The sequence below is a fragment of the Pseudomonas sp. NPDC087614 genome (assembly GCF_044743485.1).
Classification (GTDB): domain Bacteria; phylum Pseudomonadota; class Gammaproteobacteria; order Pseudomonadales; family Pseudomonadaceae; genus Aquipseudomonas; species Aquipseudomonas baetica_A.
Genome location: NZ_JBIUWN010000055.1, coordinates 1 through 41,007 on the forward strand (window position 1 = coordinate 1; position 41,007 = coordinate 41,007).

Annotated in this window: 36 protein-coding genes and 3 pseudogenes; 20 read left to right on the top strand and 19 right to left on the bottom strand. The window is 58.8% G+C overall.

Features of this window, described 5'->3' with window-relative positions:
• Nucleotides 1-90: 90 nt before the first annotated feature.
• From ACIOWA_RS19355 to ACIOWA_RS19365, 3 genes and pseudogenes are all read right to left on the bottom strand, one after another.
• A pseudogene (locus tag ACIOWA_RS19355) lies at nucleotides 91-513 on the bottom strand (DUF2931 family protein); the annotation flags it as partial.
• Nucleotides 513-872: pseudogene (locus ACIOWA_RS19360) on the bottom strand (DUF2235 domain-containing protein); the annotation flags it as partial. The pseudogenes ACIOWA_RS19360 and ACIOWA_RS19355, both read right to left, overlap by 1 nt.
• A gap of 42 nt (nucleotides 873-914) precedes the next feature.
• The gene (locus tag ACIOWA_RS19365) at nucleotides 915-1,277 is read right to left on the bottom strand and encodes a DUF6124 family protein (protein WP_339432672.1); all 363 of its coding nucleotides are present in this window, start codon (nucleotides 1,275-1,277) and stop codon (nucleotides 915-917) included.
• Nucleotides 1,278-1,798: 521 nt separating this feature from the next.
• Here ACIOWA_RS19365 and ACIOWA_RS19370 point away from each other — a divergent pair.
• Nucleotides 1,799-2,338 carry an acyl-CoA thioesterase gene (locus ACIOWA_RS19370; protein ID WP_339432673.1) on the top strand — a complete coding sequence of 180 codons (540 nt, stop codon included), beginning with the start codon at nucleotides 1,799-1,801 and terminating at the stop codon, nucleotides 2,336-2,338.
• A 133-nt stretch (nucleotides 2,339-2,471) separates the two neighbouring features.
• Here ACIOWA_RS19370 and ACIOWA_RS19375 read toward each other — a convergent pair whose 3' ends face one another.
• Nucleotides 2,472-3,026, bottom strand: coding sequence for a cytochrome b (locus tag ACIOWA_RS19375; protein WP_339432674.1), 555 nt, complete (start codon nucleotides 3,024-3,026; stop codon nucleotides 2,472-2,474).
• A gap of 208 nt (nucleotides 3,027-3,234) precedes the next feature.
• Between ACIOWA_RS19375 and ACIOWA_RS19380 the strand changes: the two genes are divergently transcribed.
• The 7 genes from ACIOWA_RS19380 to ACIOWA_RS19410 are packed head-to-tail and all read left to right on the top strand — an operon-like array spanning nucleotide 3,235 to nucleotide 9,532.
• On the top strand, nucleotides 3,235-3,912 hold the full coding sequence (locus tag ACIOWA_RS19380) for a thermostable hemolysin (RefSeq protein ID WP_339494201.1): 678 nt from the start codon (nucleotides 3,235-3,237) through the stop codon (nucleotides 3,910-3,912).
• Complete coding sequence (locus tag ACIOWA_RS19385; RefSeq protein WP_339465589.1) at nucleotides 3,902-5,383, top strand: AMP-binding protein; 1,482 nt, start codon at nucleotides 3,902-3,904, stop codon at nucleotides 5,381-5,383. Before ACIOWA_RS19380 ends, ACIOWA_RS19385 begins: the two co-directional genes overlap by 11 nt.
• Nucleotides 5,380-6,054 (top strand): TenA family transcriptional regulator, encoded by a 675-nt coding sequence (locus tag ACIOWA_RS19390; RefSeq protein WP_401161417.1) that lies wholly within the window; start codon nucleotides 5,380-5,382, stop codon nucleotides 6,052-6,054. Before ACIOWA_RS19385 ends, ACIOWA_RS19390 begins: the two co-directional genes overlap by 4 nt.
• Nucleotides 6,041-6,850 carry an SDR family oxidoreductase gene (locus ACIOWA_RS19395; protein ID WP_221732630.1) on the top strand — a complete coding sequence of 270 codons (810 nt, stop codon included), beginning with the start codon at nucleotides 6,041-6,043 and terminating at the stop codon, nucleotides 6,848-6,850. Before ACIOWA_RS19390 ends, ACIOWA_RS19395 begins: the two co-directional genes overlap by 14 nt.
• Entirely contained in the window at nucleotides 6,847-7,491 is a 645-nt protein-coding gene (locus tag ACIOWA_RS19400; RefSeq protein ID WP_221732631.1) for a tetratricopeptide repeat protein, read from the top strand. Before ACIOWA_RS19395 ends, ACIOWA_RS19400 begins: the two co-directional genes overlap by 4 nt.
• Before the next feature lie 11 nt (nucleotides 7,492-7,502).
• Complete coding sequence (locus ACIOWA_RS19405; protein WP_221732632.1) at nucleotides 7,503-8,165, top strand: response regulator; 663 nt, start codon at nucleotides 7,503-7,505, stop codon at nucleotides 8,163-8,165.
• On the top strand, nucleotides 8,162-9,532 hold the full coding sequence (locus ACIOWA_RS19410; protein WP_401161419.1) for an ATP-binding protein: 1,371 nt from the start codon (nucleotides 8,162-8,164) through the stop codon (nucleotides 9,530-9,532). The genes ACIOWA_RS19405 and ACIOWA_RS19410 overlap by 4 nt, the downstream gene beginning before the upstream one ends.
• Before the next feature lie 72 nt (nucleotides 9,533-9,604).
• On the opposite strand, the gene ACIOWA_RS19415 is transcribed toward ACIOWA_RS19410, so the two are convergent.
• From ACIOWA_RS19415 to ACIOWA_RS19430, 4 genes are all read right to left on the bottom strand, one after another.
• A complete protein-coding gene (locus tag ACIOWA_RS19415; RefSeq protein ID WP_339432679.1) occupies nucleotides 9,605-10,543 on the bottom strand; it encodes a diguanylate cyclase in 939 nt (312 codons plus the stop codon).
• Nucleotides 10,543-15,087 carry a CHASE domain-containing protein gene (locus ACIOWA_RS19420; RefSeq protein ID WP_401161421.1) on the bottom strand — a complete coding sequence of 1,515 codons (4,545 nt, stop codon included), beginning with the start codon at nucleotides 15,085-15,087 and terminating at the stop codon, nucleotides 10,543-10,545. The genes ACIOWA_RS19415 and ACIOWA_RS19420 overlap by 1 nt, the downstream gene beginning before the upstream one ends.
• A 74-nt stretch (nucleotides 15,088-15,161) precedes the next feature.
• Nucleotides 15,162-16,871 (bottom strand): EAL domain-containing protein, encoded by a 1,710-nt coding sequence (locus ACIOWA_RS19425; RefSeq protein WP_401161423.1) that lies wholly within the window; start codon nucleotides 16,869-16,871, stop codon nucleotides 15,162-15,164.
• A gap of 86 nt (nucleotides 16,872-16,957) precedes the next feature.
• Nucleotides 16,958-18,082, bottom strand: a complete 1,125-nt coding sequence (locus tag ACIOWA_RS19430) for an HDOD domain-containing protein (RefSeq protein WP_401161425.1) — start codon at nucleotides 18,080-18,082, stop codon at nucleotides 16,958-16,960.
• A 351-nt stretch (nucleotides 18,083-18,433) separates the two neighbouring features.
• On the opposite strand from ACIOWA_RS19430, the gene ACIOWA_RS19435 reads away from it, so the two are divergent.
• On the top strand, nucleotides 18,434-18,997 hold the full coding sequence (locus ACIOWA_RS19435) for a GNAT family N-acetyltransferase (RefSeq protein WP_339432683.1): 564 nt from the start codon (nucleotides 18,434-18,436) through the stop codon (nucleotides 18,995-18,997).
• A gap of 29 nt (nucleotides 18,998-19,026) precedes the next feature.
• Here the strand turns inward: ACIOWA_RS19435 and arsH are convergent, their stop codons facing one another.
• From arsH to ACIOWA_RS19455, 4 genes are all read right to left on the bottom strand, one after another.
• A complete protein-coding gene (gene arsH / locus ACIOWA_RS19440) occupies nucleotides 19,027-19,728 on the bottom strand; it encodes an arsenical resistance protein ArsH (RefSeq protein ID WP_221732639.1) in 702 nt (233 codons plus the stop codon).
• Between the two features lie 12 nt (nucleotides 19,729-19,740).
• Nucleotides 19,741-20,211, bottom strand: a complete 471-nt coding sequence (locus ACIOWA_RS19445) for an arsenate reductase ArsC (protein ID WP_401161427.1) — start codon at nucleotides 20,209-20,211, stop codon at nucleotides 19,741-19,743.
• Nucleotides 20,212-20,237: 26 nt separating this feature from the next.
• On the bottom strand, nucleotides 20,238-20,585 hold the full coding sequence (locus ACIOWA_RS19450) for a metalloregulator ArsR/SmtB family transcription factor (RefSeq protein ID WP_401161429.1): 348 nt from the start codon (nucleotides 20,583-20,585) through the stop codon (nucleotides 20,238-20,240).
• Between the two features lie 106 nt (nucleotides 20,586-20,691).
• Entirely contained in the window at nucleotides 20,692-21,576 is an 885-nt protein-coding gene (locus ACIOWA_RS19455; protein WP_401161431.1) for a LysR family transcriptional regulator, read from the bottom strand.
• A 133-nt stretch (nucleotides 21,577-21,709) separates the two neighbouring features.
• Between ACIOWA_RS19455 and ACIOWA_RS19460 the strand changes: the two genes are divergently transcribed.
• The 3 genes from ACIOWA_RS19460 to ACIOWA_RS19470 all read left to right on the top strand — a co-directional run bounded on the left by ACIOWA_RS19460 (nucleotide 21,710) and on the right by ACIOWA_RS19470 (nucleotide 26,684).
• Nucleotides 21,710-23,359, top strand: a complete 1,650-nt coding sequence (locus ACIOWA_RS19460; RefSeq protein ID WP_401161433.1) for a GMC family oxidoreductase — start codon at nucleotides 21,710-21,712, stop codon at nucleotides 23,357-23,359.
• Nucleotides 23,360-23,508: 149 nt separating this feature from the next.
• On the top strand, nucleotides 23,509-25,131 hold the full coding sequence (locus tag ACIOWA_RS19465; RefSeq protein WP_339432688.1) for an MFS transporter: 1,623 nt from the start codon (nucleotides 23,509-23,511) through the stop codon (nucleotides 25,129-25,131).
• Between the two features lie 329 nt (nucleotides 25,132-25,460).
• A complete protein-coding gene (locus ACIOWA_RS19470; protein WP_339432689.1) occupies nucleotides 25,461-26,684 on the top strand; it encodes an SGNH/GDSL hydrolase family protein in 1,224 nt (407 codons plus the stop codon).
• Between the two features lie 44 nt (nucleotides 26,685-26,728).
• On the opposite strand, the gene ACIOWA_RS19475 is transcribed toward ACIOWA_RS19470, so the two are convergent.
• Both ACIOWA_RS19475 and ACIOWA_RS19480 read right to left on the bottom strand, forming a co-directional pair.
• Nucleotides 26,729-27,097, bottom strand: a complete 369-nt coding sequence (locus ACIOWA_RS19475; protein ID WP_339432690.1) for a DUF427 domain-containing protein — start codon at nucleotides 27,095-27,097, stop codon at nucleotides 26,729-26,731.
• Between the two features lie 145 nt (nucleotides 27,098-27,242).
• Nucleotides 27,243-28,649, bottom strand: coding sequence for a serralysin family metalloprotease (locus ACIOWA_RS19480; RefSeq protein ID WP_339465598.1), 1,407 nt, complete (start codon nucleotides 28,647-28,649; stop codon nucleotides 27,243-27,245).
• Between the two features lie 281 nt (nucleotides 28,650-28,930).
• Here ACIOWA_RS19480 and ACIOWA_RS19485 point away from each other — a divergent pair, with 281 nt between their 5' ends.
• The 4 genes from ACIOWA_RS19485 (at nucleotide 28,931) to ACIOWA_RS19500 (ending at nucleotide 32,270) form a co-directional block, all read left to right on the top strand.
• Nucleotides 28,931-30,877 (top strand): DNA topoisomerase III, encoded by a 1,947-nt coding sequence (locus ACIOWA_RS19485; RefSeq protein WP_401161436.1) that lies wholly within the window; start codon nucleotides 28,931-28,933, stop codon nucleotides 30,875-30,877.
• Nucleotides 30,878-30,925: 48 nt separating this feature from the next.
• On the top strand, nucleotides 30,926-31,429 hold the full coding sequence (locus tag ACIOWA_RS19490; RefSeq protein WP_339432693.1) for a GNAT family N-acetyltransferase: 504 nt from the start codon (nucleotides 30,926-30,928) through the stop codon (nucleotides 31,427-31,429).
• 45 nt (nucleotides 31,430-31,474) lie between these two features.
• Nucleotides 31,475-31,765: a hypothetical protein gene (locus ACIOWA_RS19495; protein ID WP_339507883.1), complete on the top strand. Its 291-nt coding sequence runs from the start codon at nucleotides 31,475-31,477 to the stop codon at nucleotides 31,763-31,765.
• A 175-nt stretch (nucleotides 31,766-31,940) separates the two neighbouring features.
• Nucleotides 31,941-32,270: a hypothetical protein gene (locus ACIOWA_RS19500; protein ID WP_339465601.1), complete on the top strand. Its 330-nt coding sequence runs from the start codon at nucleotides 31,941-31,943 to the stop codon at nucleotides 32,268-32,270.
• 65 nt (nucleotides 32,271-32,335) lie between these two features.
• Here ACIOWA_RS19500 and cynR read toward each other — a convergent pair whose 3' ends face one another.
• Entirely contained in the window at nucleotides 32,336-33,214 is an 879-nt protein-coding gene (cynR, locus tag ACIOWA_RS19505) for a transcriptional regulator CynR (RefSeq protein ID WP_339494214.1), read from the bottom strand.
• Between the two features lie 122 nt (nucleotides 33,215-33,336).
• Here cynR and cynS point away from each other — a divergent pair, with 122 nt between their 5' ends.
• Nucleotides 33,337-33,804 (top strand): cyanase, encoded by a 468-nt coding sequence (gene cynS, locus ACIOWA_RS19510; protein ID WP_339432697.1) that lies wholly within the window; start codon nucleotides 33,337-33,339, stop codon nucleotides 33,802-33,804.
• A gap of 60 nt (nucleotides 33,805-33,864) precedes the next feature.
• Nucleotides 33,865-34,524 carry a carbonic anhydrase gene (locus ACIOWA_RS19515; protein ID WP_339432698.1) on the top strand — a complete coding sequence of 220 codons (660 nt, stop codon included), beginning with the start codon at nucleotides 33,865-33,867 and terminating at the stop codon, nucleotides 34,522-34,524.
• 52 nt (nucleotides 34,525-34,576) lie between these two features.
• Here ACIOWA_RS19515 and ACIOWA_RS19520 read toward each other — a convergent pair whose 3' ends face one another.
• From ACIOWA_RS19520 to ACIOWA_RS19530, 3 genes are all read right to left on the bottom strand, one after another.
• On the bottom strand, nucleotides 34,577-36,079 hold the full coding sequence (locus ACIOWA_RS19520) for an aldehyde dehydrogenase family protein (RefSeq protein WP_401161440.1): 1,503 nt from the start codon (nucleotides 36,077-36,079) through the stop codon (nucleotides 34,577-34,579).
• Between the two features lie 96 nt (nucleotides 36,080-36,175).
• A complete protein-coding gene (gene glsB / locus ACIOWA_RS19525) occupies nucleotides 36,176-37,084 on the bottom strand; it encodes a glutaminase B (protein ID WP_339432700.1) in 909 nt (302 codons plus the stop codon).
• A gap of 160 nt (nucleotides 37,085-37,244) precedes the next feature.
• Complete coding sequence (locus ACIOWA_RS19530) at nucleotides 37,245-37,853, bottom strand: tRNA isopentenyl-2-thiomethyl-A-37 hydroxylase MiaE (protein ID WP_339432701.1); 609 nt, start codon at nucleotides 37,851-37,853, stop codon at nucleotides 37,245-37,247.
• Nucleotides 37,854-38,011: 158 nt separating this feature from the next.
• On the opposite strand from ACIOWA_RS19530, the gene ACIOWA_RS19535 reads away from it, so the two are divergent.
• A complete protein-coding gene (locus ACIOWA_RS19535; RefSeq protein ID WP_339432702.1) occupies nucleotides 38,012-38,875 on the top strand; it encodes a universal stress protein in 864 nt (287 codons plus the stop codon).
• A gap of 102 nt (nucleotides 38,876-38,977) precedes the next feature.
• Here the strand turns inward: ACIOWA_RS19535 and ACIOWA_RS19540 are convergent, their stop codons facing one another.
• Complete coding sequence (locus ACIOWA_RS19540) at nucleotides 38,978-39,448, bottom strand: DUF1289 domain-containing protein (RefSeq protein ID WP_221732659.1); 471 nt, start codon at nucleotides 39,446-39,448, stop codon at nucleotides 38,978-38,980.
• A 410-nt stretch (nucleotides 39,449-39,858) separates the two neighbouring features.
• On the opposite strand from ACIOWA_RS19540, the pseudogene ACIOWA_RS19545 reads away from it, so the two are divergent.
• A pseudogene (locus ACIOWA_RS19545) lies at nucleotides 39,859-41,007 on the top strand (aconitate hydratase B); the annotation flags it as partial.

Sequence of the window (41,007 nt, forward strand, 5' to 3'; positions counted from 1 at the left end):
TCAGGTGAATAGTACGGCACGACCAGTCTCTTTCCGCCCCCGATATGCTTTTTTTGGAAAAACCGGAGAGGCGACAACTATCCTGACACCGGGGGTTTCGGGGCAACGTTGGTGAGTGGATATCTCCATCACTTGTCTCGCCTCTTCTGGGATATCGACCCAAGCCCGGTAGGTTTTTTGTTCTGGTATTGATTGCCAACGTACGAAAATACGCTTTGGTAGACCTGCCCCAATCACGGGTTTCCCGGTGCCGCCAACTCCAATCCAGCCACGGGCGGACTCTTTTCCATCATCAGGTTCGGCACCACTTGCATTGCCTCCCCCCGCACGCAAGAAGGTTTTGCCGTTGATGTCTTCCACCGAGCTGTCTTCAACCCACACGTTCATGAAATTGGGTTTGATGAACGCCAGCTCCCACCAAGGATATTTGGGGTCATTCTCGCCCGAGTTGGTGTTTGTGACCTGACATCCCGTGAGGAGTAAAACGCCCAATAAGGCTACGGCTATTCTCATTACCAGAGCTTCCAATCAGCTACGTGCGGATGTTGTACACGAATGCCATCCTCGGTAGGCGCGTTGATGTAAACAGCCCGCAGGCCGCTACCGTCCCTTCTGCCTTGGGGGTGATTCCAATTGGCAGAGGTATGGATGTACTTCAGTTTCAGCATTTGTTCTTCTTGGGTGGTGCTGAAGTCGCCGGCAAGGAACCTGTCGCACATACCTTGCAATTCTTGGGGAACGGCATACTCGCTTCTTCCTGGTATGTCGGTAAAGGGAACACCCTTTTCCTTGGCCAGTTGATGCATCACCTTGAGATAAACCGTCGAAAGCTTGCCACTAACCGGACGCTTAAGTTGAAGTCCGGCGGAGACAGTGGATTGTGACGAGGGTTTCCCCTCGTCGTGGTGGTTGGGTTATTTGGAGATTTCCACGCGATCTAGCGCCTGGTTAACCGCCAATTCGCTGAGCATCACGACTTGCGCAATGCCTAGCGCGGTTTTGCGGTGGGAGGTGTCGAGTATGGCGGCGAAGTTGTTGAGCATTTCGCTGGCGGAGCCGAGGGTTTCGCTGGCGTTGGCCAGCAGCGATTCGGTGTCGTACTTCGGGTTGGCGAGGTACATGCGCTCGGGTTCGTTGGTGCTGGCCATGATCTGGTCGGCGGGTTTGAGGTAGTGGTCGAGGGCGCGTTCGGCGGCGTCATGGAATTTCTTGGAATCGGGGGATTCGTAGGGGGATGTGGGGTCGGTGGCTGGCGGGTTCGGCGTTACTTTGAACATGGTGAAACTCCTAGTTAATTAAAGAGGAGCCTTCACCTTCGCTACCAAACGAAGGGTGGCGGCCATACGCGGGTTGGTAGACCGGTAACTAGGACCCGGCACACCCGAAGGTGTCCTGCGCATGGCCACCATTAAGCAGATACCCGACCGGGTCTGCAAACGGTGCGCGATGCGACTAGTTATGGCGGGCTACCAAACCCGATCACTGTATTCAGTGACCGACAAACGATAGAACCCGCGACCTAGACGCACAAGCCGGCGGATTCTGGCGTAGTCGTAGGCGATGGCGCAAGACGTTGTAGGGTTTGAGTGGTTACCGGACACCGCCGTTAAACAGCCCGGTCATCTCCCGTTTATCCACTGTTCGTGATGACTGACGATTCAGCCACTGACGCTGTTCGATGATTCGTCAGCCGTCATGACCGGAACGTACTTTTCAGGCCAAAACAGTCATTTACGCACCTACCTCGTTCAAGTCTGCGTCGCTAGAGTGCAGCCCTCCTCAAACGATGGGCGTACTTATGAATCTCTGGTTTCGACTGCTCTGCATGCTTCTACGGCGACCATGGCGCAAACCGGTCAATGCACTGGCATCGACCGTCATCCGCATGCGTGTGTGGCCATTGGATCTGGACTTCAATCGACACGTCACCAATGGCCGCTATTTCACGATGGCTGACGTTGCACGCATGGATTTTGTTTTGCGCAGTGGCGCCTTCCGCGTGGCTCTGCGCGCAAAAGCACTGCCGATTGTTGGGGATACCTGGGGTAAGTTTCGACGTGAGCTCAAGCTGTTTGAAGCGTTCGAAATCCACAGCAAGATGCTGGGCTGGGACGACAAATGGAGCTTCATGGAACACCGTTTTGTGAGCAATGGCAGGGTGGTCGGCGTCGTGGTCATGCGCGGGCTGTTTCGTTCGGCAAAGGGGACTGTTGCGCCAAGCGAATTTGTCCAGGCGCTGGGATTACCCGAACAATCACCCGAGATGCCGCAGTGGTTGACATCGTGGTCGATGAGCTGTGACGCCATGAGCGGCCAACTCAGAGCCGAGGAGCAGTGAGTCGTCAGCCGTTGCACAAAAAACAGTGGGAGCGGGCTTGCTCGCGAAGGCGTCCGGTCAGTCAGCATAGATGTCGACTGGTGAGACGCTTTCGCGAGCAATCCCGCTCCCACAGGGTTTGAGGTCAATGGGCTCATTGCGTATCAGAACGGCCCGGCAGCATCCGCACCAGCGTGTTATCCCGCACCCAATAATGGTGGAACAAGCCTGCCGCGGCGTGCAGGCCGATCAGCCAGTAGCCGGCGCTGCCGATCAGTTCGTGCCAGTACTTGAGGCGTTTGGCGAAGTCCGGGTCGATGGCGACCGGGGCCGGTACGTGGAAGCCGAAGTATGGGAACGGTTTGTCGCCGGCGGCAAGCATCAGCCAGGCGAGGATCGGGGTGGCGATCATCAGGCCGTAGAGGGCCAGGTGCATCAGGTGCGAGATGCCGGTCTGCCAGGCCGGTGGTTTGGGGGTGATCGGTGGGCGTGGGGTCAGGCGGCCGATGAGGCGGATCCACACCAGGGCGAAGATGCTGGCGCCGAACAGGCCGTGAAAGCCCATCAGCAGGCCGCGCGCTTCGCTGCCCTTGGGCATGAAACCTTTGAGCTCGACGCAGGCATAAACACCGACGAACAGCGCCAGCATCAGCCAGTGCAGCATGATTGAGAGTTTTCCATAACGGTTTACGGCGTTGTCGCGGGTCATAAGAAGCGCCTCGTGATTGTCGTGAGCGACGGTCGATTCATTCGACGGTCTCGATTCGGTTGCCGGGCGAACCGACGGCATCACCCTGCCCGCCCAGTCTTAAGACAGTCTGAAGATCGGCCCGTAGATTACCCTTTTTTTACCTTCAGACTTCGTTAAGAAATGGTTCGGATACTTCGCTCAAACCATTGAGGGAGGCGTTCTGCCCATGCCCGATTTCCACTGGAACATCCCCCTGCCCCTGCACTTCGGCCAAGCCGAAACACCGCAGATGACCTTATCCAGTGCCTTGCCGGACGATGTTCAGCGACCGGTGTTCGAGGCCTTTATCCAGCAACGTTTTCGCAAGGCCCATGGCGCTGACATCCGCCACTTCATGCCCGAGCTGTTCGGTATGCACAACGGCGACGGTGAGTTGTGTGCGGTGGCCGGGCTGCGCCGCGCGCATCTGGAGCCGTTGTTTCTCGAGCGCTATCTGGATGAGCCGATCGAGCCGCTGATCAGCGCCGCAGCCGATCGCCCGGTGGATCGCGACGCGATCGTCGAGGTGGGCAACCTTGCTGCCAGCGACACCGGCAGTGCGCGCTTGAGCATTATCGCCATCACTTACTTGCTGGCCATGGGCGGTCTGGAGTGGGTGACGTTCACCGGCAACATCGGGCTGGTCAACAGCTTCCATCGTCTGGGCCTGAAACCGGTGACGTTGTGCGCCGCCGACCCGGCACGCCTGGGGGACGACCGTCACAGCTGGGGCAGTTATTACGAAAGCAAACCGTGGGTTCATGTGGGCAACATCCGCGCCGGTTTTATCCATCTGCGCAATATCGGTCTGTTCACGCGCCTGGGTCTGCCAACCTCGATTGAAGGAGCTTGCCATGTCGCTTGAACTGCAACGTTTCAAGGAAACCCTGCGCAGCCATGCCGGGCGCAATGACAACACGATTGCCCTGTGGGGCGACACCCTAAGGCTCGATTACGCCACGCTGTACGCCGAGGTGCTGTATCGCCAGGAGCGTTTGCGCGATGAAAACGTGCAAGTGATTGCACTGGCGCTGGACAACGGCGTCGATGCGATGCTCTGGGACTTGGCCGTGCTGTTCGAAGGCCTGACCTGCGTGACGCTGCCGCCGTTTTTCAGCTCGGCGCAACGTGCTCATTGTCTGGAGCAGAGTCAGGCCGAACGGGTGATCGCCGAGCCGGAACTGGAGGCCGAGTTGCTCGCAGGCGGTTATGTGAAAAGCGGCGAGTTCTGGTGCCGTACCTTCAGTGGTCCGAGCCACATGCCCGCCGGCACGGCCAAACTGACCTTCACGTCCGGCACCACCGGCACGCCCAAAGGCGTTTGCCTGAGCGCCGACAGTTTGTTGCGGGTTGCACGCGAGCTGCATCAGGCCAGCGAACCGACCGCTCCTCAGCATCACCTGGCGCTTTTGCCGTTGGCGATTCTGCTGGAAAACCTTGGCTGTTATGCGGCGCTGTATGCCGGTGCGACGCTGAGTCTGCCTGGCCAGAAAACCCTCGGCATTCAGGGCGCCAGTGGCGTGGATGTGCCACGCCTGCTGGGTTATCTGGCCAGCCGTGCGCCGGAGAGTCTGATTCTGGTGCCGCAGTTGTTGCTATTGCTGGTCGGCGCCGCCGAACAGAAAGCCTTCGATCCCCAGACTCTGCGTTTTGCGGCGGTGGGTGGCGCGCGGGTGTCCGAGGATCTGCTGCACCGCGCCCAACGGGTCGGCCTGCCGGTTTATGAAGGTTATGGCTTGTCCGAGTGTGCCTCGGTGGTCTGTCTCAATCGCCCCGGTGCCTGGCGTCCGGGCAGCGTCGGCAGGCCGCTGCCTCACGTTGAAGTGCGCGTGGCCGAGGACGGCGAAGTGCTGATCAAGGGTTCGCCGCTGTTGGGTTATCTGGGGGATGCGCCGTACGCCGAAGAATGGTGGCCAAGCGGCGATCTGGGCGAGTTCGATTCGCAAGGGTTTCTCTACCTCAAGGGCCGCAAGAAGCATCAGTTCGTCACCAGTTTCGGGCGCAACGTCAACCCGGAATGGGTCGAGTCCGAGCTGACCCAGCGCCGCCACATCGCCCAGGCGTTCGTCTATGGCGAGGCGATGCCGCACAACCACGCCTTGCTCTGGCCACATCGCCCGGATTGCACCGACGCGGAACTGGCCGCTGCCGTTGCCGAGGCCAACGACGCTCTGCCCGATTACGCCCAGGTACACAATTGGACGCGCCTGCCACAACCGTTCACCGCCGCCAATGGCTTGCTCACCGCCAATGGCCGCCCGCGCCGCGAGGCCATCGTCGCGCAGTACCACACACAACTGACCGAATCCGCCGTCTCTGAGGAATCCGCATCATGAATTTTTTCGACACACTGCAAGAAGCCACTCAACAGGAACGTCACGAGCTGTTCAATCTGCCGATCATTCGTGATGCGCTGCAAGGCAAGGTCAGCCTTGAAAGCTATCGCGCATTTCTCGCGCAGGCCTATTACCACGTACGCCACACCGTGCCATTGATGATGGCTTGCGGTGCGCGTTTGCCGACGCGTCTGGAATGGCTGCGCAAAGCGGTGTGCGAGTACATCGAGGACGAGTACGGCCATGAACAATGGGTGCTCAACGATATCGCCGCGTGTGGCGGTGACCGCGATGCGGTGCGTGATGGTCAGCCGTCGCTGTCGATCGAGTTGATGGTCAGTTTCCTTTATGACCTGATCGCTCGCGGCAACCCGGTGGGGCTGTTCGGCATGGTCAACGTGCTCGAAGGCACCAGCATTGCCCTGGCGACCCACGCAGCGGGCAGCATTCGCGAGCGTCTGGCGCTGCCGGAGACGGCATTCAGCTACCTGAGCTCCCACGGTTCGCTGGACGTTGAGCATATGCAGACCTATCGCCGACTGATGAATCAGTTGGAAGATCCAGAAGACCAGGCCGCGGTGATCCACGCCTCGAAAGTTGTCTATCGCTTGTACACCGACATGTTCCGTGGCTTGCCGCGTGACGCGGAGGCTCAACATGCAGCTGCGTGAAGCGCGTGTGGTATTGACCGGCGCCAGTGGTGGCATCGGCATGGCCATCGCCAATGCCTTGTGCGCCGCCGGCGCCCGGGTGCTAGCCGTGGCCCGCCACCAGGAAGCCTTGCAGCCGCTGATCGAGCGCTACCCGCAAAACCTGTGCTGGGTGGCCGCTGACCTGACCTTCCTTGCCGACCGGCGCAAAGTGCTGGCTGCCGCCGAAGCCATCGGTGGCATCAACCTGCTGATCAACGCGGCCGGGGTCAATCACTTCGCCATGCTTGAGCAACTCGATGACAGCGACATCAACGCGATGCTGGCGGTGAACATCAGTGCCCCGATCTGCCTGACCAAACTGCTGCTGCCGCTGCTCAAGGACGCCGACAGTGCGATGGTGGTCAACGTTGGCTCCACGTACGGCTCGATCGGCTACCCCGGTTATGCCAGTTATTGCGCGACCAAATTTGCCCTGCGCGGTTTTTCCGAAGCCTTGCGCCGGGAACTGGCCGACACCCGGGTCAGCGTGCTCTACGTCGCGCCCCGCGCTACGCGCACGTCGATGAACAGCGCGGCGGCGCAAGCCTTAAATGATGCGCTGAAATCCAACGTCGATGACCCGCAAGCCGTGGCGTCTGCGGTGATCCACGCGATTGCCGGCGACCGTCGCGATTTGTATCTGGGCTGGCCGGAGCGCTTCTTCGTGCGCCTCAACAGCCTGCTGCCGCATCTGGTGGATCGAGGCCTGCGCAAGCAGTTGCCACTGATCCGTCGCCTGAGTGAAAAACCCGACAACGAGCCGCCAAAACCATGAAGAAAATCTACGCATGTCTACTGCTCGGCGCGCTGAGCCAAAGTGTTTGGGCGCTGGACACCGCCGATCAGCAACGCCTGGCCGGCATTCAACAGAGCTGGGCGCACATTCAATACGAAACACCGGAGAAACAGCGCGCCGCCGCTTTCGAGCAACTGTCGGCGCAAACGACGAGCTTCACCAGCCAACGCCCGGCCGTGGCCGAAGCGTGGATCTGGAAAGGTATCGTCACCAGCAGTTGGGCCGGTGCCCAGGGTGGGCTCGGTGCGTTGGGCAAAGCCAAAGACGCCAAGGCTGACCTGGAAAAATCCCTGAGCCTGGACCCCAAAGCCCTGCAAGGTTCGGCCTACACCAGCCTCGCCGCCCTGTATGATCGCGTGCCGGGCTGGCCAATCGGTTTTGGCGACAGCGACAAGGCTGAGCAACTGCTCAAGCAGGCGCTGCAACTCAACCCCGAGGGCATCGACAGCCTGTACTTCTGGGGCGATCACCTCTACCGTCAGAAGCGCTACGCTGAAGCCAAAGCTGCGTTGCAAAAAGCCCTGCAAGCGGCGCCCCGCCCGGGCCGGGAAACCGCCGATGCCGGGCGCCGCAAAGAAATCGCCGCGTTGCTGGTGGACGTGAACAAGAAACTCGAATGACAGGAGTCCGTGTGCGTTTATTACTGATCGAGGACGATGAGGCCCTCGGCGAGGGCATTCATCAAGCGTTGGGGCGCGAAGGCTATACCGTCGACTGGCTCAAGGACGGCAGCAGCGCCCTGCACGCCTTGCTCAGTGAAACCTTTGACCTGGCGGTGCTTGATCTGGGTCTGCCGCGCATGGACGGCCTTGAAGTGCTGCGTCGACTGCGCGACAGTGGCTCGAACCTGCCGGTGCTGATCCTGACCGCTCGCGATGCCACCGAGGATCGTATCGCCGGGCTCGATGCCGGCGCCGACGATTACCTGATCAAACCGTTCGATCTGGCCGAACTCAAGGCGCGTTTGCGTGCCTTGTTACGACGCAGTGCCGGGCGCGCCCAAGCGCTGATCGAGCACGCCGGCATCAGCCTCAACCCCGGCACACAGCAGGTCACCTATCACGGCCAGCCCGTGGCGCTGACGCCCAAGGAATATCAGCTATTGCATGAATTGCTCTCGCCACCGGGCCGCGTCATGACCCGCGACCAACTGATTCAGTTGTTGTACGGCTGGAACGAAGAAGCAGAAAGCAACACCCTGGAAGTGCATATCCACCACCTGCGCAAAAAGTTCTCCACCGACCTGATCCGCACCATCCGTGGCGTGGGTTATCTGGTGGAGGAGCGCCGATGAGTTCGATTCGTCGCCGTACGCTGACGCTGATCATCGGCCTGATGCTCGCCGGTTTAGCGGTATTGAGCGTGTTCAATCTGCACGACAGTAACCACGAAATCGCCGAAGTCTACGACGCACAACTGGCGCAAAACGCGCGGTTACTGCAAGGCGTGATGCGTATGCCGATCAATGGTCAGGCGCACAGTGATCTGTATCAGGCGTTCAATACTGCGCTGGGAGAAGCAGAGCCTCGCGTCGACGGTCATCCTTACGAAAGCAAAATGGCCTTTCAAGTGTGGGACCCCAGGAATGAAGTGCTGGTACACACCGCCAGCGCCCCCACCTTCACCTCCCCGCCAACCCAGCCTGGCTTTAGCGATGTCGTGGATTTGAAAAACCGCCAATGGCGCGCATTCATGCTGGAAGACAAGCAGAACGGCCTGCGCATCTGGGTCGGTGAGCGCGATGATGTACGCGCCGATCTGGTCGACCGCATCGTCCGTCACACACTGTGGCCGAACGTGCTCGGTAGCCTGATCCTTGCGGCCATGGTCTGGCTCGCCATCGGCTGGGGCCTCAAGCCACTGGCGGACATGGCGGCAACCCTGCGCGCCCGCCACAGCGGCTCGCTGGAACCCTTGCAACTGACACCCTTGCCCAGCGAGCTGGAACCGATGCAAGCAGCGCTCAACCGCATGCTCGCGCAGATCCAGGAAGTGCTCGGCCGTGAACGCCGCTTCATCGCCGACGCCGCCCACGAAATGCGCACACCGCTGACGGTGCTGCGGGTTCATGCGCAAAACCTGCTGGAGGCCGGCACCGAACAGGAGCGCCGCGACTCGCTGCAATTTCTGATCTCGGGTGTCGATCGCACCAGCCGTCTGGTCAATCAGTTGCTGACCATGGCCCGCCTGGAGCCCAAACCCGACCCCCCGCCTCTGCAACGCATCGACCTCAGCGAAACCGTGCGCAACAGCCTGGTGCAACTGACCCCGTGGTTGCTGAGTAAACAGCTGGAACTGGCCTTTGAAGACGGCGCCCAAACGCTCCATGTCCTGGCCAGCACCGCCGCCATCGACATTGCCCTGAACAACCTGATCACCAACGCCGCCAACTTCTCCCCGGACCACGGCGTGATCACCGTGACGCTGACTCAAACCGACGGCTTCTGCCATTTGAGCGTCGAAGATCAGGGGCCGGGCATTGATGAGGAAGATCGAGAGCGCTTGTTCGAACGGTTCTACAGCCGCGGTAACGCGCAGGGTGCGGGATTGGGGCTGACCATCGTCAACACCATCGCCATGCGACTGGGTGGGCGGATTACGTTGGTCAACCGGGCTGAGGGTGGATTGCGGGCGACGTTGTCGATGCCCGCAAGGCAGTGATCTGCGACGGTCGATGGATCAGGTTGAACCTCACTGACAATCGCGGTCACTTGCCAGCAGCAGGCCGCGGCCCTACAGCTCCACCGAGGCTACCCGAGCCCGACCGGCATTCTTCGCTTCGTAGAGCTGCATGTCCGCCGCTTCGATCAAGGCCTCGAAAGCAAGAACGCCCGTAGGGGTCACGGTCGCCACACCGAGGGAGACCGTAACCACATGATCGGCATCGGAGGTCGAATGTTCGATGGCCAACGCTCGAACATTCGCTTGCATTTTTTCTGCAATCTCGACGGCTCCCGCATGACTGGTCGTGGGCAAAAGGCAGGCAAACTCTTCGCCGCCGTATCGAGCGACCAGGTCGTAGGGGCGTCTGACCGTTTCAGATAACGCCTGAGCAACAGACCTCAGGCAACTGTCTCCAGCCTGATGGCCATACTGGTCGTTGTAGCGTTTGAAAAAATCGACATCGGCCAGGATCAAAGACAGGGGTTTTTGCTCTCGATAACACTGGCGCCAATCAGCTGATATCTCCTCATCGAATTTGCGCCGATTGGCCACTCCCGTCAGACCATCCAGCAACGCCATGGAGCGCAGCAGATCGTTCTGCAGTTTCAGAGTCAGGTGTGTTCGCACCCGCGCCCTGACCACGATCGGGTTGATGGGTTTGCTGATGAAATCTACCGCGCCCAGTTCCAGGCCCAGCACCTCATCAGAGTCTTGCTGTTTCGCCGTAACGAAGATGACAGGAATGTCTTGAGTTGCCGGGTCTGCCTTGAGGCGACGACAGACTTCATGACCGTCCACGCCATCCATGACCACATCCAGTAGCACCAGATCGGGAATTTGCGCCTGGCATACCGTGATTGCCTGTTCGCCGCTGGTGGCCATGAACACGTCGCAGTCCTCACGAAACAGCTCATGCAGGACCCGGATATTGGTCGGTTGATCGTCGACAATAAGCAGTTTTGGGCGTTTGTGCGGCTGAAGTAGCCAAGTCTTTTTCAATTGCTCCATCAGGCAGATCTCAACAGTTCACGCCCTATGGGCATCGCAGCACTAAAGTCCAACGACTGCACCATAACAACGAGTTCGTTGAATTGCGGGCGCAGTGCCGGGGGCGTTTTTGACAGCAGTCCAGTTGTCAGTTCAATGGCTTGAAGATTACCGGTTTCCAGCAAGAGCAAAATCTCTTCAAGGGACTCTTTCCATTGCGCAGATTCCATGACTTCCCTATCGGTAAGGGTTTCTGTTGATGGGCTCTGAGAAAATTCGACATTCATCTGTAAAAGGCTTTGTTGCAGCAGCCTGCCAAGCTCCTCAAACCAGGAGGGGTCAGCCAAGAGCCTTGCTGCGGATTCAGCATCCTCGTGTTTAAGCTTGTGCTCCAGATCGCCGGCCAACCGTGACAATGCCCTGGCCCCCATGGTGCCGCTGCTGCCTTTAATGGCGTGGAGAACAAAAACAGCCCCCGACGCCTCTTGTCGCTGGATCTGATCATGCAACTGCACCAGTTGTTTTTCCAGCTCGGGGCCAAAGTTCATCAATACATTGCGGATCAACTCGAGGTTACCGCCAAAGCGATTGATGATCGACTGCCGGTCCTCAATGAGGGCCTCATCCCTGTCGGTTTGCACAAGGTCTGTCGATGTTTGACTGCCCTCGCGGCCGGTTTGACAGAGCAGTGTCACGACCAGTTGTTCCAGGTCTACCGGTTTACCGACGTGCTCATTCATCCCCGCCGCCAGGCAGGCTTCTCGGTCTGCACTGGAGGCATTGGCCGTCATTGCCACAATCGGTAACGTCGCAAAACGCGAGTCGGCACGAATGCGCCGGGTTGCTTCCAGGCCATCGATATCCGGCATCTGGATATCCATCAATACGGCGTCAAAGGGCACACACTCATTGAGCACCTTGCTGACACCCTCCAACCCACACTCAGCCAGCGTCACTTGAGCGCCTTCACTGGTCAGCAGTTCACTGGCAATCTGCCGATTGAGCATATTGTCTTCGACCACCAATAAGCGCAGCCCCGCCAAGCGTTGCGACCCGGCACCCGCTGGTTGCACCCGCGCAGATTGCAGAGGGTCTTTACCCTCGAAGGCTCGCTGAACCGAGTCGGCCAACTGCTTGGGAGTGACAGGTTTGGTGAGAAACCCGGCAAAGGGAGCATCGCCTTCAAGATAGGCATCTGTCAGCACTTCACGGCCGTAGGCGGTGATCATGATGATCAGTGGTGGTGGCGCGTCACGGCTCTGCTGCTTGATCAATTGCGCAGCGTTCAAGCCATCCATCCCCGACATCCGCCAGTCCATCAGTACGACATCGTAAGCCTCGCCGCGCGCCTGGGCGCTGTTGACCCGTTCCACCGCTTGCGCGCCTTCACTCACATAGTCTGCGGTCCATCCCAGCGCATGAACGGTTCGTAACAGCAGTTCGCCCGCCATTGCGTTGTCGTCGACGACCAGTAGGCGCATCGGCACATCAACGCCTGGGCAGTCGGATCGCAGCAGCGCGTTCTGAGCGACATTCAGGGTGATATCGAACCAGAAGCGACTTCCGACGCCGTACTGGCTCTCCACTTGCAACTCTCCCCCCATCAAACCGACCAACCGCTTGCAGATCACCAGCCCCAGACCGGTGCCACCAAAGCGCCTGGAGGTCGACGCTTCGGCTTGGGTAAAACCTTCGAAAATGCGCTGAAGTTGCTCCGGGCTGATGCCGATGCCGGTATCAGAGACAGCGATGCGCAATTCAACGGCGTTTTCCGTGCGCTTGCGTTGTTCAACGCTGACGACTATCTGGCCTTGCGGGGTGAACTTGAGCGCATTCCCCGCCAGGTTGATCAGCACTTGTTGCAGTCGCAGGCTATCGCCGATCAGGCCGTTGGGCAGATTGGCGTCCAGGTCGAACATGACCTCAACCTCTTTCTCACCCTGGTTGCCCGCCAGCACGACGGCAAGATCGCGCATCAACGACTCAAGTTCGAACGGGTGCACATCGAGTTGCAACTTGTCCGCCTCGATCTTGGAATAATCGAGAATGTCATTGAGCAAGCCCAGCAGCGATTTCGCGGCGCCCTGCGCTTTGCTCACGTAATCGAGCTGGCGCCCGTCAAGCGGCGTGTTTTGCACCAACTGCAACATGCCCAGCACAGCGTTCATCGGCGTACGAATCTCATGACTCATGTTGGCGAGAAAGGCCGACTTCGCCGCACTCGCCAGATCGGCCTGCTCTTTGGCGTAAAGCAGGCGCGATTCCAGCTCGCGCTGGGAGGTGATGTCCCGGTTGATACCGGTCACACGCAGCGCTGCCCCGGATGGAGTGCGCTCGATCTGCGCGGCGGCATGGATAAAGCGAATCTGGCTGTCCGGGCCTGTCACCCTGAATACCGTGTCGTACTCATCCACCCCATCGACGGCGGCACTGAGCCTTGCAGCCGCAGCCTCGACATCCTCGGGGTGAACACGGGTGTACCAATGCATATAGTTCAGGCCGTTGTCGCGCAACGCCAAAGGCTGCCCGTAAAACTCGAACATGCGGTCATTCCATTGCAAGGCATTATCCGACAACGTCCAGGACCAGATCCCCAGTTCCGCCACTTCCGCGGCCATCAGCAATTGATGATGCACCGCCATCAGTTCGCTACGCTGTCGCTGTGTCGTTTCCAGGCTTGCCGCCAGCTCCTTTTCTGCCGCTTTACGTTCGGTGATATCGACGGCGATGCCCAGGTAGCCAGTCAATTTCCCATCGTCATCGCGCATGGAGGTAACGACCAGCGTCACAGGAAACCGTGAGTCATCCTTGCGTACGTAAGTCCACTCTCGAGTTTCTGCGCTTTCATGCTCGGGTTTATGGGTAAACACACCAATGCCATTAATGGTCTGACCATACTCCTGGCTCAGTTCCTGGCCCCGCGCAGTGACTTCATCGGCTACATGGAAGAGCGCCGGCGTGTGCTTGCCCAGCACCTCTTCGGCGTCATAACCCAACAAATGCTCGGCGCCGTTGTTGAAGACACGAATGACGCCTTCAAGATCTGTCGCAATGATCGACACCTCAGTGGCCGAGCGCAGCACGCTATTCAACAACACATTGAGGTGCTGCAGTTCTGACGTTCGCTGTGCGACCTGCTCTTCCAGGCTTGAATTGAGTTCGAGAATCCGCGCCTCTGCGGCCTTTTTGGCCGAAATGTCCCTGATTGTCTTGGAGGCACCGACGACGCGGCCACCCTCGCCATAAATCGGAGAGATGCTCGCGGAGACGTCGATCAGTTGTCCGTCTTTGTGACGGCGCTGAGTATCAAAACTATCGATACGATCGCCCGCCCTTACACGCTCAAGGATGTGCGACTCCTCACTGGCCAGCTCCGAGGGAACAATCAGATTGGCCAGTGTGTGGCCCACGGCTTCTTGCGAGGTAAACCCAAAAAGATGCTCAGCCCCTTTGTTCCAGTTGGTGACAACGCCATCAAGGGTTTTACCGATAATCGCCTCTGCCGAGCTTTCAACAATGGCGGCTAGCCTTGCCTGTTCGGCAATAACCTGACGTCGACGTTGACGACTGACACTGCCGACCCCCACCAGAGTCGCCAAAAGAAGGGTGAGAACACCGCCCAGCAACAGCACCACCTTCGGTGAGACCTGACGCAAACGCTGGATGAACAGCGAATTGGCGCCAAGTTCGATTTGCCACCGCCGGCCGTAAACCTCGCGCTCCACCTGATGAGTGATCAGCGTTGCAGAGCTGGCCGAGTTGTCGGCGCTCTCATAAAACAACGTCTCTTGCCCCGGGACAGTGATGTCCCTCAATTTCAGGTGCACGGCCTTGTCTTCTATGCGCAGGCCCGTGAGGACCTGCTCGGTCTGCAAGACTGCATAGCTCCAGCCGAACGCGGCGGCGTCACGTTCGGCTGCCGTCGCAGGTGTCACGCCGTTGCGAAAAATGGGCATCAACAACAAGAACGACTGCTGCGGTTTGCCAATGGCCTGTACCAGGGTGATGGGCGCTGTTATCTGCGTCATGCCGCTCTGTATTGCAGAGTGAGCAGCTTCGCGCCGAGCAGGTTCCGAGGCTATGTCCAGGCCAATGGCGGGCTGATTGCCTTCAACAGGCTCGACATACTGGATAACGTAGCGCTCGCCAGGATGAGCCGAGAGTTGACGAATGGAAAAATCAGCGGCGCCATCGGCCCGGGCTGACTTGATAAACGCGCTTTCATCGCGTTCCGGTACGCGCCTGACAAACCCGATAGCTCTTGCGCCGGGGAACTCCACGGCCAGGTCACGCGTTTTCTGATAACGACTGAACAGTTCACGACTTATCCCCTGCTCCCCCGCTGTCACTACTGCACCGCGAGCACCACGCAAACCGTACTGGTAAAGATTGAGGCGACTTAAAACCAATTCAGCGGCCTCGGCTGTAGCTGCAACGATCGCTTCTTGAGCGTGGCGCTCGTTGATACGGTCAAGCACCCAGCTACCCAGAACGCTTGCCCCCAGGCCCACAGCCAGGGTAATCGCGACGCCCCAGTTCAATGTAAAAAATCTGGATTTCTTCACCCGGTTTGCCCTGCTGCAGAAGACTTTCAGCCTTCACATTTAAAGTTCGACCCTGTCGGGGAAGTGTTTGCAACTTAGCTCAAAGTGGGAACAGTAACGTCTAGCCCAGCAGATAAAAACGACTTTATTTGCACAAAATTGATCGGGCGGCAATACAGATAGCCTTGCATGATCTGACAACCCAGTTCCAGAAGTGCATGAGCCTGTTCCTGGGTTTCGACACCTTCGGCCACCAACTCCAGACCTAGCGCCTGACCTAACTTGATGATTGCTGCGATGATGGCCGAATCGCTTTTATCGGTGATCATGTCTCGCACAAAACTCTGATCTATTTTCAGAACATCGATCGGAAACCGTTTCAGGTAAGCCAGGCTTGAATAACCGGTGCCGAAATCGTCGATCGAAATACGAACGCCGAGCGTTTTGAGATGAAAGAGGGTTTCTCGGGCGCTTTCAATGTCCCGTGCCAGTACCCCCTCGGTGATCTCCAGTTCCACATATCTGCCCTCCAATCCAGACTCAAGCAGGATGTCTTCGACCATGGTCAGAAAGGACGCCTCGCGAAATTGCACGACGGAGATATTCACGCTGATGGAAATGTCATGGCCCAGTTCGCGAAGTGTCCTGGTGTCCCTGCAGGCCTGCAACAAAACGTATTTACCAATAGGGATGATCAGCCCCGTTTCTTCTGCCAACGGGATGAAATCGGCAGGAGAGACCAGAACCCCTTCAGGATTGCGCCAGCGGATCAGCGCCTCCATGCCAATGATGCGGTTATGTCGGGCATCAACCTTCGCCTGGTAGAAAACTTCAAAAACGCCTTCTTCCAAAGCGTTGCGCATGTGGCGTTCAAGCAGGTGCCTGGCGCGCATGCTGCTCTCGATATGCGAGGAAAAAAAACAGTAGCGATTACGCCCTGAAAGTTTCGCCTGATACATGGCCGCATCAGCATGTCGGTGCAGCGATTCCATGTCGTCGCTGTCTTCAGGGAACACGCTGATGCCGATGCTCGCCGACAGGTCGTAGCGGTTACCCTGAATTGAAAAAGGACTGGCGATGATCTCGAGCAGCCTTTGCGCGAAGTCCCCCATGGCATCGAACCCGACCACCTCAGGCAAGAGCAGGATGAACTCGTCTCCCCCTTGCCGGCTGACAGTGTCCTCCATGCGCAGGGAACCCGATATTCGCGCTGCAACCTCCCGCAGCACCAGATCACCGACCGAGTGGCCCATCGAATCGTTTATGACCTTGAAGTTGTCCAGATCAATCAGGAGCATCGCCACACGCCCCTGCCTGCGACGGGCCTTTTGCAAGGCCTGCTCGGTGCGGTCCTGCAACAGGATCCGGTTGGGCAGGCCCGTCAGAGCATCGTGATTGGCCAGCCTCTTGGCCTCTACGCGCAAGGCGATGTGAGCTTTGATATGGGCTCTGGCAACCGGAATATTCAACGGTTTTTGAATGAAGTCCACGCCACCGCACTCCATCGCCAGCAATTCAGCGCTTGTTTGCGTATGAGCGCTGACAAAAATGACCGCGACGCTAAACAGTTCCGGGTCAGACTTGAGTATCCGACACACCTCGAAACCGTTCATACCGGGCATTTCGATATCAAGCAAGACCACATCGGGCCGGCATTGACGGGCGATATCGAGGGCTTGCTGACCACTTTGGGCCGTATGGACTTCAGCCAGGTCAGACACGGCACTGCTCAGTGTTCTCAAGGCGGTAATCTGGTCATCAACGATCAGGAGGACCGGTTTGAGACTAAACGGCTGATTGCGCATTCCGTTGCTCCTCGCAAATTCCTTGCATTGAATAACCGACAACCCTGAGTCCGCGCCCTGCTCCACCCTCGCACTACCAGACACGCTCAGGCCAGACCGGCCAACCGTTGAAGCCTTTCAACGTCTGCTTCGGGTTCGCCATTACTCATGGCGGCGGCCAAACGCATCACGACCTGTTCACGACGCACTTGCAGGGTCGGCAAGACATAAATAGCACCAATCAGCTCACGCAAAACCATCGGCAGACCCCAGCTTGCTTTCAATCGAACGGCAAAAGGCGCCGCAAAATCGCGGACAGCGTGCAAGAGTGCCTCTTCACTAACGCTATTGCCCAGGTTCTCCCATTTCTGGGTCTGGTAATACACACAGAGTTCGCCCATGCGGTGCAACAGTGCGGCCGTTTGCATCGGCGCAGGATCAAGCCCGCACTGCTGGGCCAGAAGCACAACTCTTTCAGCCAACCGCTCGGAATCATCCAGAAGTGCCTGAACCCCTGGCATGAGCATAGCGCCGGGGTGCGTTGCGCTCTGTCGCAACGCCTGGCTGATCGCCAGGTTGACGCTGGTCAACCCGCCTAACCGGGTGAGTGCCGCTTTCAGGTTCGTGCACGGCTGGCCCTGGCCGAGATACGCGGCGCTGTTGGCGGCAGCGATCAAATGGGCGCACAAGGCCGGGTCATACTGCCAATCATTGGCGAGTTCGCGCAGATCCAGTACGGCGCCGCCATAGCCAAGCTGAAGCTTTTCCTTTACCGAGGCGAGTAAAGGCAAGTCCAGTTCGTCCGCAGTCAAACTGCCGAGATAGCTGGGTAAGTCTTCAGTATTGATCGTGGGGGGGCGCAGCGGGTCATCCGGCGGAAGCAGTGCCTCCAGGCGCTCGACAAGGCGTGAAACCTGAAAGGGCTTGGTAAAAAATGCGCTGACCCTCAGCGATTTCACCGCCAGCACGCTGTCTCGGTCGGCGCGCCCGGTGATGATGATCAGCGGCATGTCGTGATCTTTTTGGCGAATGCTGTGCAGCAGGTCAACGCCCGGCGCATCTGGCAGATTCCAGTCCGCGATGACCAGTTGATAGGTACCTGGGTGCCAGGCAGCCAAAGCACTAGCAACGTCGATATAGCAATCGACCTGTGCCGCCGGGCGAATACTCAACACCAGTTGTTTTAAAAGATCTGAAATCCAAGGGTCATCATCCAGAATCATCACTCGCATTCGGTATTCCTCACCGGATCGACGGCCTGCTTTACGACGTGTAACAAACTATCGACCATCCGCAGCAATAGTAGTCGTTGGGCGTAGATCGTGGGATCCGGTCGTTATCAACGCAAGACGTGGTGGCTCACTGTGGCGCTCATCTGCAACTCAATTGACCTGCGCGAGTTTTTCACAAACAACAAAGTCCGGCTGCATCCTCCGGTTGGCCTGACAGGGTTGGAAGTCGAGCGACGGGGTACGTTTAGCGTCGGTTTGAATCAGATCAGACGCCAGCGTCGTTAACAGTGTAGAAAGGAATGAGCGCAGTACAACCGCGCGTTGCTCTTTCCCTCGCTGGAGGTTCACATCATGCTCACTGTCAAAGACCACAATGACCGGGCGACGGCCGCTTACGCCGCACACACCGGTGAATACTGGATCGAATCGCTCAAGGACGGCCGGCATGTGTTGATCCGGCCACTGGCGGACAACGACCGCGAACGCGAGTACACGTTTATCCAGCGTTTGTCCCCCGAGTCCCGCCACATGCGCTTTCTGGCGCAGATCAGCGAGCCGGGCACGGCGCTGCTCGATCAGTTGATGGACATTGATCAAAAGCAACGCGCCGCTTTCATTGCCCTGGTTCACGAAAACGGCGAATTGATCGAAATCGGTGTCAGCCGCTACGCCGCCACGGGCGAGCAGGAAGGTGAATGCGCCGTGACTGTCGCCGATGAGTGGGCGCATCTGGGCCTGGGTACCTTACTGATGGAGCATCTGATCAAAGCGGCTGGCAAAAACGGTTTCACGCACCTGTACTCGGTGGACTCGGCCAACAACACGGCCATGCGCGACCTGGCCAGAGCCCTGGGCTTTGAAACCCACACGGATCCCGACGATAGCCGCCAGGTCATCCATCGCCTGCATTTGTAGCGCCACGTCGCGCACTGGCAACCAGGGCGTCAGATCGAACGCTGGTTGACCCGAGCCATCAGTTGCTCGGCCGACTCCTTGCGCTCTGAATAACGATCGACCAGATAGGCCTGACTGTCGCGCAGCAACACGGTGAACTTCACCAATTCTTCCATCACATCGACGACGCGGTCATAGAACGGCGAGGGTTTCATCCGCCCCGCCTCGTCGAACTCCATGAACGCCTTGGGGATCGAGGATTGATTGGGGATGGTGAACATGCGCATCCAGCGCCCCAGCACGCGCAACTGATTGACCACATTGAACGACTGTGAACCGCCGCAGACCTGCATCACCGCCAGCGTTTTGCCCTGAGTGGGACGAACGGCGCCGAGCGCCAGGGGGATCCAGTCGATTTGCGCCTTGAACACTGCCGACATCGCGCCGTGGCGCTCCGGCGAGCACCAGACCTGGCCTTCCGACCACAGCACCAGATCGCGCAGTTCCTGCACTTTGGGGTGTTCGACAGGGACATCGTCGGGCAGGGGCAACTCTGAAGGATTGAAAATGCGCGTCTCGGCGCCAAAGTGCTCGAGCAGGCGCGCGGCCTCTTCGACCAACAGACGGCTGAAGGAGCGTTCGCGGGTCGATCCGTAGAGCAACAAAATCCTTGGCTTGTGCGTGCTTGGCGGCTTCGGATGCTGCTCGCTTTCGAACAGGCTCAGGTCAAGATTGGGCAGTTGTTCAGACATGGGGAATCCTGCTTAAAGGGTGCCGATCCGATCCAGCTCGCGCTTGAGTTCATCGCGGTTGAGTCGGTCAAAGGGAAGGTCGAGAAAGGCCTGGCAACGCCGTTCGATGCGCCCCAACGTCGAGCGAAACGCCGCCTCGACCGTCGCGTCGTCGCCGGCCACGTCGGAGGGATCTTCAAGGCCCCAATGGGCTTTCAGCGCCGGGCCGAAATACACCGGGCAGCTTTCGCCGGCGGCCTTATCGCAAACGGTAATGACGATGTCTGGCAGGTGGTCTTCGAAAGCGTCGTTGCCCTTGCTGTACAAGCCATCGATGCTGATGCCGGCCTGCTGCAAGGTCGACAAACTGCGCGGCAGCACCTGGCCTTTGGGGAAGCTGCCGGAACTTACCGCCTCGTGTGTCGACGGGGTCAAGTGATTGAACATCGCTTCAGACAAAATGCTGCGGCAACTGTTGGCCGTGCACATGAACAAAACTCGCATGGAGTGCTCCTAAAAAGTGTGGGGATTCAGCAACACGCGCTATCGCGCACGGGACGTCCATCCATGTTGTGCAGACGGGCGGCGTTGTCCTTGAGCCAATCGGCGTTGGCCTTTGCAGTCACTTGCAGGATGTCGCGGACCCACTCGGGCAGATCCGGGTTGAGCCGGTAATAAACCCATTGGCCCTGACGGCGATCGAGCAACAGCCCGTTACTGCGCAGTTGCGCGAGGTGGCGGCTGATTTTCGGCTGGCTGTCGTCGAGAGCGCACATCAGCTCGCAGACGCACAATTCGCCTTGGTCGGCGATCAACAGCGTGGCACGCACGCGGGTCTCGTCGGCCAGGCTTTTGAAGAGTTCAGGGGGGGTGATCATCTGGACGCACCATACATACGGAAAATCGAATATACGGATATCCATATATTAATCAACCCCGGCCCCAAACACACCGAATCCCCCCTGTGGATGGGTGTTAGCTGGGTTAACCGCGTAATAGCCCCTGCTCGGCTTCACACAGCCCCACCACATAGTCCCAAACCACCCGCAGCCTCACCGATTTGTGCAACTCACGCCGCGTGCTGATCCAGTAGCTGCGCTCGATGCTGTCATCGGGCAACAACGCGACCAGGTCCGGATCGGCGGCGGCCATGTAGCACGGCAACACGGCAATCCCCAATCCCGAGCGCGCCGCCTCCTGCTGGGCGATGACGCTGGTGCTGTGAAACACCACCCGAGGGCTGCGACAGAAACTGTTGAGAAACATCAGTTCCTGACTGAACAACAAATCATCGACATAACCAATCCACGCGTGCCGCCCAAGATCTTCGCGACTGCGCAACGCCGGCGCGTTGTCGAGATAGCGCTGGCTGGCATAGAGCGCGAGGCGGTAGTCAGTGAGTTTGCGCGTGACCAGCATGTCGGCCGCCGGGCGCTCCAGGTGAATGCTGATTTCCGCTTCTCGGTTGAGGATGCTGACAAAGCGCGGCACAGCCACCAGTTCCACTTCCAGCCCCGGGTAGCGTTCGAACAGGCCGATCATGCGACTGGCGAGGAATTTGATGCCCAGGCCTTCGGTCACACCGACGCGGATCTTGCCCAGCGGCGCCGTGGACTGGGTGATTTCTTCCTGGGCCAGCAGTGCGACGTTTTCCATGGCTTCGGCGTGTTTGAGCAACGCCTCCCCCGCCGGGGTCATTTCGTAACCTTGGGCGTGCTGGACGAACAGCGCGGTGCCGAGGCTTTTTTCGATGGCTTCGATGTGGCGGGCAACGGTGGCATGGGTCGTGTTCAGCCGGCGGGCGGCGGTGAGCAGCCGGCCGCTGCGTTGCAACTCAAGAAAAAACCGCAGGTCGTTCCAGTCGAACATGGGGTGTCCTTGTCAGCGATCGTCATTCAAGGCTGTTTAAAAACGCACAGCGGCTGCGCAAAAACTAACATTCTTTTAACGAAAGCTAACAACTAGAGTGTCCGACAATAAAAACAAAAAGCGAGGTCAGGGAATGCAGACTTCCCTCGATGAATACGACTACATCGTGGTCGGCGCCGGCCCTGCCGGGTGTTTGCTGGCCAATCGACTGTCGGCCGATCCACAGCAGCGCGTGCTGTTGCTCGAAGCCGGCGGGCGCGACAACTATGCGTGGATTCACATTCCTGTCGGTTACCTGTTCTGCATCGGCAACCCGCGCACCGACTGGTGCTTCAAAACCGAAGAACAACAGGGCCTCAACGGCCGCGCACTGAGCTATCCGCGCGGCAAGGTACTGGGCGGCTGTTCTTCCATCAACGGCATGATCTACATGCGCGGCCAGGCCAACGACTACGACGGCTGGGCGGCCGAAGGCAATCCGGGCTGGGCCTGGAACGATGTGCTGGCGCTGTTCAAACAAAGCGAAAACCACTTTGCCGGCGCAGCTGAGTTTCACGGCGCCAAGGGCGAATGGCGGGTTGAGCAACAGCGGCTGTCCTGGCCCATTCTGGATGCATTTCGCAGCGCTGCCGAACAAAGCGGCATTGCCAGCATCGATGACTTCAATCAGGGCGATAACGAAGGTTGCGGTTACTTTCAGGTCAACCAGAAGGCCGGCGTGCGCTGGAACGCGGCCAAGGCCTTTCTCAAACCGCTGCGCAATCGCGTGAACCTGACGGTGCTGACCGGAGTTGAGGTCGATCGGGTATTGCTCAAGGACGGTCGCGCGACGGCTGTCAGTGCGCGTCACGAGGGTCAGGTCAAACGCTTCAAGGCGCGCAAGGAAATCGTCCTGTGCGCAGGCGCCGTTGGGTCGCCGAATATTCTCCAGCGTTCGGGCATCGGTCCGCGTGGGTTGTTGGAGCGACTGGGGATCGGCGTGCTACATGAACTGCCCGGGGTGGGCGGCAATCTGCAGGATCACCTGCAATTGCGCCTGATCTACAAACTGGAAAACGCCCGCACCCTGAACCAGATCGCTGGCAGCGTGTGGGGCAAGATGGGCATGGGCCTGCGTTATCTGTATGACCGCAGCGGGCCATTGTCGATGGCGCCGAGTCAGTTGGGCGCCTTTGCGCGCTCAGGGCCGGAGCAGACATCAGCCAACCTTGAATATCACGTACAGCCGTTGTCTCTGGAGCGCTTTGGCGAGCCGTTGCACAGTTTTCCGGCGTTCACCGCTTCGGTGTGCGATCTGCGCCCGCAGAGCCGTGGCCGCATCGACATTCGCTCAGCCAACCCACAAGACGCACCGCTGATTCAGCCCAATTACCTGAGCCATCCTGAAGACCTGCGCGTGGCGGCGGATGCGATTCGCCTGACCCGACGCATCGTCAGCGCCCCTGCCCTGCAAGCGTATAAACCGGTCGAGTATCTGCCGGGCGACAGCCTGCAGAGCGAGGAAGCGTTGCACGAAGCGGCGGCGAAAATCGGCACGACGATTTTTCACCCGGTCGGTACCTGTCGAATGGGCAATGACGCCGATGCGGTGGTCGATGCGCAGTTGCGCGTGCATGGTGTGCCGGGTTTGCGCATTGCCGACGCCTCGATCATGCCGCGCATCACCTCGGGCAACACCTGTTCGCCGACGCTGATGATTGCCGAGAAAGCAGCGCAACTGATCCTCAAACCAACACTAAACACCCACCCTGTGGGAGCGGGCTTGCCCGCGATGACGGTATGACATTCAACATTGAAGTTGGCTGAAGCACCGCTATCGCGAGCACACCCGCTCCCACAAGGAGATTGGCGTTTGATTCATGGGCATCGCGCATCACCCGGACACGCAACACCAGTGGAACAACAAAAACAATCACTGTGAGGGATACCGATATGTCAGAACACGTTCAGCCGCTGGATGCCGCGAGCGGCGCCAGCACCAGCAATGCCACGCAGAAAGTCATCTTCGCCTCGTCCCTGGGGACGGTGTTCGAATGGTATGACTTCTTCCTCTACGGCGCCCTCGCGGCGGTGATCAGCAAGCAGTTTTTCGCCGGGGTCAATGACACGACTGCCTTCATCTTTGCGCTAATGGCATTTGCGGCGGGATTTGTCGTACGGCCGTTCGGGGCGCTGGTGTTCGGTCGGTTGGGTGACATGATCGGGCGCAAGTACACGTTTCTGGCGACCATCATTTTGATGGGGATCGCGACCTTCTGCGTGGGTTTGCTGCCGAACTACGCCAGCATCGGCATCGCCGCACCGATCATTCTGGTGTTGTTGCGCATGCTTCAAGGCTTGGCGCTCGGCGGTGAATACGGCGGCGCGGCAACCTATGTCGCAGAACACGCGCCCATCGGCAAACGCGGTTTGCACACCAGCTGGATTCAGTCCACCGCCACCCTCGGTTTGCTGCTGTCGCTGCTGGTGGTACTCGGTTGCCGCTACTTCACGGGCGATCAGTTCGAAGTCTGGGGCTGGCGGATTCCGTTCCTGCTGTCGGTTGTGCTGCTGGGCATCTCCACCTGGATCCGCCTGAGCCTGCACGAATCGCCGGCCTATCTGAAAATGAAAAAGGAAGGCAAAACCTCGAAGGCGCCGATCCGCGAATCCTTCGGCAAATGGGAAAACCTCAAAGTCGTGCTGATCGCCCTGTTCAGCATCAATGCCGGGCAAGCGGTGACCTTCTACGCGGCGCAGTTTTATGTACTGTTCTTCCTCACGCAGTTCTTGAAAATGGACCCGGCGGTGGCCAACACGCTGCTGATCATCAGCGTGGTGATCGGTGCGCCGTTTTTCATTATTTTCGGCTGGCTGTCGGACAAAGTCGGACGTAAACCAGTGCTGATGCTCGGCCTGTTGCTGGCCACCGTGCTGTACTTCCCGATCTTCAAATCCCTGGCCCACTACGCCAACCCGGCGATTGACCAGGCCAGTCGTCAGGCACCGATCACCGTGCTGGCCGACCCAGCGACCTGCACCTTCCAGTTCGATCCGGTGGGCAAGGCCAAATTCGACAGCCCGTGCGACAAGGTCAAAACCTTCCTGGTCAAACAAGGCCTGCCCTACTCCAGTGTCGCCGCACCGACCGGCAGCGGCGTGCAGGTGAGCATCGGCGACGTGAAGATCGACGGCTACGACGAAGCGGCCCTGCGCGGTGCCGTGACGTTGGCCGGGTATCCGCAACAGGCCGACCTGCAGCAAATCAACAAACCGATGATCGTCGCCCTGATCGTCGCCCTGATCATTATCTCGGCCATGTGCTACGGGCCGCTGGCGGCGCTGATGGTCGAACTGTTCCCGACCCGCATCCGCTACACCTCGATGTCCCTGCCGTACCACATTGGCAATGGCTGGTTTGGCGGTTTCCTGCCGACCGTGTCGTTTGCGCTGGTGGTGTACACCGGGGATATTTTCTACGGGCTATGGTACCCGGTGTTGATTACCGGGGTCAGTCTGGTGGTGGGGATGATCTGTTTGCGTGAGACGAAGAATATCGATCTCGACAAGAACTGAACAGGCCCTCCAGCACGCCTTCAGTGGACGGGGCAAGCCCTCCCGCCACTGGAGGATTGAAATACCGCAGTTGCCCCGGCGCGTCGAGGCCGTGCCGAAAACTCCTCTGGGGGTTGTCTTTTGCATTGGCCAAAACTCGTCTACGATAATTTCAGAGCAAAGCCCTGCGACGCAGAAAAGCGTTCGTGACGTGGGGGATCGAACCTCCTGGATCGAGGATCCTTCCATGTACGCCACACGACGCACCCTCGTGCACATCTCCCCTCCAGTCGACGCCTGCCCGAGTGTTCAACCCCGGACGAGTCTCATCGTTAACAATCGCTCGCAGCATGCCGGATGCATCCGGCGTGGCGAAAAACAGTAGTGCTGAACAGTCTGGACGTAGCAGCACCCTCATGACGTCGTTCGGACTCAATGAACGGAACCGCGAAAACATTGGTTCCACTGGGTTTACCGAAAAAAGGACTGCCGACATGAACTATGAAAGTGAAGACGCGTTAGCAAAAATAGATCTGGCAATATGGCAACACGATCAGCCAGCGCAAAAGCAGGTTGAGGGTGTCACTGGATTCTTCTTCGGTTCCAACGGCGTAGACGTCGTGGCACAGGGAGACTCCTGGTTCGACTATTTGCCCGGCGTGGACATCATCAAGTGGCTGAAGCTGACGTCCGGCTACAAGATCAAGAGTTTCGCTTCGGGTGGCGACACGCTGGAAAACATGGTTTACGGGACAGAAATCAAAGACGGAGCCTGGACCCGACCGCGGCCCGAGTTTGAGGATGTACTGGCGGAAATCAAACGGATCAAACCGGCATTTTTTCTGTTTTCCGGTGCTGGCAATGACATTGCCGGTGACGAATTCGCGTCTTTCCTGAACCATGCCGATGCCTCGCCCGCCTCACTGGTGCGAACCGATTATGTCAATGACACCGTTGACCGGGTCTTTCGTAACGCCTATGAAGACATGATCAAACGAGTAAAAGCCGCTCACCCGAAAATCAAGATCATTTTCCATGGTTACGGGCGTGCTATTCCGACAGGCAAAGGCGTGGTCAACATTGGTAACTACCGCTTCATCGGCCCATGGCTGCGCCCATCGCTGACGCGCAAGAACATCATGAACCCGCAGGTTCAACGCCAAATCGTCACGGACTTTATTGATCAGCTCAATACCATGCTCAAGTCTGTTGCCGACGCTCATCCCGATGTCTATTTCATTGATCTGCGAAATCTGATCAACGACGACGACTGGATCAACGAACTGCACCTGAACGCCTTGGCTTACAAGCGTATGGCCAAGCAATTTGAGGACAAGATGGATTCACTGTTGACGTCAAAACAGGCGCTAGTCAAAGCCCAGGCCAAGACCACCGCGTTGGAGGCATTCAATAGACTCGAACAATCCCTTGCAACGGTTCAAGCGGGCATCCAGGTGCCCGTACAGAATCAGTGGGCGCCTGTGCAAGCGCCACCTGCGGTCAAGCGCACACCGCGGTCTCGTCAGGTTGCGCCGACAAAAGGCAAAACGGCGACAAAACGCAAGGCCAAGTAAGTATCAGCCCGCCACCGCACACCCGGCGGCGGGCACCTCCTGGACTAAACATCCGCTTCGATCACCTCGAACTTCACCTGATCAGGATAAAACGCGACATGGTTTTTGATCTGATCAACCGATATTTTCGGATGCTCGTAAGTCCACACCGCATTCGCCCCCTCATGCCCCGGCACCTGCAAGCTGAAATAATTGGCATCGCCTTTATACGGGCAGTAGCTGGTATGGTCGGTGCGGGCGAAATACTTCTCGTCGATGTCTTCACGCGGGACGTAGAAGACCGGCGGGTAGTTGGCCTCGTTGAGAACCAGCACATGGGAGGACGCGGCGACCTGGATGCCATGGAATTTCACTACCAGGCAACCTGAGAGTTCTACGAGGGCGATGACTGGACTGGGGCCTGGGGTTTTCATGGGTTTCTCCTGAGACGGCGGTGAAAGCTCAGGTATAGCGCAAGGACTTCCTTCACGGCGGACTCACAGCCGAACGGCCAAAAAGCTCCTCATCTAAACGCCGCCCAACCCTCTCCCGGTGAGAGAGGGCCGCTTTCTCAGGGCATCAAGCAACAATATCGGTCGCCACCGCCTGCCCTACCACACCCACGGCAAAGTCAACCTGCCCCTGCCCGGTCAGGTCGACCAGCAGCCCGGTCTGACCGTGCTGCGCGTAGTAAGTCAGAATCGCATCGCCCGCATGGCCGGTGAAACTGCTGACGAAATTCAGCGACGCCGCCCCCGTGGCAAACGCGGTAATGCCCGACAGATCTATCTTGTCCAGACCGCTCTGGAAATCCATGATCCAGTCCGGCTGGTTATTGGTCGAGTCGCTGGCTGCGCCGAACACGAAGGTATCCGCGCCCTCACCGCCCCACAGCACATCTGCGCCGCCACCACCGTAGAGGATGTCGTTGCCGGCCCCGCCAAACAGGTGATTGACCGCCCCGTTGCCGATCAGCAGGTCATTGCCTGATCCGCCCACGGCATTCTCCATGGTCACGCCATAGGCGATGGAGACGTTGCCGACCAGACCGCCGACGTCGGAGAAGGAACCCTCGTTGAGGTTGATCTTCTGGTTCTGGGTGAATCCGGAGAAATCCAGCCAGTCATTACCACCACCGTCCCACACCGAAAACACCACTTTGGACGACGCCGAAGTCGCGCTGTAATAATCGCGGTCAGTGTTGGAATTGAAGCCGTACCTCGTGTCCTCGGCGCGGGTCTCGTAGTTGGCACCGTAGAGTTTCTGCACCGCAACAATGTCATCCAGCAACGGTGCCGAGGCGTAAGCCCCGCTGCCGCCCTTGCTGAAGTTCTGGTCGGTGTTGGCTTCGCTCCAATAACTCATCAGGCTGTAACCGCGAGTGTCTTCGGCGTACTTGGCGTCGGCGTAAGTCGGGCTGCCGTTGCCCGCGTTGTAGGCGCCAGGGTGCGACAGACCGAGGGTGTGACCGATTTCATGCGTCAGGGTCTGGCGCCCGTAGTTGTTGGTGTCCGGGGTCTTGTTGACCTGATATTGATCGTTGATCAAGTACCACGATTGGCCATCATAGCTGCCGCCGCTCGGCAAATACGCGAACGCTGCGCCGCCGGTGCTGACGTCGTAATTGCCGAACGTCATGTGACCGTCGCCGCCCTTGCCCTCGGTGAAAGTGACGTTGGCGACGTCGGCCCAGGATTGCATGGCGAGCACCGCTTGAGCTTTTTGCTGGGCGCTGAATTCGCTGAAGTTGCCGAGTTTAGGGTTGTAGTTGGCCGGTTTGTCGGTCAGAAAGCTGTAGCTGAGGGAGATCTTGCCATCGGCATTTTTATCGCCCCACGACAGGCCCTTGCGCAGGATTTCGTCGGCGGCCTGATCGGCAGTGAACGAGGGTTTGCCGTTGACCAGCCCGACACCACGGTCATACAGGTGGCTGAACGTGTCCACGGCGGAGTAGGCGCTGCTGGCCTGGAAAGATGCTTGAGACATGAGTTACGTCCTTGTTGCAAAAGAGTCAGTGTCCGACAGACCACGGCGATCTCCTGGCGAGACCGTCCTGTCGCTCGCGTTTTTCTTTAAGGCGCGAAAAACCTGACACAGCCACCCACGCGGCGCTACTCAATTTCTCGATAGCGCCGGGCATGTCCCGTGAAAGCCCGTCATGTTCGGCAATCCTTTTTATCTGTATATCCATACAGATAAAAGTTGCCCCTGACGCTAACTCCGGCCATTCTGTGCGCCTGTTCGGACATTGATCGACGATGGTGGATATGCGGCTGTACCTCTGTGAAAAACCTTCCCAGGCCAAAGACATTGCGGCCGTACTCGGTGCAAAACGCCGGGGCGACGGCTGCTGGCTGGGAACAGACGTCACGGTGACCTGGTGCATCGGCCACTTGCTGGAAACGGCCCCGCCGGATGCCTACGACGCCCGCTACAAGCGTTGGGTGCTGGCGGATCTGCCGATCATCCCGGACAAGTGGAAAATGACCGTCAAGCCGCGTACCGCCAGCCAGTACAAAGCGGTAAAACGCTTGCTGGGCGAAGCCAGCGAGCTGATCATCGCCACCGACGCCGACCGTGAGGGCGAGATGATCGCGCGGGAACTGGTCGAGCATTGCCGCTATCGCGGGCCGATCCGCCGATTGTGGCTGTCAGCGCTGGATGAGGCATCAATCCGCAAGGCTTTGGCCGCGCTGAAACCGGGGGCCGAAACGTTCAGCCTGTATCACTCGGCGCTGGGTCGCTCGCGGGCAGACTGGCTGATTGGCATGAACATGAGCCGCCTGTTCACCCTGCTAGGCCGTCAGTCGGGCTATCAAGGTGTGTTGCCGGTCGGTCGGGTGCAAACGCCAACCTTGCGGTTGGTGGTGGATCGCGACCGCAGCATTGCCGATTTCGTACCGGTGCCGTTTTGGGCGATCGATGTGCAACTGCTGCACAACGGCACACCGTTTACCGCGCAATGGCGCGCCCCGTCGGATGTTTGTGATGATCAGGATCGCTGCCTGAATCAGGCGCTGGCGCAGCAAGCTGCCGCTGCGATCAGGGGTGCAGCCAGTGCCGGGGTGGTGAAGTTGCGTACCGAGCGCATGCGCGAAGTGGCGCCCCTGCCCTTCGACCTCGGCACCTTGCAGGAAGTCTGCTCGAAGAAACTCGGCCTCGGCGCGCAGGAAACCCTCGACATCGCCCAGGCACTGTACGAAACCTACAAAGTCGTCACCTACCCACGCAGCGATTGCGGGTTTCTGCCGCTGAGCCAGCACAGTGAGGCGCCGGGGATTCTCGCGGCGTTGCGTCAGGCTGACCCAAGCCTTGAAGCGCTGCAGAGTTTTCTTGAACCTCAGCGAAAATCCCGGGCGTGGAACGACGCCAAAGTCAGCGCCCACCATGGCATCATTCCCACCGCTGCCGCGAAGAATCTGGAACGCCTGAGCGGCAAACACCGGGCGGTCTATACACTGATCCGCGCACGGTATCTGGCGCAGTTCCTGCCCAATCATGAATACGATCGCACCCAGGCTGATTTCGATTGCGGCGCTCAAGCGTTACGCGCCGTCGGCAAACAGATCATCGAGCCGGGCTGGAAACGCGCCTTACCCGAAGCGCTCGCGCCGGCCAAGGGGCGTGAGGCACCGGTGCCACAAACCTTGCCAGCGTTATCTCAGGGCATCGAGTGCGCCGTTGCGAACGTGACGCTCAAGGATCTGTGGACACAACCACCCAAACCCTACACCGAGGGCGATTTGATCAAGGCGATGAAGAATGTCGCCAAACTGGTAGAAGATCCACTGCTCAAGCAGAAACTCAAGGACACCACGGGCATTGGTACTGAAGCCACCCGTGCGTCGATCATTCAGGGCTTGCTGGATCGCGGTTATCTGGTGAAAAACGGCAAGGCGCTGGCCGCCACACCCGCCGCGTTCAGCCTGATTGACGCCGTGCCCCGCGCCATTGCCGACCCCGGCACCACAGCGATTTGGGAACAAGCGCTGGACATGGTGCAGAGCGGCGAGATGAGTCTGGAAGAGTTCGTCACCAAACAGGCGGCATGGATGAGCAAACAAGTGACACGCTGCTCCCATCTGAGCCTGACCATCAGCGGCCCACCGCCCGCCGGCAAAGCTGCCACCCCCTGGAAGAAAAAGCGCAAATCGACGCGGAGCAACACCGCCGTCGCTACGAAACGCAAAGCAAAACCGGCAGCCAAAAAATAAAACACGCTACTGTTTCCGAGAGGCCCATCACTTTCAGGAACCCAAAGCATGCCCACCCTAGAACTGCACCCGGCCCAACGCGATGAACTCGAAACCCTCGAAAACCTGATGCAGTTCTACATGTACGACTTCAGCCAGTGGTTGCCGCTGAAACTCGCTGCACATGGCTTCTTCCCTATCCAATCGAAATCCGAATACTGGCGTCACCCGGCAACCCAACCGTTCCTGATACGGGTCGACGACGAACTCGCCGGCTTCGTGACCGTTGATAACGAAACACATATCGAGGGTGCCGAACACAACATCGGCTACTTCTTCCTCGCCCGGCGCTTTCGTGGCCAAGGCGTCGCGCAGTTTGTCGTCTCTGCCCTCTTGAGCCGCATCCCCGGTCAATGGCAAATTTTCCATATCGACGCCAACCTGCCGGCACAGCGCTTCTGGACCAAGCTGATCCCGGAATTGACCGGTGGCGCTTTCACCTTGCACCAGCGTGAAATGGACGGTTACCCGTGCACGTTCTACGCCCTTCACACACCTTTTTCCGTTGCCTGAACGGATCCTTTCTCATTCCAAAACTGCTTTGTCCGACAATATGTAGTGACCAAAAATAAACACTACAAAACCGTTGACGGCATCGTTTTGCTTTTGCATGATGAAGACGTTCCCCGATCGGGAACATTTGGTAACACGCTTGAGCAAACTCGTCTGACCGCCGAGTTGTTTTTTCCGGATACACGCTGCCCACAAGGCAGATTGAAGAAGCTGACCTGGCCTGAACGTCCAGTACAAGGACGAGAAGCGCTGGCGAAAATTCTCAAGACGCTTGTGGTCGACCCTGAAAACGTCGGCAAGGGGCCTCCCGGTTTTCGCTGCTTCTCTTCGTTGTGACGCTATTGCGTAGCAGTTATTCAACACGACTACATGCAACAGATGCACGACCCCGTACTTCAAACGGGCGAGCGCTGACGTCCTGGTTTCGGTGCCAGGGATCAACTAACCGATGGGCTACCTGTATTAGCGAATCAACTTTGAAAGATCACCAAACTGGTCAAGGGGCAACATCATGAATCTGAACAACCAACCTACTATCGAAGAACTGGCTCGTATGTTCGCTGCGCAAAAAGACAGCCACGACAGCCATATTCTGTGGATCAGCAAGTCGGGGCAGGTGCATATCGACTGCCTGTCGCCCCACGCTGGCGAAGAAGAGTTCGAGCAGAACAACCAGAACCTGTTGGCCCGCCTGAAGATGTACCGTCGCGGCCACGGCTATGTCGGCAAAAAAGCCGCAGCCGACAAGGACTTCATCGGTAATGTTCTGCAAACGCTGAAACAGGCGTGGGACGCGATGCAGAACAAGAACGAAGTTCGGGTGATTGATCGGTTCTGCTGATTTACAACTTCAATAAAAAGGGCCTGCTTCCAATAAGAAGCAGGCCCTTTTTATTGCGTTCCAGTTCAGAGCGGGGGCTCCAGGATTAGATTCATAAATGCCACCGCCGCCGCACTGTGATAGTTATTGCGCCGCCGCAACAACGCGGCCCCACGCTGCGGCGCTTCGCTCTCGACCCGCAGCCTGCGCAATGCCCGATCGGACGTCGCAATCGCTTCCGGCAGCATCGTCGCCATCGGCGAATGCCGCACCACCTCCAGCAACGTACTCACCGAATTCACCTCAATGCGCACCTGCGGCGTGATTCCGTGCTGACGAAAATACTCATCGACCGACAAGCGCGTGATGAAGTCCGACGCCAGCAAGGCGAAATCCAGCTGCGCGATATCGTCAGGCGTCAGCACTGAATCACTTTCATACAACGGATGCTCGCGCCCGACCATGACACCCAGGGTCTCGGTAAACGCCGGAATGCACTCGATGTCCGGGCTGCGTACCGGGGTGAACGCAATCGCAATGTCCAGCGAGTCATCCGCCAGACCGGCCTCGATGTCGTCCATCGACAACTCGAAGATTTCCAGATGAATCCCCGGATATCGCGCCGCGTAGTCGCGCACCAGCGGCCCGACTAGATACGCCATAAACGTTGGCGTCATCGCCAGGCGCAACGTACCGCGGGTCAGGTCCTTCACGTCATGCAGTGCGCGCTTGCCCGCCTCCAACTCCACCAGCACCCGACGCGCACATTCAATGTAAGCCTCGCCGGCATCGGTGGCTTTGACCGTACGTGAAGTTCGATCAAACAGGCTCACCCCCAGTGTTTCTTCCAGTTGGCGAATCTGCTGCGACAAGGTTGGCTGCGACACATGCAGCGCCTCGGCCGCGCGAGTGAAGCCGCCGTGATCGGCAACGGCCAGCAGGTAACGCAAATGTCGCAGCAGCATGTGGGAGCACCATCTATAGGCAGGACTTATGAAAAGCATTGTATATCGGTCTTGGACGCTATGGATGAATCGGCAGAAAATCAATCCCACACAGCAAGCCAACCCCTGAAAGGAGTGACACCATGCAACAGTCCCACGCCTACAACGACACCAGCCTGGCCCTGACCACCCGCATTCTGGACATCAAGGCACGCAAGAATCTGTCGTGGCAGGATCTCGCCGACGGCACCGGCCTCAGCCTGGCGTACGTCACCGCCGCCCTGCTCGGCCAACATCCGCTGTCGGAAACCGCCGCCCAAGTGGTGGGCGACAAGCTTGAGCTGGACGCCGACGCTGTCGCGGCCCTGCAAATCATCCCGCTGCGTGGCAGCCTCAGCGGCGTGCCGACCGACCCGACCATCTATCGCTTCCATGAAATGATCCAGATCTACGGCACCACCCTCAAAGCACTGGTTCACGAGCAGTTCGGCGACGGCATCATCAGCGCAATCAACTTCAAACTCGACATCAAGAAAGTCGAAGACCCGGAAGGCGGCTCCCGCGCCGTGGTCACCCTGGACGGCAAGTTCCTGCCCCTGCGTCCGTTCTGATGTGCCCGGCCCGCACTTTGCGTGCGGGCCATCCGATCTCCCTTCAACGAGGACATGCACATGAAAGCCCTGATCGACGGTTTCCTGAAATTCCAGAACGAAGCCTTTCCGCAACGCACCGAACTGTTCAAACACCTGGCAACCACCCAGCAGCCCGGCACCTTGTTTATCACCTGCTCCGACAGCCGTGTAGTCCCGGAACTGCTGACCCAGCAAGAACCCGGCGAACTGTTCGTGATCCGCAACGCCGGCAATATCGTGCCGTCCTACAGTCCGCATCCGGGCGGGGTTTCGGCGACAGTGGAATATGCGGTGGCGGTGCTTGGTGTGACCGACATTGTGATCTGCGGCCATTCCGATTGCGGCGCGATGACGGCGATTGCCAAATGCAAATGCATGGATCATCTGCCGGCCGTCAGCGGTTGGTTGCAGCATGCCGAGTCAGCGAAAGTGGTGAACGAAGCCCGGCCACATGCCAATGACGCGGCAAAATTGAGTTCGATGGTGCGCGAAAACGTGATCGCGCAACTGGCGAATATCCAGACCCATCCGAGCGTGCGCCTGGCACAGGAGAAAGGCCTGCTGAATCTGCATGGTTGGGTGTATGACATCGAGACCGGCTCGATCGATGCGCTGTCCTCGGACCGCCGCACCTTTGTGCCGCTGGCCGAACAACCGGCTACTTGCGCCGTTCACGCAAACACCAGCGCAGCAGCCTGAATTACATTGCGCCCCTGTGGCGAGGGAGCCTGCTCCCCCACCACAGGTTCTTTCAGCGCTTTACACCCAGATCAATCTGGGTCATGCGGCTACGCACGGTAAACACACCATCGCCCGAAAGAATCGCACTGCGCGCAAACAACCGTCCGCTCTCCCAGTTCGAAAGCCCCAGCTCCGGCTTGTTCAGCGCGTACTGGCCATCGACCCAGCGGGTAATGCCATTACCCACGAACGGTGCGTTGACCGCGTTATAGAAGCGCTCCTGAACAGCGGCATCCTCACTGATCAACGACACGGTAAATTGCGGGCTATAGCGGTTGAACAATGCAATCGCCTGATCCAGATCGTCGACGATCATCAAGCTGACTTCCGGGGTTTCTTCCCATTCCCACTCGCGCCCCAAATCCGCCTGCGCCAACGGTTCAGCCAGTGCTTCGGTCTGATAACCCTCGGCACGATAGACCTCGACCGTCGCGTTCTGCCACTCGCCTGGCAGACAACGTTCGCTGCCCTCGACGATGTGCAATTTGCAGCCCTGGCCGCGTGCGGTACCGGCCTGTTGCAGCGCGTCGAGGAACAGCGGCACCAGTTCATCGGCACGTTCGCGCTGAATCAGGCAGACATTCAGGGTGTTGCAGACCTTGCGATCCAGCGAGTTGCGCACCACCGCCGCAAAGCGTTTTGCGTCAGCCTCACGATCGGCTATCAGCCATGCCCCCCCAGTGCCATGCAGGCTGACCGCCGTGCCCGCCTGCTGGGCAATGCTGCCCAATTGACTGACTGCACGTCCTGACCCACGAGCCACCGCCAACGACAGACGTCGATCAGCAAACATCGCCCAACCGGCGGCGTGATTGACACTCTCCACCAGCGACACCGCGCCCACGGGCAGACCGGCCGCAGCCAGCGCCGGGTTCAACGCGTGAGCAACAATGGCCTGCGCCGTGCCCAACGCATCGCTGCCGATACGCAGCACAGCGGTGTTACCGGTGCGCAAGACACCCGCCGCATCGGCAAATACATTCGGGCGACCTTCGAAGACAAATGCAACGATGCCCAGCGGCGAGACCACTTGCTCGACCTTCCAGCCATCGTGCTCGACGCTGCTGATGACTTTGCCGCGCGTCGGTGCGGCATCACGCCAGGCGCGCAGGCCGGCAATCATGTCGCGGCGCATGCGCTCATCGGCCAGCAAGCGTGTGGTGGAGCGCCCGCGAGCCTTCGCCCGTTCGATGTCGGCAAGGTTGGCTGCCTCAATCTGCGCCCAGCACTCAGGGGTTTGCAGGCGCTGTGCGAACAAATCGAAGAACTGACTGATCGCTTCGTCGCTGACCGCAGACAACGCGATAAAAGCCGCCGCCGCACGTTCAATCGCCACGGCGGCCGCTTGTTGATCGGCCACCGGAATCAGCAACAACTCGCCACTCACCTGCTCCACCAGCAGGTGGTCACCGGGCTGAAAGCGCGCGGCCAGTTCGGGGCTGACCACGGTGACGCGGTTACCAGCGAAAGGGATCGGCGTGCCAGCGACTAGACGTTCGAGCGCAAGAGACATGAAGCAGATTCACCATGCAGAGGGCGGCCGGAAAATGTAGCGGATTCTTCACCGGAAAAACACTCCCACAAGGTTTGCAGAGCCTGGCTAATCGGGTCAGAACACCGACCAGCCAATGCGCGAACTGAGCATCTCCAGCGCCGCCATGCCCGCCAGCGAATTACCGGCAGCATTCAATTCCGGCGACCACACGCAAACCGTGAACTGCCCAGGCACCACCGCGACAATCCCGCCGCCGACGCCACTCTTGCCCGGCAGGCCGACGCGATAGGCGAAGTTGCCCGCCTCGTCATACAAACCGCTGGTGGCCATGATCGAGTTAACCTGCTGGGTCTGGCGTCGCGTCAGAATCTGTTCGCCGCTGTGCTTGCAGTAGCCGTCATTGGCCAGAAAGCAAAAGGCCCGGGCCAGATCGATGCAGTTCATGCGCAGCGCGCAATGGCTGAAGTAACTGCGCAACACTGATTCGACGTCGTTGTGGAAGTTGCCGAACGATTGCATCAGGTACGCCATTGCCGCGTTGCGTGCACGGTGCTGGTATTCAGAGTCGGCGACTTTGCCATCGATCATGATCTGCGGATTGCCCGACAGACGCCGGACGAAGTCACGCATCGACAAGGTCGGTGCGGCAAAGCGCGACTGGTTGATGTCGCAGATCACCAGCGCGCCGGCGTTGATGAACGGATTGCGCGGGCGACCGCGTTCGAATTCCAGCTGCACCAACGAGTTGAACGGCTGACCGGACGGCTCATGGCCCAGACGCTCCCAGATCGCCTCACCGGAATGTTCAATGGCCTGCACCAGGCTGAACACCTTGGAAATACTCTGCACCGAGAACAGCGTCTCGGCGTCACCGGCGCAATACATCTCGCCGTCGTTACCGTACACAGCGATGCCCAACTGGTTGGGCGCCACGGTGCCGAGGGCAGGAATGTAGTCAGCCACTTTGCCCTGCCCGATCAGGGGCCGGACAGCATCAAGGATCTCGTTCAACAGCGCTTGCATGCCGGGTTCCGAAGTCTCGCCCCGTGGGATTGCGGGGACACTGAGGCTAGACGCTGGCGGCATGCATCGAATCACACCGGCAGGCATCATGCAGAATATTCTTGGTTCAATCGCACCCCTGGCAATCGGAGAGTCCCTGAAGGCTGCGACAGTTTGAGCTTCAGGCTAGCGCCGGCACACCGCTGTGGAAACGGAATTCGGCGTCCGGCGATTCGATCAGTTCCTGTTCGGCCGCACGCACCTTATCGATCACCTGAGCCACATCCCTGGCCTCACCATACTGATAAGCCAGTTTCAGATACCCCTGAAAATGCCGGGCTTCGCTTTTCAACAGGCCGAAGTAAAACTTGCCGAGTTCTTCGTCCAAATGTGGCACCAGTGCTTCGAACCGCTCACAACTGCGCGCTTCGATAAATGCACCGACCACCAGCGTATCCACCAATTTCACTGGCTCGTGGCTGCGCACCACTTTACGCAGGCCCGAGGCGTATCGGCCGGCATGCAGTTGACGCAACTCGATCTTGCGGCGTTTCATCAGGCGCATGACTTGCTCGTGGTGCACCAGTTCTTCGCGGGCCAGACGCGACATCATGTTGATCAGGTCGACGTGGGAGTGATACTTGGCAATCAGGCTCAGCGCGGTGCTGGCAGCCTTGAACTCGCAGTTCTTGTGGTCGATCAGCAGGGTTTCCTGATCGGCCAGTGCGGCCTGAACCCAGGCATCGGGTGTGCGGCAGCCAAGGAATTCGTGGATTTCGGGAAGGATCATGGGGCTCACGGTCAAGGTGTTCGAGCGAAGGGCGCCGATTATACCGGCCTGCCCGAAGACCACCAGCGGCTGGCGTTGATATGCATCAAGTCGCAGGTGCTGGCGCAGCAACTATAGTTGTGCAACGCCGTGCCCTTTACTCGCTGGAGACTCCGCTCATGCAAGCCATTCGCAGCATTCTGGTGGTCATCGAACCCGAACATTCGGAGAGCTTGGCGCTCAAGCGCGCCAAGTTGATCGCAGGGGTGACCCAGGCCCATCTGCACCTGCTGGTGTGCGACAAGAAGCACGACCATGCCGGCATGCTCGGCGTGCTCAAAGCCGCCCTGCTGGCGGACGGTTACAGCGTCACCACCGAACAGGCCTGGAACGAGAGCCTGCATGAAACCATCACCGACGTGCAGCAGGCCGAGGGTTGCGGGCTGGTGATCAAACAGCACTTCCCTGACAGCTCGTTGAAAAAAGCCCTGCTGACCCCGGCGGACTGGAAGCTGTTGCGCCACTGCCCGACCCCGGTGCTGCTGGTGAAAACCTCTACGCCCTGGAAAGACAGAGTCATTCTGGCGGCGGTCGATGTCGGCAATGCCGACGGTGAACACCGCCATCTGCATACCACGATCATTGATCATGGGTTTGATATTGCCAGCCTGGCCAAAGGGCATCTGCATGTGATCAGCGCCCATCCGTCGCCGATGCTGTCGGCAGCCGACCCGACCTTCCAGCTCAAATCGACAATCGAGGCGAAGTATCGCGAGCAATGCAGGGCGTTCCAGGCGGAGTTCGATGTCGATGACGAGCATCTGCACATCGAGGAAGGCCCAGCGGATGTGTTGATTCCGTTCATGGCGCACAAACTGCAAGCAGCCGTGACCGTAATCGGCACCGTGGCGCGTACCGGGTTGTCAGGTGCGTTGATCGGCAATACGGCGGAGGTGGTGCTCGATACGCTGGAAAGCGATGTGTTGGTGCTCAAGCCGCAGGAGGTTGAGGATCATTTGCTGGAATTGGCGGTGAAGCATTAAGTTTTGCGGCGTCACACAGGACCTCTTCGCGAGCAAGCCCGCTCCCACGGTTTGAAATGCATTCCCGTGTGGGAGCGGGCTTGCTCGCGAAACTTTTGACCTTCAGGCGCCAAACGCGTCTTTGAGAAAGCCCGGTGCGATGTAGCGCTGATAGTGCGCTTCCGATAACAGGAAGAATTCCCGATCAATGGCATCGCGCAGTTCCGGCAGGTTCCAGTCGCGAAACTCCGGCAGCAGCACCATCCCGTAGGCTTCCAGATTAATGATCACCCGCGCCCCTCGGGCAATCAGCTGATACGCCCAGCAATACTCGGACTGATGGGGCACAAAGCGGATCTTGCGCTGCTCCAGTTGCTGGCGCAGACGCGCCGAATCAAAGATCTCGACCTTGGCCGCCATCACTTGTGACAGCAATTGCTCCAGACGCAGCCACACCGCACGTTTTTCCTCCTCGTTGTAACCATTCCAGTTGATCACTTCGTGATGGAAACGCTTGCAGCCACGGCACACCAGATCACCGTAAACAGTGGAGCAGAGGCCGACGCAGGGGGTCTTGATGGTCTGATTGGGCATAAGGTTGGCAAAGGCACTGAAACGCGGAACAGGTCGGCATGTTAGCCCTTTGTCTAACATTGATCACCCCTCAAACTTGAGGGCCTAACTTACCTTTAATTTTTTTTTGCCGTAGAATCAGCCAGCCTTTTAAGGCGCCAATGTCCGTTAGAAGCTGTTTTCAAAGCGTCACGAGCACAGTCGTTCCTTCAGAGCGGTGTTGGCGAAGGGTTTTTCCAGCGGGGAAAAACTCAACGCCAACCCTCATCAGCTCCCCGTTCTGCAGGCGTAAAACTTTGAAAGCAGCTTCTGTAAGGAATAGCCGGTAATTCTGGCCAAGCGACCCACAACGTCGCGAGGTGCATGAGTACGGCCATTTCGGGATGAGCGTCCCGGACACCCATTTGGGACCACTGATGAGGGTAATAACTGTGCTTGAAGCCTACCGCAAACATATCGAAGAGCGTGCAGCCCTGGGTATCGTTCCCCAGCCGCTTAACGCCGAACAAACAGCAGGCCTGGTCGAGCTGCTGAAGAACCCTCCGGCTGGCGAAGAAGAATTCCTCGTTGACCTGATCACCAATCGCATTCCACCTGGCGTGGACGAAGCGGCTTACGTTAAAGCCGGCTTCCTGTCTGCACTGGCCAAGGGCGAAGTTGCCTCCCCTCTGCTGGACAAAAAACGCGCTGTAGAACTGCTCGGCACCATGCAGGGCGGCTACAACATCGTGACCCTGGTTGACCTGCTGGACGACGCCGAACTGGCGCCCGTCGCTGCCGCGCAACTCAAGCACACCCTGCTGATGTTCGATGCGTTCCACGACGTGGCCGAAAAAGCCAAGAACGGCAATGCTCACGCCCAAGCCGTGCTGCAATCCTGGGCTGACGGCGAGTGGTTCAAGAACCGCCCGACCCTGGCCGACAAGATCAGCCTGCGCGTGTTCAAGGTCACCGGCGAAACCAACACCGACGACCTGTCCCCTGCCCCTGATGCCTGGTCGCGTCCAGACATCCCGCTGCACGCCCTGGCCATGCTGAAAATGGCTCGCGACGGCATCGTTCCTGATCAGCAGGGCGCCATCGGCCCGATGAAGCAGATCGAAGAAATGCGCGGTCAAGGCTTCCCGATCGCCTACGTCGGTGACGTGGTCGGTACCGGATCCTCGCGTAAATCGGCCACCAACTCGGTGCTGTGGTTCTTCGGTGACGACGTTCCTTACGTGCCGAACAAGCGCGCTGGCGGTTTCTGCTTCGGCAGCAAAATCGCTCCGATCTTCTACAACACCATGGAAGATGCCGGCGCACTGCCAATCGAGTTCGACGTCTCGAACATGAACATGGGCGACGTGATCGACCTGTACCCGCACGCCGGCAAAGTCTGCAAGCACGGTACCGACGAAGTCATCACCACCTTCGAAATGAAGACCCCTGTGCTGCTGGACGAAGTCCGTGCCGGCGGTCGTATTCCGCTGATCATCGGCCGCGGCCTGACCGAGAAGGCGCGCGCCGAACTGGGTCTGCCTGCGTTCGACCTGTTCAAGAAGCCTGAAGCACCGGCTGAAAGCACCAAGGGCTTCACC

Excerpts from the sequence above, each read along its gene's own strand:
- ACIOWA_RS19490 (WP_339432693.1), top strand. The coding sequence starts at position 30,926 with ATGCCCACCCTAGAACTGCACCCGGCCCAACGCGATGAACTCGAAACC.
- ACIOWA_RS19395 (WP_221732630.1), top strand. The coding sequence starts at position 6,041 with ATGCAGCTGCGTGAAGCGCGTGTGGTATTGACCGGCGCCAGTGGTGGC.
- ACIOWA_RS19515 (WP_339432698.1), top strand. The coding sequence starts at position 33,865 with ATGAAAGCCCTGATCGACGGTTTCCTGAAATTCCAGAACGAAGCCTTT.
- ACIOWA_RS19435 (WP_339432683.1), top strand. The coding sequence starts at position 18,434 with ATGCTCACTGTCAAAGACCACAATGACCGGGCGACGGCCGCTTACGCC.
- ACIOWA_RS19445 (WP_401161427.1), bottom strand. The coding sequence starts at position 20,211 with ATGCGAGTTTTGTTCATGTGCACGGCCAACAGTTGCCGCAGCATTTTG.
- ACIOWA_RS19410 (WP_401161419.1), top strand. The coding sequence starts at position 8,162 with ATGAGTTCGATTCGTCGCCGTACGCTGACGCTGATCATCGGCCTGATG.
- ACIOWA_RS19520 (WP_401161440.1), bottom strand. The coding sequence starts at position 36,079 with ATGTCTCTTGCGCTCGAACGTCTAGTCGCTGGCACGCCGATCCCTTTC.
- ACIOWA_RS19370 (WP_339432673.1), top strand. The coding sequence starts at position 1,799 with ATGAATCTCTGGTTTCGACTGCTCTGCATGCTTCTACGGCGACCATGG.
- ACIOWA_RS19485 (WP_401161436.1), top strand. The coding sequence starts at position 28,931 with ATGCGGCTGTACCTCTGTGAAAAACCTTCCCAGGCCAAAGACATTGCG.
- ACIOWA_RS19475 (WP_339432690.1), bottom strand. The coding sequence starts at position 27,097 with ATGAAAACCCCAGGCCCCAGTCCAGTCATCGCCCTCGTAGAACTCTCA.
- ACIOWA_RS19385 (WP_339465589.1), top strand. The coding sequence starts at position 3,902 with ATGTCGCTTGAACTGCAACGTTTCAAGGAAACCCTGCGCAGCCATGCC.
- cynR (WP_339494214.1), bottom strand. The coding sequence starts at position 33,214 with ATGCTGCTGCGACATTTGCGTTACCTGCTGGCCGTTGCCGATCACGGC.
- ACIOWA_RS19430 (WP_401161425.1), bottom strand. The coding sequence starts at position 18,082 with ATGCGAGTGATGATTCTGGATGATGACCCTTGGATTTCAGATCTTTTA.
- ACIOWA_RS19540 (WP_221732659.1), bottom strand. The coding sequence starts at position 39,448 with ATGCCCAATCAGACCATCAAGACCCCCTGCGTCGGCCTCTGCTCCACT.
- ACIOWA_RS19390 (WP_401161417.1), top strand. The coding sequence starts at position 5,380 with ATGAATTTTTTCGACACACTGCAAGAAGCCACTCAACAGGAACGTCAC.
- ACIOWA_RS19530 (WP_339432701.1), bottom strand. The coding sequence starts at position 37,853 with ATGATCCTTCCCGAAATCCACGAATTCCTTGGCTGCCGCACACCCGAT.
- ACIOWA_RS19500 (WP_339465601.1), top strand. The coding sequence starts at position 31,941 with ATGAATCTGAACAACCAACCTACTATCGAAGAACTGGCTCGTATGTTC.
- ACIOWA_RS19425 (WP_401161423.1), bottom strand. The coding sequence starts at position 16,871 with ATGCGCAATCAGCCGTTTAGTCTCAAACCGGTCCTCCTGATCGTTGAT.
- ACIOWA_RS19480 (WP_339465598.1), bottom strand. The coding sequence starts at position 28,649 with ATGTCTCAAGCATCTTTCCAGGCCAGCAGCGCCTACTCCGCCGTGGAC.
- ACIOWA_RS19465 (WP_339432688.1), top strand. The coding sequence starts at position 23,509 with ATGTCAGAACACGTTCAGCCGCTGGATGCCGCGAGCGGCGCCAGCACC.
- ACIOWA_RS19380 (WP_339494201.1), top strand. The coding sequence starts at position 3,235 with ATGCCCGATTTCCACTGGAACATCCCCCTGCCCCTGCACTTCGGCCAA.
- ACIOWA_RS19450 (WP_401161429.1), bottom strand. The coding sequence starts at position 20,585 with ATGATCACCCCCCCTGAACTCTTCAAAAGCCTGGCCGACGAGACCCGC.
- ACIOWA_RS19470 (WP_339432689.1), top strand. The coding sequence starts at position 25,461 with ATGCCGGATGCATCCGGCGTGGCGAAAAACAGTAGTGCTGAACAGTCT.
- ACIOWA_RS19460 (WP_401161433.1), top strand. The coding sequence starts at position 21,710 with ATGCAGACTTCCCTCGATGAATACGACTACATCGTGGTCGGCGCCGGC.
- cynS (WP_339432697.1), top strand. The coding sequence starts at position 33,337 with ATGCAACAGTCCCACGCCTACAACGACACCAGCCTGGCCCTGACCACC.
- ACIOWA_RS19365 (WP_339432672.1), bottom strand. The coding sequence starts at position 1,277 with ATGTTCAAAGTAACGCCGAACCCGCCAGCCACCGACCCCACATCCCCC.
- glsB (WP_339432700.1), bottom strand. The coding sequence starts at position 37,084 with ATGCAAGCGCTGTTGAACGAGATCCTTGATGCTGTCCGGCCCCTGATC.
- ACIOWA_RS19400 (WP_221732631.1), top strand. The coding sequence starts at position 6,847 with ATGAAGAAAATCTACGCATGTCTACTGCTCGGCGCGCTGAGCCAAAGT.
- ACIOWA_RS19535 (WP_339432702.1), top strand. The coding sequence starts at position 38,012 with ATGCAAGCCATTCGCAGCATTCTGGTGGTCATCGAACCCGAACATTCG.
- ACIOWA_RS19415 (WP_339432679.1), bottom strand. The coding sequence starts at position 10,543 with ATGGAGCAATTGAAAAAGACTTGGCTACTTCAGCCGCACAAACGCCCA.
- ACIOWA_RS19375 (WP_339432674.1), bottom strand. The coding sequence starts at position 3,026 with ATGACCCGCGACAACGCCGTAAACCGTTATGGAAAACTCTCAATCATG.
- ACIOWA_RS19455 (WP_401161431.1), bottom strand. The coding sequence starts at position 21,576 with ATGTTCGACTGGAACGACCTGCGGTTTTTTCTTGAGTTGCAACGCAGC.
- arsH (WP_221732639.1), bottom strand. The coding sequence starts at position 19,728 with ATGTCTGAACAACTGCCCAATCTTGACCTGAGCCTGTTCGAAAGCGAG.